The sequence below is a fragment of the Billgrantia sp. Q4P2 genome (assembly GCF_052806135.1).
In genome coordinates, this window is record NZ_JBRBAI010000006.1 from 168136 (window position 1) to 223255 (window position 55120).

At 60.3% G+C, this 55120-nt stretch carries 59 protein-coding genes and 1 pseudogene (2 of these 60 running past the window's edge); 25 read left to right on the forward strand and 35 right to left on the reverse strand.

Features of this window, described 5'->3' with window-relative positions; genetic code table 11:
* Window positions 1–553 carry the end of an exodeoxyribonuclease V subunit gamma gene (recC, locus tag ACUY1T_RS12565; RefSeq protein ID WP_446023276.1) on the forward strand. Its footprint begins 3056 nt before the window's first position, so 553 of the gene's 3609 nt are visible here — the last part of the coding sequence; its start codon lies beyond the left edge, outside the window; it ends in the stop codon at window positions 551–553.
* A gap of 123 nt (window positions 554–676) precedes the next feature.
* On the opposite strand, the gene argJ is transcribed toward recC, so the two are convergent.
* From argJ to ACUY1T_RS12610, 9 genes are read right to left on the reverse strand one after another with little or no spacing between them, the layout of a single operon-like run.
* Complete coding sequence (argJ, locus tag ACUY1T_RS12570; RefSeq protein WP_446023278.1) at window positions 677–1834, reverse strand: bifunctional glutamate N-acetyltransferase/amino-acid acetyltransferase ArgJ; 1158 nt, start codon at window positions 1832–1834, stop codon at window positions 677–679.
* Complete coding sequence (locus ACUY1T_RS12575; protein WP_446023280.1) at window positions 1831–3288, reverse strand: class I adenylate-forming enzyme family protein; 1458 nt, start codon at window positions 3286–3288, stop codon at window positions 1831–1833. Before ACUY1T_RS12575 ends, argJ begins: the two co-directional genes overlap by 4 nt.
* A gap of 17 nt (window positions 3289–3305) precedes the next feature.
* Window positions 3306–4142: a hypothetical protein gene (locus tag ACUY1T_RS12580; protein WP_446023282.1), complete on the reverse strand. Its 837-nt coding sequence runs from the start codon at window positions 4140–4142 to the stop codon at window positions 3306–3308.
* Between the two features lie 16 nt (window positions 4143–4158).
* Window positions 4159–4902, reverse strand: a complete 744-nt coding sequence (locus ACUY1T_RS12585; RefSeq protein ID WP_446023283.1) for an NRDE family protein — start codon at window positions 4900–4902, stop codon at window positions 4159–4161.
* Window positions 4903–4904: 2 nt separating this feature from the next.
* The gene (locus ACUY1T_RS12590) at window positions 4905–5768 is read right to left on the reverse strand and encodes a TauD/TfdA family dioxygenase (protein ID WP_446023284.1); all 864 of its coding nucleotides are present in this window, start codon (window positions 5766–5768) and stop codon (window positions 4905–4907) included.
* Window positions 5769–5779: 11 nt separating this feature from the next.
* Window positions 5780–7168 carry an asparagine synthase C-terminal domain-containing protein gene (locus ACUY1T_RS12595; RefSeq protein WP_446023286.1) on the reverse strand — a complete coding sequence of 463 codons (1389 nt, stop codon included), beginning with the start codon at window positions 7166–7168 and terminating at the stop codon, window positions 5780–5782.
* Window positions 7165–7977 carry an enoyl-CoA hydratase/isomerase family protein gene (locus ACUY1T_RS12600; protein WP_446023288.1) on the reverse strand — a complete coding sequence of 271 codons (813 nt, stop codon included), beginning with the start codon at window positions 7975–7977 and terminating at the stop codon, window positions 7165–7167. The genes ACUY1T_RS12595 and ACUY1T_RS12600 overlap by 4 nt, the downstream gene beginning before the upstream one ends.
* Before the next feature lie 44 nt (window positions 7978–8021).
* Window positions 8022–8633 carry a LysE family translocator gene (locus ACUY1T_RS12605; RefSeq protein ID WP_446023290.1) on the reverse strand — a complete coding sequence of 204 codons (612 nt, stop codon included), beginning with the start codon at window positions 8631–8633 and terminating at the stop codon, window positions 8022–8024.
* 2 nt (window positions 8634–8635) lie between these two features.
* A complete protein-coding gene (locus tag ACUY1T_RS12610; protein WP_446023291.1) occupies window positions 8636–10210 on the reverse strand; it encodes a B12-binding domain-containing radical SAM protein in 1575 nt (524 codons plus the stop codon).
* A gap of 106 nt (window positions 10211–10316) precedes the next feature.
* Between ACUY1T_RS12610 and ACUY1T_RS12615 the strand changes: the two genes are divergently transcribed.
* From ACUY1T_RS12615 to ACUY1T_RS12630, 4 genes are all read left to right on the forward strand, one after another.
* Complete coding sequence (locus ACUY1T_RS12615) at window positions 10317–11231, forward strand: LysR substrate-binding domain-containing protein (protein ID WP_446023293.1); 915 nt, start codon at window positions 10317–10319, stop codon at window positions 11229–11231.
* Window positions 11232–11819: 588 nt separating this feature from the next.
* Window positions 11820–15842: a UvrD-helicase domain-containing protein gene (locus tag ACUY1T_RS12620; protein ID WP_446023295.1), complete on the forward strand. Its 4023-nt coding sequence runs from the start codon at window positions 11820–11822 to the stop codon at window positions 15840–15842.
* Window positions 15839–18172: an exodeoxyribonuclease V subunit alpha gene (recD, locus tag ACUY1T_RS12625; protein WP_446023297.1), complete on the forward strand. Its 2334-nt coding sequence runs from the start codon at window positions 15839–15841 to the stop codon at window positions 18170–18172. Before ACUY1T_RS12620 ends, recD begins: the two co-directional genes overlap by 4 nt.
* Window positions 18173–18230: 58 nt before the next feature.
* Window positions 18231–18986: a phosphatase PAP2 family protein gene (locus ACUY1T_RS12630; RefSeq protein WP_446023299.1), complete on the forward strand. Its 756-nt coding sequence runs from the start codon at window positions 18231–18233 to the stop codon at window positions 18984–18986.
* Between the two features lie 160 nt (window positions 18987–19146).
* Here ACUY1T_RS12630 and ACUY1T_RS12635 read toward each other — a convergent pair.
* Window positions 19147–19581, reverse strand: a pseudogene (locus tag ACUY1T_RS12635) (integrase core domain-containing protein); the annotation flags it as partial.
* Between the two features lie 310 nt (window positions 19582–19891).
* Window positions 19892–21589, reverse strand: a complete 1698-nt coding sequence (locus ACUY1T_RS12640) for an AIPR family protein (RefSeq protein WP_446023301.1) — start codon at window positions 21587–21589, stop codon at window positions 19892–19894.
* A 529-nt stretch (window positions 21590–22118) separates the two neighbouring features.
* On the opposite strand from ACUY1T_RS12640, the gene ACUY1T_RS12645 reads away from it, so the two are divergent.
* The 4 genes from ACUY1T_RS12645 to ACUY1T_RS12660 all read left to right on the forward strand — a co-directional run bounded on the left by ACUY1T_RS12645 (window position 22119) and on the right by ACUY1T_RS12660 (window position 23980).
* Window positions 22119–22928: a potassium channel family protein gene (locus ACUY1T_RS12645; protein ID WP_446023303.1), complete on the forward strand. Its 810-nt coding sequence runs from the start codon at window positions 22119–22121 to the stop codon at window positions 22926–22928.
* On the forward strand, window positions 22879–23208 hold the full coding sequence (locus ACUY1T_RS12650) for an MbcA/ParS/Xre antitoxin family protein (RefSeq protein WP_446023305.1): 330 nt from the start codon (window positions 22879–22881) through the stop codon (window positions 23206–23208). The genes ACUY1T_RS12645 and ACUY1T_RS12650 overlap by 50 nt, the downstream gene beginning before the upstream one ends.
* Window positions 23209–23333: 125 nt before the next feature.
* On the forward strand, window positions 23334–23663 hold the full coding sequence (locus ACUY1T_RS12655) for a toxin (protein WP_446023307.1): 330 nt from the start codon (window positions 23334–23336) through the stop codon (window positions 23661–23663).
* Window positions 23660–23980: a helix-turn-helix domain-containing protein gene (locus ACUY1T_RS12660; protein WP_446023309.1), complete on the forward strand. Its 321-nt coding sequence runs from the start codon at window positions 23660–23662 to the stop codon at window positions 23978–23980. Before ACUY1T_RS12655 ends, ACUY1T_RS12660 begins: the two co-directional genes overlap by 4 nt.
* 48 nt (window positions 23981–24028) lie before the next feature.
* Here the strand turns inward: ACUY1T_RS12660 and ACUY1T_RS12665 are convergent, their stop codons facing one another.
* The 3 genes from ACUY1T_RS12665 to ACUY1T_RS12675 form a co-directional block, all read right to left on the reverse strand.
* Window positions 24029–24892, reverse strand: a complete 864-nt coding sequence (locus ACUY1T_RS12665) for a DUF6544 family protein (protein WP_446023311.1) — start codon at window positions 24890–24892, stop codon at window positions 24029–24031.
* Window positions 24893–24980: 88 nt separating this feature from the next.
* Window positions 24981–25811 carry an SDR family oxidoreductase gene (locus ACUY1T_RS12670; RefSeq protein ID WP_446023313.1) on the reverse strand — a complete coding sequence of 277 codons (831 nt, stop codon included), beginning with the start codon at window positions 25809–25811 and terminating at the stop codon, window positions 24981–24983.
* 103 nt (window positions 25812–25914) lie between these two features.
* Complete coding sequence (locus tag ACUY1T_RS12675) at window positions 25915–26148, reverse strand: DUF2945 domain-containing protein (RefSeq protein WP_446023315.1); 234 nt, start codon at window positions 26146–26148, stop codon at window positions 25915–25917.
* 139 nt (window positions 26149–26287) lie between these two features.
* Between ACUY1T_RS12675 and ACUY1T_RS12680 the strand changes: the two genes are divergently transcribed.
* Both ACUY1T_RS12680 and ACUY1T_RS12685 read left to right on the forward strand, forming a co-directional pair.
* Window positions 26288–26620 carry an antibiotic biosynthesis monooxygenase family protein gene (locus tag ACUY1T_RS12680; protein ID WP_446023316.1) on the forward strand — a complete coding sequence of 111 codons (333 nt, stop codon included), beginning with the start codon at window positions 26288–26290 and terminating at the stop codon, window positions 26618–26620.
* Between the two features lie 21 nt (window positions 26621–26641).
* Window positions 26642–27295, forward strand: coding sequence for a 5'-methylthioadenosine/S-adenosylhomocysteine nucleosidase (locus ACUY1T_RS12685; RefSeq protein WP_446023318.1), 654 nt, complete (start codon window positions 26642–26644; stop codon window positions 27293–27295).
* 283 nt (window positions 27296–27578) lie between these two features.
* Here ACUY1T_RS12685 and ACUY1T_RS12690 read toward each other — a convergent pair whose 3' ends face one another.
* Window positions 27579–27986 (reverse strand): hypothetical protein, encoded by a 408-nt coding sequence (locus tag ACUY1T_RS12690; protein ID WP_434232785.1) that lies wholly within the window; start codon window positions 27984–27986, stop codon window positions 27579–27581.
* 129 nt (window positions 27987–28115) lie between these two features.
* On the opposite strand from ACUY1T_RS12690, the gene ACUY1T_RS12695 reads away from it, so the two are divergent.
* Entirely contained in the window at window positions 28116–29075 is a 960-nt protein-coding gene (locus ACUY1T_RS12695; RefSeq protein ID WP_446023320.1) for a LysR family transcriptional regulator, read from the forward strand.
* 51 nt (window positions 29076–29126) lie between these two features.
* Complete coding sequence (locus tag ACUY1T_RS12700; protein WP_446023321.1) at window positions 29127–29837, forward strand: DsbA family oxidoreductase; 711 nt, start codon at window positions 29127–29129, stop codon at window positions 29835–29837.
* Between the two features lie 11 nt (window positions 29838–29848).
* Here ACUY1T_RS12700 and ACUY1T_RS12705 read toward each other — a convergent pair whose 3' ends face one another.
* From ACUY1T_RS12705 to ACUY1T_RS12715, 3 genes are all read right to left on the reverse strand, one after another.
* Window positions 29849–30349, reverse strand: a complete 501-nt coding sequence (locus tag ACUY1T_RS12705; protein ID WP_446023323.1) for an ADP-ribosylglycohydrolase family protein — start codon at window positions 30347–30349, stop codon at window positions 29849–29851.
* On the reverse strand, window positions 30291–30569 hold the full coding sequence (locus ACUY1T_RS12710; RefSeq protein WP_446023325.1) for an AzlC family ABC transporter permease: 279 nt from the start codon (window positions 30567–30569) through the stop codon (window positions 30291–30293). The genes ACUY1T_RS12705 and ACUY1T_RS12710 overlap by 59 nt, the downstream gene beginning before the upstream one ends.
* Before the next feature lie 116 nt (window positions 30570–30685).
* Window positions 30686–31432 (reverse strand): AraC family transcriptional regulator, encoded by a 747-nt coding sequence (locus ACUY1T_RS12715; protein ID WP_446023326.1) that lies wholly within the window; start codon window positions 31430–31432, stop codon window positions 30686–30688.
* 91 nt (window positions 31433–31523) lie between these two features.
* Between ACUY1T_RS12715 and ACUY1T_RS12720 the strand changes: the two genes are divergently transcribed.
* The gene (locus ACUY1T_RS12720) at window positions 31524–31808 is read left to right on the forward strand and encodes a phosphorylase family protein (RefSeq protein ID WP_446023327.1); all 285 of its coding nucleotides are present in this window, start codon (window positions 31524–31526) and stop codon (window positions 31806–31808) included.
* A 180-nt stretch (window positions 31809–31988) separates the two neighbouring features.
* Here ACUY1T_RS12720 and ACUY1T_RS12725 read toward each other — a convergent pair whose 3' ends face one another.
* From ACUY1T_RS12725 to ACUY1T_RS12735, 3 genes are all read right to left on the reverse strand, one after another.
* Window positions 31989–33149, reverse strand: coding sequence for a Fic family protein (locus ACUY1T_RS12725; RefSeq protein WP_446023329.1), 1161 nt, complete (start codon window positions 33147–33149; stop codon window positions 31989–31991).
* Between the two features lie 127 nt (window positions 33150–33276).
* On the reverse strand, window positions 33277–33714 hold the full coding sequence (trxC, locus tag ACUY1T_RS12730; RefSeq protein ID WP_446023330.1) for a thioredoxin TrxC: 438 nt from the start codon (window positions 33712–33714) through the stop codon (window positions 33277–33279).
* 167 nt (window positions 33715–33881) lie between these two features.
* Window positions 33882–34913, reverse strand: coding sequence for an Acg family FMN-binding oxidoreductase (locus ACUY1T_RS12735; RefSeq protein WP_446023332.1), 1032 nt, complete (start codon window positions 34911–34913; stop codon window positions 33882–33884).
* Window positions 34914–35207: 294 nt separating this feature from the next.
* Between ACUY1T_RS12735 and ACUY1T_RS12740 the strand changes: the two genes are divergently transcribed.
* From ACUY1T_RS12740 to ACUY1T_RS12755, 4 genes are all read left to right on the forward strand, one after another.
* Window positions 35208–35654, forward strand: a complete 447-nt coding sequence (locus tag ACUY1T_RS12740; RefSeq protein ID WP_446023333.1) for a YHS domain-containing (seleno)protein — start codon at window positions 35208–35210, stop codon at window positions 35652–35654.
* Between the two features lie 176 nt (window positions 35655–35830).
* Entirely contained in the window at window positions 35831–36166 is a 336-nt protein-coding gene (locus ACUY1T_RS12745) for a hypothetical protein (protein WP_446023335.1), read from the forward strand.
* A gap of 203 nt (window positions 36167–36369) precedes the next feature.
* A complete protein-coding gene (locus ACUY1T_RS12750) occupies window positions 36370–36933 on the forward strand; it encodes a TetR/AcrR family transcriptional regulator (protein WP_446023337.1) in 564 nt (187 codons plus the stop codon).
* A complete protein-coding gene (locus tag ACUY1T_RS12755; RefSeq protein WP_446023339.1) occupies window positions 36930–38111 on the forward strand; it encodes an MFS transporter in 1182 nt (393 codons plus the stop codon). The genes ACUY1T_RS12750 and ACUY1T_RS12755 overlap by 4 nt, the downstream gene beginning before the upstream one ends.
* A gap of 111 nt (window positions 38112–38222) precedes the next feature.
* Here ACUY1T_RS12755 and ACUY1T_RS12760 read toward each other — a convergent pair whose 3' ends face one another.
* Window positions 38223–40439, reverse strand: a complete 2217-nt coding sequence (locus ACUY1T_RS12760) for an OmpA family protein (protein WP_446023341.1) — start codon at window positions 40437–40439, stop codon at window positions 38223–38225.
* A gap of 706 nt (window positions 40440–41145) precedes the next feature.
* Here ACUY1T_RS12760 and ACUY1T_RS12765 point away from each other — a divergent pair.
* Both ACUY1T_RS12765 and ACUY1T_RS12770 read left to right on the forward strand, forming a co-directional pair.
* Complete coding sequence (locus ACUY1T_RS12765) at window positions 41146–41646, forward strand: phasin family protein (protein WP_446023343.1); 501 nt, start codon at window positions 41146–41148, stop codon at window positions 41644–41646.
* Between the two features lie 186 nt (window positions 41647–41832).
* Window positions 41833–42225: a GFA family protein gene (locus tag ACUY1T_RS12770; RefSeq protein ID WP_446023345.1), complete on the forward strand. Its 393-nt coding sequence runs from the start codon at window positions 41833–41835 to the stop codon at window positions 42223–42225.
* A 22-nt stretch (window positions 42226–42247) separates the two neighbouring features.
* Here ACUY1T_RS12770 and ACUY1T_RS12775 read toward each other — a convergent pair whose 3' ends face one another.
* The 7 genes from ACUY1T_RS12775 to nfsA all read right to left on the reverse strand — a co-directional run bounded on the left by ACUY1T_RS12775 (window position 42248) and on the right by nfsA (window position 46105).
* On the reverse strand, window positions 42248–42859 hold the full coding sequence (locus tag ACUY1T_RS12775) for a LysE family translocator (RefSeq protein ID WP_446023347.1): 612 nt from the start codon (window positions 42857–42859) through the stop codon (window positions 42248–42250).
* A gap of 57 nt (window positions 42860–42916) precedes the next feature.
* On the reverse strand, window positions 42917–43747 hold the full coding sequence (locus tag ACUY1T_RS12780) for a helix-turn-helix domain-containing protein (RefSeq protein ID WP_446023349.1): 831 nt from the start codon (window positions 43745–43747) through the stop codon (window positions 42917–42919).
* A 98-nt stretch (window positions 43748–43845) separates the two neighbouring features.
* A complete protein-coding gene (locus ACUY1T_RS12785; RefSeq protein ID WP_446023351.1) occupies window positions 43846–44334 on the reverse strand; it encodes a metallophosphoesterase family protein in 489 nt (162 codons plus the stop codon).
* Complete coding sequence (locus tag ACUY1T_RS12790) at window positions 44331–44561, reverse strand: hypothetical protein (RefSeq protein WP_446023352.1); 231 nt, start codon at window positions 44559–44561, stop codon at window positions 44331–44333. Before ACUY1T_RS12790 ends, ACUY1T_RS12785 begins: the two co-directional genes overlap by 4 nt.
* A gap of 61 nt (window positions 44562–44622) precedes the next feature.
* Window positions 44623–44979 (reverse strand): HepT-like ribonuclease domain-containing protein, encoded by a 357-nt coding sequence (locus ACUY1T_RS12795; RefSeq protein ID WP_446023354.1) that lies wholly within the window; start codon window positions 44977–44979, stop codon window positions 44623–44625.
* Window positions 44972–45262: a nucleotidyltransferase family protein gene (locus tag ACUY1T_RS12800; protein WP_446023356.1), complete on the reverse strand. Its 291-nt coding sequence runs from the start codon at window positions 45260–45262 to the stop codon at window positions 44972–44974. The genes ACUY1T_RS12795 and ACUY1T_RS12800 overlap by 8 nt, the downstream gene beginning before the upstream one ends.
* A 111-nt stretch (window positions 45263–45373) precedes the next feature.
* A complete protein-coding gene (nfsA, locus tag ACUY1T_RS12805; RefSeq protein WP_446023357.1) occupies window positions 45374–46105 on the reverse strand; it encodes an oxygen-insensitive NADPH nitroreductase in 732 nt (243 codons plus the stop codon).
* A 250-nt stretch (window positions 46106–46355) separates the two neighbouring features.
* Here nfsA and bfr point away from each other — a divergent pair, with 250 nt between their 5' ends.
* From bfr to ACUY1T_RS12820, 3 genes are all read left to right on the forward strand, one after another.
* Window positions 46356–46823 carry a bacterioferritin gene (bfr, locus tag ACUY1T_RS12810; protein ID WP_446023359.1) on the forward strand — a complete coding sequence of 156 codons (468 nt, stop codon included), beginning with the start codon at window positions 46356–46358 and terminating at the stop codon, window positions 46821–46823.
* Between the two features lie 69 nt (window positions 46824–46892).
* Window positions 46893–47417, forward strand: a complete 525-nt coding sequence (locus tag ACUY1T_RS12815) for a YgjV family protein (RefSeq protein WP_446023361.1) — start codon at window positions 46893–46895, stop codon at window positions 47415–47417.
* 99 nt (window positions 47418–47516) lie between these two features.
* Window positions 47517–47927 carry a VOC family protein gene (locus tag ACUY1T_RS12820; RefSeq protein WP_446023363.1) on the forward strand — a complete coding sequence of 137 codons (411 nt, stop codon included), beginning with the start codon at window positions 47517–47519 and terminating at the stop codon, window positions 47925–47927.
* 232 nt (window positions 47928–48159) lie between these two features.
* Here ACUY1T_RS12820 and ACUY1T_RS12825 read toward each other — a convergent pair whose 3' ends face one another.
* The 4 genes from ACUY1T_RS12825 to ACUY1T_RS12840 form a co-directional block, all read right to left on the reverse strand.
* On the reverse strand, window positions 48160–49140 hold the full coding sequence (locus ACUY1T_RS12825) for a lysylphosphatidylglycerol synthase domain-containing protein (RefSeq protein WP_446023365.1): 981 nt from the start codon (window positions 49138–49140) through the stop codon (window positions 48160–48162).
* Between the two features lie 18 nt (window positions 49141–49158).
* Entirely contained in the window at window positions 49159–50358 is a 1200-nt protein-coding gene (clsB, locus tag ACUY1T_RS12830) for a cardiolipin synthase ClsB (protein WP_446023367.1), read from the reverse strand.
* The gene (locus ACUY1T_RS12835) at window positions 50355–51092 is read right to left on the reverse strand and encodes an endonuclease/exonuclease/phosphatase family protein (protein ID WP_446023369.1); all 738 of its coding nucleotides are present in this window, start codon (window positions 51090–51092) and stop codon (window positions 50355–50357) included. The genes clsB and ACUY1T_RS12835 overlap by 4 nt, the downstream gene beginning before the upstream one ends.
* Window positions 51093–51377: 285 nt before the next feature.
* On the reverse strand, window positions 51378–53405 hold the full coding sequence (locus ACUY1T_RS12840) for a methyl-accepting chemotaxis protein (protein ID WP_446023371.1): 2028 nt from the start codon (window positions 53403–53405) through the stop codon (window positions 51378–51380).
* A 375-nt stretch (window positions 53406–53780) separates the two neighbouring features.
* Between ACUY1T_RS12840 and ACUY1T_RS12845 the strand changes: the two genes are divergently transcribed.
* Complete coding sequence (locus tag ACUY1T_RS12845) at window positions 53781–54005, forward strand: DUF3820 family protein (protein WP_446023373.1); 225 nt, start codon at window positions 53781–53783, stop codon at window positions 54003–54005.
* A 1-nt stretch (window position 54006) separates the two neighbouring features.
* On the forward strand, window positions 54007–54666 hold the full coding sequence (locus ACUY1T_RS12850; RefSeq protein WP_446023375.1) for an HAD family hydrolase: 660 nt from the start codon (window positions 54007–54009) through the stop codon (window positions 54664–54666).
* Window positions 54667–54675: 9 nt separating this feature from the next.
* On the opposite strand, the gene ACUY1T_RS12855 is transcribed toward ACUY1T_RS12850, so the two are convergent.
* Window positions 54676–55014 carry a hypothetical protein gene (locus ACUY1T_RS12855; protein WP_446023377.1) on the reverse strand — a complete coding sequence of 113 codons (339 nt, stop codon included), beginning with the start codon at window positions 55012–55014 and terminating at the stop codon, window positions 54676–54678.
* Window positions 55015–55049: 35 nt separating this feature from the next.
* Window positions 55050–55120, reverse strand: the 3' portion of a protein-coding gene (locus ACUY1T_RS12860; RefSeq protein WP_446023379.1) for a CopD family protein. Its footprint extends 823 nt past the window's final position; only the last 71 of its 894 coding nucleotides appear in the window; the start codon falls outside the window, past its right edge — the gene reads right to left on this strand; it ends in the stop codon at window positions 55050–55052.

Below are 55120 nucleotides of genomic sequence, written 5' to 3' on the forward strand. Positions count from 1 at the left end.
CGTGAGCGAATCAGGCGAGCGCTGCCGCCTGGTGCTTGCCAGCAGTAGCCTGGTCAAGAAAGGCAAGTACCGCTGGCAGCACATCCTGCGCCACTGGGTCGCGCACCTGGCCGGGCACCTGGAGGGGCAGGCCATGACCACACGACTGCTCTCCAAGGCCGGCCACGTCACCCTGCCGCCCCTCGACCCGGAAGCCGCCCGCGGCCACCTGCGCGAGATCGTTAAATCCTGGCAGGCCGGCATGCAGATGCCGCTGCCGCTGGCCTGCGATACCGCCTTCGTGTGGCTGAGCAAGCTGGGCACGCCCGAAACCGAGCGCGACAGCGACGCCTGGCACGCTGCCCGCAAGACCTACGAGGGTGACGACTACAACGCCGGCGAGGCGGGCCGTAACGCCTACCTCGCTCACCGCTGGCCCAGCTTCACCGCGCTATATGAAGCCCGCCAGGACAGACTCGGCTTTGCCGAACTCACCGAGCGGCTGCTCGCCCCGGTTCACCTGGCCGTGAAGGGGGACCAAAAACAAGCGTTATCACCCAGCCTCCGGCGATAAACAGTCGCAATTCGACTTCTCAACCAACGCGACATGACACTGGCTCAGCCTAATGGCGAACCAACGCGCCTTCCCCCACCGTTGACTGCAAGGCAGCTGCATCGGGATTTATGCTGCATTTCCTTAGGTCGTATAGTCCGCGTTGATACGAATATATCCTTCCGATAAGTCGCAGCCATAGGCGGTAAAGCAGCCCTCCGCGATATTTAGATCCACCGAGATCAGCACTTCCTTGCCTTGCAGGTAATCCTTAACTACCTGCAGCCCGACCTCATCTAACTGATGTGGGTATGCTTCAGTCTCCCCGAAGACAATCTTGACCTTGTTCGGGTCGATGTCTTGGTCCGCCTCGCACTTGCCGATCGCCATGGCTACACGCCCCCAGTTAGGATCAGCGCCGTGTACAGCGGTCTTGACCAGAGGTGAGTTGACGATGGCCTTTGCCACGCGCTTAGCCTGGGCGTTATCACGCGCACCGGTGACCTGAACCTCCATCGCCTTGCTGGCTCCTTCGCCGTCCGAGGCGATCATGCGCACCAAGCTGAGGGCGATGTCGTACAGGGCTTGCTCGAATTCGGCCAGATCCACCTCACCGGCCTGGCCGTTGGCCAAGATAACGGCAGAGTCGCTGGTAGACGTGTCGGTGTCGATGCTCAGGGCATTGAACGTCTTGTCGATTACACGACGGAATAAGTCATCTAGTACCTCGGGCGAGACCTTCGCGTCGGTGAAAAAGAAGGTCAGCAGGGTCGCCATGTTAGGCTCGATCATACCCACGCCCTTAGCAATGCCCACCAAGCTAGCGTTGCCGACCTTGCACGCGGCATGCTTGGTGCAAGTGTCGGTAGTCATGATCGCCGCCGCACAGCGTTGGAAGTCAGCAGTCTGCAAGGCGGGCACATCCGCCAGGAAGGCGCGAATCTTCCCCATCGGGTACTGGTGACCGATCACGCCGGTCGAGGCGATCACCAACTCCTGTGGATCAACGCCAACTGCCTGGGCTATACCCGAGCGCACTTCTACGGCGTTGGCCAGGCCCTGGGGGCCAGTGGCGACGTTTGCGTTGCGGGCGATCACCACGACACCCCGCGCCCTGTCACGCTTGGCGACCTCACGGGACAAAGTCACACTCGGGCCGGCGAAGCGGGACTGAGTGAACACCGCACTGATGCTGGCAGGTACGTCGGAGACGACTGTCATGAAATCGTCTTGACTGTCCTTGATGCCTAAGTTAGCAATGATGCTGCTGAAGCCTTTCGGCTGGATGTGCACGTCACTCATATCAGGTCCTTCAGAAGGGTGAATGCTTCCTTAGCCGTGTGAGGCGCGGAGAGTAGCTCACGCAAGCGAGCGCGATCCGGCTTTCCAGTCGGCGTCAAAGGTATCCATTCGAGCGCCACGATGCCAGCCCGAACACCGAATTTTTCGAGCAATCCGACGAGCCTTGGCAGCAGGTCGTGGGCAGTTGCGGCATCGGCCTGCACTACCACATGGGCTTGGCTGCAATCGTGGAGATCGACCAGAACCACCGCACGCTCCAGCCCTAGCGCCAGTGCGATACGCCCCTCAAGGGCGGGTGCGAACTGCGTACCTTGGCGTGTGAGTAGAGCATCGGTGCTCCGTCCCAGTAGGATCAGACTGCCGTCAGCCAAGCGCTGAGCGATATCGCCGCTGAAATAGGCATCGTCCTCAACTGGTTTGGCAGGCAGCGGAAAGTAGCCTGAGCCACGATGGCTGGAGCGTGCGATGATCTCGCCGATATCCGGCTGCGCAGGGTCAAGGACCACCAGCTCCACCTCAACATCACCGACCGGACGCATACCGCAGCCCGCCTGCAACCGTGTGTCGAAGTTGGCGAGGATCATGCCAAATTCCGTGGAGCCGTAGATCCGCTTGATCTTTACCCCCAGACAGCGCTCGACGTCCAGAACGACCTGATCGTCCAGGTAGGCACCGCCACAGAAAGGGTTTTCCAGCGCTGTCAGTCGAACACTCTGCCGTTGAGCTGCTTTCGCCAGCTCAAGATATTGCGATGGTAGTGCACTCATGACCGTAATGCGGTGCTCGTCAAGGACTCGAAGGTTGTCTTCGACCTGACCGGCTTCGCCCAAGTGTAGCGTAGCCCCGGTCAACAATGCAGGGAACACATGCAGGTCCACTGCATGTCCTCCATCGAGGGTATGGATGTTCAGGTAGCGATCGCAGGCATCGAGCCCGGCACATTCAACCCAGTGCATGATTTCCCCGAACAGGCGATCCTGCCGCCACAAGGCGAGCTTCGGAATCCCGGTGCTGCCGGAAGTCTCCTGCATGCGCATCAGGCCAGTAAAGACTTGTGTCAGCGGAGACTCGGTGTCGGCCGGCTCCGGTGCGCACAGAGCAAAGCCAGGCACGTCGAGTCCGTCAGGCACAAAGCCCTGTTCCGTAATCAGCACCGAGGCCCCGACCTGATCAATACGCATCGCCCGGTGACCAGGGCTGCTTGACGTGCTGATCGGGCAGTGCACCAGCCCCAAGCTGGCCATGGCTAACAGCAGAGCCACATAATCAATACTGTTGCCCAGTTGGGTTGCCACCACGTTCCCCTCCCGCAGACCTGCAGCATGCAGGCGTCCCCGCAACTGCTCAATGTCGTGCAGAAGCTCGCCATAGGTCCGCGCTGCTCCTTGGTTGTCGATGACAGCCATTTTGTGCCGGTCTCGTGCGGCCATGCTGTGGAACCGTTGCAGAAACATAGATCGCCTCCTTGAACTCAGCTACCGTGGCCAAAGTACAGCTTCAGGTGTTCGCCTACGGGCCGAAAGCCAATCTCGCCAAGGCGATGGCGCAGTGGCCCGCTGACACTGGTGAATGTCAGGGGCTTGCGCTGCCGACGATGGATACCGACGCACACATCGTTCAGCAGCCTGTCTGATACGCCGCGAAGCCGGTGCCTGGCCTCGACGAAGACAAAGCCCAGCTGCTCGTGTTCTTCATCCTGACTGGTCAAAGCTGCACAGCCGCCGAGTTGGCCATCCACCTCGACCACATACAGCGCCTGGCGTTGCATCAGTTGGCGGACGGTTTGCATAGCCTGTTCGCGGCTGGATACCAGCTTCACGCCAGAGTCCTTTTCCATCTGTATCCGGTAGCCGATCAATGTCACCTCATCAGCAGGCTCAGCCAGGCGAGTCGCCAGCTCCGGGGAAGCGTTGGCCGGGAACGCTTCGAACTGTTTGAGCAGTACCTCATCGCGGCGGCCAATCAGAGGTAGCCAGTCCCGCGGCCAGCACTGCGCCAGGCGCTCAAGGACTGCCTTGGCGCCCAGCGCCATCTGTGGACTGGCATGGCGCTGGGCGACGTGTGCCAGCAACGCTTCGTCCGGTTCACCGGCGGCGAGAATGACCGGCACGGCGAAAGGCGGCAGGGTAGGCAGTAGCGCGACCGCTCCACGCAGGCCGGTGTCTCCATAGTGCACGAATACTTCCAGGCCCTCCGGGCAGGTGCGTAGGGTGCCTGCCAGGAAGAGCTGGGCATCGGCATCATCCTCGTGGCGAATAAAATCAAGCAGTTGAGGATAGTGGGCGTGAGAAAGGCTTTGGATGCTCAAGGCAATGTTACTCGTTCTAATGAGGTGAGGATGGAGACAGAATGCTCCAGCAGGCTGGGTTCAGTGGTGAGGCGTTGAAGTCCAGCCTCGATTGGCCCGGCCCCAGAGCGATGCAGGCAGTCGATTGGGAAGCCCAGACGCTGCCCTCGACTTCACGCCGCCAGATGAGTGCGTCAGCGTCGCAGCTGTACTGGCCGTCTCCGGCAAGCAGATGCAGCCATTGCCCCCAGGATTGTGTCGACGACGTATTGGCGGAAGGCTGAGGAAGTGGTTTCGCGGCGAATAATGGCAGATACCGCTCAAGGCGTGGGTGACCCTCGCCGATGCCGCGGTAGCAAAGCCCATGCAGCCCCTTGCCCAGGCGATGAGTGCTCAGCGTTCGCGTATCCCACTGATGGAGCAGCAGGCCGGTGGCATCGGCCTGCCCCAAGATGAAGCCGTTGTACTGGCGGAGCTTGTCGGCATTCCAGTACTGCTCGGGGGCATCCAGTGCCATCAGCGGTAGTTCTCCCCGGCTGCGGGTTTCGCTGCGGATGCGCTCAGGACGGTTAACCAGGAAGCTGGCCCGATGCTGACGACGGTCCAACGCAATCCAGGTACCACCCGATTGCAGGTCCAGGCCGCCAATGACGTCAGGGTGACGATCGGGCCAGTGCAGCGCGGGTGCCTTCCACGGACGGTCGACGGACTCGTCGCGCACCGAGGCTAGGAGCACTGGCCAGCGCCGTGAAAGGGCAACGGCAGCAATGATCGTGCACACAGTCACTCGCCCGCCAGGGTGGCGCCCGGTGCCGAGGCGATTTCCTCAAACGTCACCTGCCCACGCAACAGCTTGCGACACGTCAGCGGTTGCAGTCCGCGACGGCCGTGCAGGGTGCGCTGGTTGTCGATGATCAGGAGGTCGCCGGTCCGCCAGCGATGGCTGTACAGGTAAGGAGCAGCGGTCAGGTGCTGCTCCAGTGCCGCAAACCAAGCGGTGGAAGCCTCGGCCGTCAGCCCTGGTACACGCACGTCCCAGCTGGCCTTGGCCTGGCCATCGAATGGCAGGGCGAGGTTGAGTGAGCGCACGCGGCCGTAGTCGCGGAACGTGGAAATCGGGTACCAGCCTTCAGGGACAGTGGCGAAGTAGCCACGCTCGAACGCTAGGTACTCGAGTCTGCCGTCCAGCAGTGGCCGACGCAGCGATTCGGGCATGTCGTTCCAGGCTGCAAGCTGGTCACAGACGACAGTGGCGCCGTCCTCGTCGATACCCTTGACGTCGGCGGCATAGAGAATGATCAGGTCGACCTGAGTGCCAAGCAGGATGCCATCGGTGTGCAATGGCAGACTGCCGCGTCCAGTGATGACCTTTTCCTTGTCGTGGGTGCCATCGAGATTGAGGATGTCAGCGAAGCCGTAGCCGACCTTGGCGCTGCCATCGGCATAGGAAACCTTGTCGCCAAGGCTTTCGACGAAGCACCGGAAGCTGGCTTCATCGAAATGGACATTGCGCAACAAGGTCACGCCATGGTCGAGCACAGCCTGGCGAATGGCCGTCAGCGGGGTTTCGTCAGGCAAGTGGATACCTAAACCGGAGGCGGTCAGGGACTGGCCGTGTACGTCATGCGAATGTACGGAGAGGTTCATGGGCTGCTCCTTCAGCAACGATGAGCCATTGAGCGCAGCGAACGGTCGAGGACATCCTCGGGGCTCAGGGGAGACAAGGGGGCACGAATGGCCTGGTCTAGCTGGGTAGCCAAGATCTCTCGGTATAGCACCGGTGCACTGGATTGTTGGCCTGTGGTGACTTCTATCAGTTGCGCCAGCGCAGTGCCCAGTCCATTGCCATGGTGGATGGCCGTTTTCTTGCGCCAGGCTACCTCAGTCGGCAGCCATCGCTCCGCGGCTAGGCGCAGGTGTCCCTTCTCACGGCCTCGGTTGGTCTTGACCGAAGGGCAAGTGTCTAGTGCTGCACGCAATACCCGGGGATCCCAATAAGGATGCACCAGTTCGCTACCGCAGGCCTGAGCAGCGATGCTAGTGAATTCGCTAGAGTAGCGCGTCTTGTTGACCTCGACGGCGATGCTGCTGCGAATGTCGTCGGCTAGCCCGTCACAGGTGGCCAAACCTGAGTTGATCAGGTCCGATCCGTAGCCGGTAAAGATCCGGCGGCCTTCTTCCAGTTGACGGCAGAACGCGGTGATAGCCACGCCAATCTCAACTGCCTGGGGTTGTGGATGACCGAAAGCACGGATGGTCTGTGGTAGTGCCAGCAGTATCGACTGCGGATCGAGTTCGACCCGGTTCAAAGGGCGATCGATGGCGTCCGCCAGTTGCTGGGCTTCGTCGAACTCATTGCCCCAAGGTGTACCGATGCTGAAGGCTTCAAATGTTGGGCACTGCTGAGCGAGTAAGGCAGCAACCAAACCGGAATCGACGCCGCCGGAGACCAGAGCAGCGACCTGGTCGGGCCACTTCAGATGATCGGCAATGCTGTGCTGTAGTGCGGTGATCTGCGCCTCGCCAGCGAGCAAGGCATTGTCGTACCGAGAGCTTTGCTGTGCCAGACTGTCGGCCGTCTCGCCGCGCTCGACGCGGGCCCGATTGTCCTGCATAACAACCTCCAGGCGGCGGTTGGGCGGCAAACGGGAGATGCCATGGATGCTCGAGCGCTCGTCCAGATAGACGCCGGCATCCGCACGCACACCGAGGCGGCAGTCGGTTAAGCTCACCCAGGCGCTGGCCGCGATAAGCAGATCGGTCGCGATCACGAAATTGCCCTGATGATCGGCTCGCCAATACAACGGAGTCATGTTCCGGCTACTGGTTATAACGGTAAGATGGCTGCCTTGCACATCGAGGACATTGTCGCCGCCCACGGTCAGGTGTGTGCAGGGACGACCGAACACATCGGTCCGGTCTTCGGGAGGCGGTACTGACCAATCTGAGGCATAGCTATGGAAAGCTGAGGATGGCAGCGGCAACTGGGCGCACTGAAGCTGCTTGATGGGACGACTGGATAGCAACAGCCAGGGCTGAGTGGTCACAAGTCAGCCTCCAGGGTCGGTTGTGTGGCGGACTTGTTCAGTACAGATTTCATCCGACCTTGTGCCTCGCCTGCGGCGAATGCGGCACGGTGGGCCTGCTTGCCCGCAACTCGGGTCTGCTCCAAACCTGCAATGAAGTCACGATTGAGGTAGGTCTTGGTATTTCTGAAAGCGGCGCTGGTAAAGCCTGCGGCCCGGTGCGCCTGTTCCAGGGCAATTGCTCGCAGCCGCTTGGCATCGGCCACGCTGTGTAATATGCCATCAGCCAATGCACGTTCTGCAGGCCAAGCAGCGCAGGACATAAGCATATTCTGCATCAGGCTGCGCCCTACGATTTTCTCCAGCATGAACCCGCCATATGTGCAGGCGATGCCAAGCTCGAACTCTGGCATCTTCAGAACGCAGCGATCGCTGCCGATCCTATAGTCAGCCGTCAGGGCGATCTGGAGGCCGATGCCGATGGCGTAGCCGTCGATGGCCACGATCAGAGGACGGGTCAGTTGCAAGGCGGCGATGTATAGGTCCGTTACGTGATCGATCCAGACATCTACTTCATCGCCACCCTTAAATTTTGAGGTCTCGTGGAAGCTACCACCAGCACCAAACGACCGGTCCTCACCGCTATACAGTAACACGGAACGGACTGCGTCATCGTTATCCAACTGCCTCAACAAGCTGGTAAGTTGTGCCATTCTCGGCATAGACCACAGGTTATGCCGGTGCGAGTCGGTGAACTCTACCAGCGCGACACCATTATTTAGCGTGATATCGAAATCATAATTTAGATATTCTTCAGCATTGATTTTCAACGATAAATCTCCTTGCATCCTAAACCATCACAAATAAGCCGAGATCAACCAAAAATCACGACTCCACCAAGAACTAAGAAGATGATTGCAACAGCAAGCTGTCCATGCCTCTCGTAGTTACCAACTCCAAGTAGATGCTTCTTTATTATGGAAGATATCAATACGATTAGCGCATCCCCCAAAGACATGATAAAGTTGGCAATTGTCCCAATCACAAAGAGCATCAGCACAGGATGAGCAGCCTCTTGAGGAAGGAACTGGGGGATGAATGCAAGATAAAATAGCGAACTCTTAGGATTCAGCACCTCTACAAGCAAGCTCTCCTTAAAAGAGGATGGTCGGACACTCGCCTTCCTGCCAACTCCAGCCCCTTCCACCCAGATATGATAAAGCTTACGCAGACCTAGATAGAGGAAATAGCCACCACCCGCAAAACGTAGGATATTGAACAGAACCGGGCTAGTGAGCAACAAGCTGGCTGCACCGATCGCAGCAATTATCACATGCACCTGTGAGCCACAAAAAATGCCCACTACCACCCTGAATCCGGCCCCCTTCCCCTCCGCCACGGTTCTTGAGATCGTGTAGAGCATCGCCGGTCCCGGTACAAATGCAAACACCAGGCAAGAGGTGAAAAATAGAATGTAATGCCCCATGGCTATAGCTCATCACCTACCACAATTCCAAGACTTTTGCTATAAGCCCTAATCTCATCTCTTACGGCAGCAATATCACCTTTGCACAAAGTTGGCATCATGGCTCGTATGTAGTCATTGATTGCAGCCTCCCGGTCAAAAGCATCTTTATCTTTATAATAGCAAGCCACTTCATTCAATACCGCATCTTCAGCAATTTCAAGACCAAGGGCTTTTGCTTCTCGCCTTGCCACTTCAGGATTTATCAAATATTCATAGTCCTTAGACCCTGGCTCTGGAGAAAGCATCTCCACGTCGGCACTAACAATAACGTCCCTGCCCATACTCAATATATTTTTATACTCCCTAACATTTTCATACAGCAACTCCTTATCCATGCCTACATGACCTAAGACAAACCCTGCCTTAATCTTCACACCAAACCTCCGAGCATTTTCCATAGCATTAAGATTTGCCATATACATGCTTTCAGAGGAAGCGATAACATCCTTTTTTCTTAGCGGCTTCTTTAGTGCTTGTAGGGATTTCATGGCGCCTGCATCAATTCCAACAAACAGGATTTTGAAGCCAATGTTTGCCATAGCCTCCATAACATGGCTCTTTTCCATGCCATCAGCCCTAGCATATCCAACCAACATTGGGCGTTTATGAATCGGCAAGTCCAGCCACCACTTTGGCTTAAACTTATCCATATCCAAAAGCAACCGACCAAAAGTCAGCGGGAGCTCATCTGCCGTTATATACAAATAGTCATACCCATTGTCATGGGCAGTCTTTATTGCACCCCAGGCCTGCTCATGATGAAGATGATTTCTCCACATCCCTCCATACTGAATAGAGCAGAATGAGCATGCGTCATCTCCACTGAATTTTATACATCCTCTGGCGATTTCCACAGGAACACCAGATGTCACGAAGCGCTGGGTTAAATCATGAATCCTACCGGTCAGTCGCGCTTGAAAATTCTTTTTGTAAACACTAGCATGATCAAATACCCCATCTATCAGAGAGTAATCGACATAGTGATTTATTTCTTCTTCTCTGCCCTCCCCTGGACTTACAATGTCTTTTGTTACTAACGATGGTAACCGGCAACTGATATCACCATGATCCCTTATGGCATCCAACAGAGCTTTCAGGGTCTGATAAACCTCATTTCCGACAACGCCATAATCAACAGACCAATACCTCTGCATTATTTTTTCATGCATGACACTGAAGTGATCATTTCCAAAAATAGTCTTTATGCTTCCATCTACCGACTTAACAAACTCCCCGATATAAAGACAAGAGTTGAAGTTTGCAGTTATGGCACTAAAGCAAACTGCTAGAATTTTATCAGAATTTTCACCAACATAAGCATAAAGCTCATCGATAGACACAGCCACTCCGTCAAAATAGACGGATTCATATCCAAACATACTCACATACGACGCAAGAGAAAGAATGCCAAGATGAGGAAAATTAGCCCAGTCAGTATGCTGAACACCCTTTGCAACTGATCCATCACCATTTTCTAGGCCAGCGAAAAAATCGTCTGAATTCGCAGGATTAACAAAAATTACTATATTCCTCATCACACCTCTCCCCTCGAGCGAGCACATTATTAACAAGACAAAGGAAGGTTGAAAAAAGGAAAAAACTAAAGTAGCATATTAGTTTAACTCATGGATGAGACTTCACATGAAGCAACTACCACCTCTCTATGCCCTCAGAGCCTTTGAAATGGCCGCCAGATTAGGCTCTTTCACAAAAGCAGCTGATCATCTATGCTTGTCGCAGAGCGCAGTAAGTCACCATGTTAAAAATCTCGAACGCCACTTGGAATGTAAGCTATTCCAGCGTAACGGAAAAATACTTTCACTCACCAACAGGGGTGAGCAATTATCGAGCGACCTTAGAGATGCATTCATGCTTATCGAGAAGGCTTGTTATAAAAACCCAGGGGAAACATCGGTAATAAAAATAAAAACCCCCACCTCACTTACAGCGAGGTGGCTGCTATCAACAACACATAGCTACAACAAACAATCCAGCAGTACTTCCATACAAATAAGCAGCCACTGGATGGAGCCAGACGAAGTTGACTTTCACTCGGAGCCATTTGATGGAGCAATATTATTAAGCAACGGAGACTTTCCCGATCATGTAGTTCCTACAAAGCTATTTGATGAGTGGCTAGTACCCGTTTGCAGCCCAGATTTTTTTGATGAGCATACCGAAAGCTTTAAGTTTGTTAACAGACTTCCTCTTCTTCACCCATCACTAGACAAACGGGACTGGAAAAAATGGCTAGATAAAACTGGTTATAAAAACAAATTTAACGTAAAAGAAGGAATGACATTTGACACCCTAGACCAAGGAATAACTGCCGCACACCAAGGGTTAGGAATAAGCATCGCGGACTTATCAATGATAAAAAACGACCTAGAAAACCACAGACTAAAAATACCCTTCCCCTATGCCGTTCACTCAGGAATGGGCTACTATTTTGTGCATCCAAAGCATTCCTCACATCAGGCTTTACTAGAAGACTTCATATCATACTTGCTCTTGCACTTCCCAAGTCATGATGGACTTGATTTGACATACATATAGAGGGCTTCGTCTTTGAGTCGACCTCAAATCCTAGCCCATAACATAGCCTCCTCGGCGACAGGGGGCTCAGAGAGAAACGCACTGCAAACAAGCAGCTGGCAGGCAGTAGCCGAACGTCATCCGGTGGCAACTATATATAAAGCATAATGTCTAAGCGTTGGGCTATAGGTTTTTCAACACTGGAATTATCACTCTTTCCTTCCAAATCGGTCAACGCATGTTCAAGCTCAGCACTATATTCAGGGGTGTCCGGCTCTATCCATCAACGCAGCTACCGCCTAAGCGAATTGAGAGATGATCGACGTGCGTAACTCTCCAGAGCGTAGTGGAGTCATCCTGCAGACGCTGACGCCGCCCTCTCTCCTCCCAAAGCAAAGACCTCCCCCGGCCAAGCAGAGGTAAGCCAATGGGCAGCCACTGAGTAGAGTAAAGCCGCGACCTAGTGCACCATGTGGACTTGCTTGAGTTTCTTGAGGACATCATGTCGATTCCCTCCAGCATCGCAGTGGTCCATGGTGGCCGCCCGGTAGGCCTACGTGGCCTGGCAGCAAAATACGCTAGCCCTTGCGTTGTCCAGGGAGATAGCTAATGAACAACGCAACTCAACTCGACCCACTGAATTTCCTGCTGCACGGCAGCCGCCTGATCGAAGCCAGCGCCGGTACGGGCAAGACCTTCACCATCGCCCTGCTTTACGTACGCCTGGTGCTCGGCGCCCGCTCGGAATCCGACGACGCCGCTTTCGAACGCCCGCTCACGCCGCCCGAGATCCTCGTCGTCACCTTCACCAACGCCGCCACCCAGGAGCTGCGCGAGCGGATTCGCACGCGGTTGGTCGAGGCGGCGGATGTTTTCCTTCAACCAGCCAGCGGAGATGCTGAGCATGCCGACGGGGCGCCGGGGACAGGCCGTAGCGAGGGTCTTTTTCCAGGGAAGGAAAAAGTAGCGCCCAGGGATGGGTTCACAGCGCCCTCGCAGAGGCCTGTCGCGGGAACAGCCCCGCTCACCGAAAGCCAAGCCGAGCCGCTGCTTCTGGCCCTCCGCGACCAATACGACCCCGCCACCTGGCCCGCCTGCGCCAGGCGCCTGCAGCTCGCCGCCGAATGGATGGACGAGGCCGCCGTCTCCACCATCCACAGCTGGTGCTACCGCATGCTGCGCGAGCACGCCTTTGACAGCGGCAGCCTGTTCTCCCTCGACCTGGAAAACGACCAGACCGAGCTGGAACTCGAGGTGGTGCGCGACTACTGGCGCAGCTTCTACTACCCGCTCAACACCGACGAACTGGCCAGCGTAGTACGCCACTGGAGCACGCCCGAGCAACTGCACGCTGCCGTGCGCGGGCTGATGCCCGAAGCCGAGGCGCTCAACAAGGGCGCCCCGTCCCCGGCCGAGACGGTCGCCAATGCACAACGGGAAACCGCCCAGCGCCTCGCCCAGCTCAAGGCGCCCTGGTCCAAGTGGGTGGACGAGTGCGAAGCGCTGTTCGAGGAAGCCGCCCAGCAGAAGGCCTTCAAGGGCCAGAGCTTCAATGCCCGAAGCCGCGCCAACTGGCTCGGCGCGCTGCGCGAGTGGTGCCAAGGCGAGGCCACCTGGCCCGGCCTGACCGACGCCGCCTGGAAACGCCTCACGCCCCAGGGCATGGCCGATATCTGGCTCAAGGGCGAGCCGCCGGACCACCCGGCCCTGGCCGCGCTGGAAGCCTTGCAGGAAGAACTCAACGCCCTGCCCGATCCCTACGCCGACCTGCTCACCCACGCCGTGCATTGGTGCCGCGCGCGGCTCGACCGCGAGCAGGAGCGCCGCGCCGAGATGGGCCCCAACGAGCTGCTCACCCACCTCGACCGGGCGCTCACCGGCCCCAACTGCGAGGCACTGGGTGCACAGATCCGCCGCCAGTTCCCCGTCGCCCTGGTCGACGAGTTCCAGGACACCGACCCGGTGCAGTACCGCATCTTCGACTGCGTCTACCGCATCCGCGAGAACCGCCGCGAGTGCGGTGTGTTTTTGATCGGCGACCCCAAGCAGGCGATCTACGCCTTCCGCGGCGCCGACATCTACACCTACCTGCGCGCCCGCCGCGACACCCAAGGCCGCCACGTCACCCTGGGCACCAACTTCCGCTCCAGCAGCGAGATGGTCGAAGCGGTGAACCGCTGCTTCGAATTCGCCGAGGCGCACCCGCCCGGCGCCTTCCTGTTCAATTCACCCGAGGGGAACCCCGTTCCTTTCAATGCGGTTGGCGCCAAAGGGCGCAAGGACTCACTTACCCGCCAGGGCCAGCCGCTGCCGGCCATGACCCTGTGGCAGCTCGAAAGCGACGAGCCGCTCTCCAAGACCGCCTACCACGGCGTGATGGCCGAGCGCTGCGCCTCCACTATGGTAGAACTGCTCAACGAGGGCCAGCGCGGTCAAGCAGGCTTCCAGGAAGGCGAGCGCTTGCAGCCGCTCAAGCCTTCCGATATGGCGGTGCTGGTCAACGGCCTGGGCGAGGCGCGGGCGATCCGCCAGGCGCTGGCCCGGCGCGGGGTGAAGAGCGTCTACCTCTCCGACAAGGACAAGGTGTTCGCCTCGCCGGTCGCTACCCAGCTCGATGCCTGGCTGCGCGCCTGCGCCGAACCTGAGGACGACAGGCTGCTGCGTACCGCCCTGGCCACTTCCGTGCTGGGGCTCGATATCGCCACGCTGGACAAACTGAACGAGGATGAGCTGGCCTGGGAAAGCCGCGTACTGCAGTTCCGCGACTACCACCGCCTGTGGCAGCGCCAGGGCGTGCTGCCGCTGGTGCGCAAGATCATCCACGACTTCGACGTGGCGCAGCGGCTCTTACAAAGCGGGCCTGCTCACGAATCGTCGAACGGGATGAAGCGCAAGGCGCTCGGCGCACAGGAAGCGAGACATAACGTGGGGTTAGGCGAGCTTACGAGCACCGAGCAACACAGCGATTCGCCCGTGCAGACATTCGTGGATGGTGAGAGAGTACTTACCGACCTGCTGCATTTGGGCGAATTGCTGCAGCACGCCAGTCAGGAACTCGACGGCGAACACGCGCTGATCCGCTTTCTCGCCGAATCCATCGCCCACCCCGAAGGCCAGGGCGACACCCACAAGCTGCGCCTGGAGAGCGACGCCGACCTGGTACAGGTCATCACCATTCACAAGTCCAAGGGGCTGGAGTACCCGCTGGTGTTCCTGCCCTTTATCTGCAGCCACCGCCCGACGAAGAAGGACGACTCCCCGCTGCGCTGGCACGACGCCGAAGGCCGCCTGCGCATCAGCCTGGAGGCCGACGAGGAGACCCTGGCCACCGTCGACCGCGAGCGCCTGGGCGAAGACCTGCGCAAGCTCTACGTGGCACTGACCCGCGCGCGCCACGCCACCTGGCTCGGCATGGCCCCGCTCAAGGGCGGCGAAGGCAGCGCCATCGGCCAACTGCTGGCCAATGGCGATTTGCTCGGGCCGACCGGGTTCAGTGAAGCACTCAAGCGCCTGAAGGGCGACTGCGCCGCCATCGAGATCGCCCCGGCACCGCCCGCCCACGCCCAGATCGTCACCCAGACAGAGCGTGACGATGCCCTCGGCGAAGCGCGCACGCCCACGCGCCCCGCCCGCGAGCACTGGTGGATCGCCAGCTACTCGGCGCTGCGCCTCTCGGGAGAAATGGTAAGCGCCCCAGTAAGGGCTGACTTACCCCCTACCCCGCATGAAAGCGAAGCGCAACGAAGCGGCAACCTGCCGGAGCCGGCCACCGCCATGGAGGCCACCGCGCTGGAAGTGATCGAGGAACCCCATGACAGCGGCCAGAGCGAACCGCTGCCCTCCTTGCATCGGTTCCCTCGTGGCCCAGGGCCCGGCACCTTCCTCCATGGGATTTTAGAGTGGGCCGGCGAGCACGGCTTCGCCCGCGTGGCCCGCGACCCGGCACTCCGCGAGGAGACCCTGGCCCGGCGCTGCCAGGTGCGCGGCTGGCAGCCGTGGCTGAACACCCTGCACGCCTGGTTCGGCACCCTGCTCGCCGCCCCACTGCCGCTGCCCAATGGCGCAGGCAGCCTTACGCTCGAGACGCTGACGAGCTACCAGGTGGAGATGGAATTCTGGTTCGCCGCCAGCAAGGTCGACACCCGCCGGCTGGACGCCCTCGTAAGTACTTACACACTGCCCAGCCCTGATGACAGGCCAGGCACCAGCCTGCCGCGCCCCGCGCTGGATGCCGACACCCTCAACGGCATGCTCAAGGGCTTCATCGACCTGGTGTTCGAGCATGAAGGGCGCTACTACGTGGCCGACTGGAAATCGAACCACCTGGGGCCGGACGACAGCGCCTACAGCCCCGAGGCGATGCGCCAGGCCGTGGCCGAGAAACGCTACGACCTGCAGTACGCGCTCTACCTGCTGGCCCTGCACCGGCTGCTCAAGGCACGCCTGCCGGGCTACGACTACGACCGGCACATCGGCGGCTCGCTTACCGTCTTTCTCAGGGGCGCCAATGCCGAGAGTCGCGGCGTGCACGCCGAGCACCCCCCGCGCCAGTTGATCGAAGCGATGGACGCGCTGTTCCAGGGCGATACCCGAGCGGCAGGCACCCGCAACACGACGGAGGCGCCGGCATGAGCAAGCGCAGCAAGCACCACGACGACGCCACCCCGGACCTGTTTGCCGATCTCGGTGAGGAATCACCAGGCATGAGCGACTCACCAGGCAAGAGCGAACCCGCCATGCCGGAACCGCCCCAATGCGCGCAGGGCAACGTACAGGCCGCGCTCCACGACACCCAGGCGCTGTTCGCCCTGCTCGACCGCTGGGTGGAGCGCGGCTGGCTGCGTGCGCTGGACCGCGCACTGGCCAGCTTCTTCCAGCGCGAGGTAAGCGACGCCCCTCCCCTGCTGCTGCTCGCCGCGGCGCTTGCCAGCCATCAGCTCGGCCGCGGCCACGTATGTCTCGACCTCGCGCAGACTCTTGCCGCCCCTGACCTGGCGCTCTCGCTGCCACCGGAAGGCGACGACCTCAGCGACCCACCGCCGCTGCCCAGCGACCTGCTGGCAGAATTGGATCTCGCCACCTGGCAAGCCGCCCTGAACCATCCCGCCTTGGTGGCGGATAGCAACACGCCCCAGACCGGAAACACCCCGCTGGTACGCAGCGAACGCGACGGCAACGTGCGGCTCTACCTGCGCCGCTACTGGCAGTACGAGCAGGACATTCGCGGCCTGATCGGCGCCCGGCTCACTGCCGCCACTGACACAGAAACCGACACCGCCACCCTGGCCCGGGCGCTGGCCGCACTGTTTCCTCAAAGCCATGAACTCGACTGGCAGCAGGCCGCCTGTGCACTCGCCAGCCGCTCGCGCTTCGCGGTGATCACCGGCGGCCCCGGCACCGGCAAGACCACTACCGTGGTCAAGCTGCTCGCGCTGCTGCAAGCGCTGGCCCTGGGCGAAACCCCACCAGCCGGCTCCATCCCCCGCCCGCTGCGCATTCGCCTGGCCGCCCCTACTGGCAAGGCCGCCGCACGGCTCAACGAATCCATCTCCAAGCAGGTGCAGGGGCTTTCGCTGGTGGAACTGGCCGCCGCCGTGGGCCAACAGGGTGTGGATATCTCAACCTTGCGCGACAGTATCCCGACGGAGGTCACCACGCTGCACCGCCTGCTGGGCTCGCGACCGGATACCCGCCACTTCCGCCACCACGCCGGCAATCCGCTGGCGCTGGACGCCCTGGTAATCGACGAAGCCTCGATGGTCGATATCGAAATGATGGCCGCCGTGCTCACCGCCCTGCCGCCCAGGGCGCGGCTGATCCTGCTCGGCGACAAGGACCAGCTTGCCTCGGTGGAAGCCGGCGCCGTGCTCGGCGACCTGTGCCAGCGCGCCGAAGGTGGCCACTACACCCCGGCCACCTGCGACTGGCTGGAACGAGTGATCGGCACGGCGATTCCCGAACAGTACCGGGACGAAGCGGGCCAGCCGCTCGACCAGGCCATCGCCATGCTGCGGGTGAGCCACCGCTTCGATGCGGCAAGCGGCATCGGCCAGCTCGCCGAAGCGGTCAACCGCCCGCTCGGCCCAGAGCATGGACAGAAAGAGAAGAAACGCGCCGTACGGGAGATCTTCCAACAGGGTTACGCCGACATCGCCCGCCTCGCCCTGGCGGACGCCGACGACCCGGCGCTGGATCGCCTGGTGGTGAACGGCAACCCGGCCGGCTTCAGCAACAGCGGCGAAGGCCGTCACGACCGGCGCGGCGAACCCATCGCACCGCCGGTCGGTTACCGCCATTACCTGGAAGTGATGCAGGCAACGCGCCCCGCGCAGCCCTTCTTCGGCGAAGGCGAAGCGCGCCAGCCCTATGACGCCTGGGCCCGCCAGGTGCTCGCCGCCCATGGCCACTTCCAGCTGCTGTGTGCGCTCAGGAAAGGCCCTTGGGGCATACAAGGCTTGAACCCTCGCATCGGCCGCGCCCTGCGCCGCGCCGGCTGGCTCAAGGCCAGCGACCTGGAGCTGGAACAGGGCTGGTTCGAAGGCCGCCCCGTGCTCGTCACCCGCAACGACTACGGCCTGGGGCTGATGAACGGCGATATCGGCATCACCCTCGCCGTGCCCGAGGCCCGCAGCGCCATTGATCCGCCCGGCCGCACCCTGCTGCGCGTCGCCTTCCCGGCCAGCGACGGCAGCGGCGCCATCAAGTGGGTACTGCCCAGCCGCCTGCAGGCGGTGGAAACCGTATTCGCCATGACGGTACACAAATCCCAGGGCTCGGAATTCACCCACACCGCCCTGCTGCTCCCCGACGCCCCCAACCCCATCCTCACCCGGGAACTGGTCTACACCGGCATCACCCGGGCGCGGGACTGGCTGACGCTGGTGGAGACTGGGCGCGGCATGCTAGATGAGGCGGTGACGAGGGAGGTGGTGAGGGTGAGTGGGCTGGGGAGGTTGCAATGACGCAGCCTAAGGTTGGCTGAAAGACGTCGCGTGTCGTTATAAAGCAAGGGAGTTGCAAATGAAGCACTACAGAAAAATCGAACATGTGAGACGCCACGGACTTTCCCTGCTGGCTCGGTTCGGCCGCTACGAATTGGCAGTGCTGCTGTGCGTCTCGGTACTTTCCGGCGGGATCTGGGGGTTCATCGAGCTGGCCGATGCCGTCACCGAGGGAGAAACCCAGAGCATCGATGAGACCCTGCTGCTCGCCCTGCGCAATCCAGCCGATCACGCCGATCCGCTCGGCCCGGGCTGGGTCGAGGAAATGGGGCGAGACTTTACCGCGCTCGGTGGGGTCGGCGTGCTGGTCGTGATCACCCTGGGCGCCCTGGGCTACCTGCTACTCGCCCGGCACTATCGCGCGGCGCTCTTTGCCTCGGTCGCGGTGCCCGGCGGCATGCTGCTCAGCACGCTGATGAAGATGGGCTTCGATCGACCTCGGCCCGACCTGGTGCCACATGAAGCCATGGTCTACACCGCGAGCTTTCCCAGCAGCCACTCGATGATGTCTGCCGTTACCTACCTCACCCTGGCCGCCCTACTCATCCGGGTACAGCCGGCGCTGAGGCTGAAGGCCTACCTGCTGATACTGGCGATACTGCTCACCCTGCTGGTGGGCATGAGCCGTGTCTACCTCGGCGTGCACTGGCCGACGGATGTACTTGCCGGCTGGACCGCCGGAGCGGCCTGGGCCGCACTGTGCTGGCTGGTGATGCGGTGGTTGCAGCGGAGCGGGCAGGTAGAGACAGAGGAGAGCCAGCCAGACACCGAGTAGGTGCTCAAGCGACGGCCGCAGCATCAATGGTGCTGCGGCTCCCAACACCCCAACCCCACCCTCACCCGAGAGCTGGTCTACACCGGCATCACCCGCGCGAGGGACTGGCTTGACCTTCCCCCCTGGTTTAGGTCCGCTATCAATGTGAGGCACCGCTGCTTCATGCGCACTGTTGGGCATACGTCACGGGTGGCAAATAGCCCAGCGAGCTGTGCGGTCTGACATGGTTGTAGTGGGTTCTCCATTCCGTGATTTCGTGTCGTGTGTCCGCCAGGCTCAGGAACCAGTGCTGGTTGAGACAGCCGTCTCGGAACTTGCCGTTGAAGCTCTCGATGAACGCATTCTGCGTCGGCTTGCCCGGTTGAATGAAGGCCAGCATCACCGCCCGTTCATGCGCCCAGAAGAACATCGCCTTGCTGGTCAGCTCCGGTCCGTTATCGCAGACAATCGAGGCCGGCAGTGAGCGATGGTTCGCGATCTCGTCGAGGAACCGGGCCAAGCGACGGCCCGAGATAGATGTGTCCACCAACTGGCCGACACACTCACGGCTGAAATCGTCCACGATGTTCAGCACACGGAAGCGTCGCCCCGAGGCGCTGGTAGAGACTGGACGCAGGATGCTGGATGAAGCGGTGACGAGAGAGGTGGTGAGGGTGAGGAGGTTAAAAATGGTGACGTTCAACTTGGTTTGAGATTCGCGTGAACTGGCGCTGCACTTTATAACATCGTCTTATTTGGAGAGAGAGATAGGATGCGTTTACCTATCTCATAATTCAATAAACAACCTCATCATCCTAAGCAATAGAATAAAAACAAAGGTAGAAAAAAGGCTCCCCAAAACAAAGAAGAGCCAAAAATACGCCAAGAAAACAGAAGGCAATTAAATCATCACAACAATCAACCCTCTATATTTTAGCCAACATTTCATCCATAATCGCTTGGCGCTTAAGCCGATCATCAGACAAATTATCAAACGACAAAACAATTTCTACAGCCTGTTGAAACGGCTCAATAACAGCCTTCCCATGCTTGGAAAAGCTAGATATGATCTTACTGGTATATGCTTCCATTTTCTTAGAATTCAACTTTGGAACTTCTTTACCTGCCACGATCGCTCTAGCAAGCACAAGTATATGCCACTTGTATTTACGCACATTCTGGGGGACATCTGCACTTGCTACTAACAGATGAAGGCGGTACAGGGACAAACATGCCGCATAGAAAACGGACTCTTTTGTATCATCTGAAAAAATCTGCTCTCCCAATTGCTCATACATCCTCTTTGGATATCGGTAAGCCAAATCAGGCCGCTCAAGGAACATTGAGGCAACTGCTTTAGCAGCCACATTCACATTAAACGTTCTTACAGCCGGTATATCTCTTCCCACGTACTGTCTATCTCTTCTTTCAAAATATAGTCGTCCATCCTTACCATCATAAGTATTAAAATACTCTTCGACCCTCTTCACTACTGGCCGCAGAGACAAAAACTGCGTTTCCTCCACTTTAGACTGACTGTTTGTCGCCCTTACCAAATCAGAAAAAACATCTTCATTCGATGTCTCAACCACTTTCAAATTAACCATTACCGAGTCAGTGAGAAGCTCTCGAAACTCGAAGAGAACATTTGAAGTTTGACAACCATTCACTATTTGGTAATTCTCTATATGAAGGACACTCCCCTGAACCCTAACGTCCGGGCTAACGATGGTTACACCGTTATTCAAAACCGGAAACCTAGTCGCCTGATTAATTTCGCTGAGGGTTCTTGCAATCGATTCGTTAACCGGATTATCGATACCAAGAAAAGCCCTGACATTCTCTTGAAAAACATGCCCTCGCAAATTTCCATCTTCATTGACCAGAAGATTGTCCACGAGATCCTTTGCTTTAATCACTGCTAGGTAAGCTTCATCTATGCCATGAATAGCAGGCAATGCGGCGCTGCTAAACATTTGGAGTTCAGCGCTAACAGTTTCATATGTACTAACCCAAAGAGCGGTAACTTCATCCCTGCCCAGAAATTCTATATCCACATTCCCGAAATAGCCTAGCTCGCTCAACTGTTCGACAAAATAAGCTTTTGCTTTTTCAATAGCTTCTGGCTGACGATACACCCCGGTCGTCACGTATCGGATGGTAACATTAGGCTTTCCACCACGGATTTTAGGGACATTGGCCAACACCACATCAAACACAGATTTTGCATTTTTTTGAACATCATCAGCCGCTTCATAACTTTCTGACTCTGTAAAGCGGAGAATTGATTCTTTAAATTTTAAAAAATCCCCTAAATCAAAGCTTTCACTCGTCTTGGACTGTATAAAAACGACTTCAACATCGTGATTTTTTCTTCCCGACTGGAAGACAGCGTTAGCATCCTCATCAGATATAACCAGCTCTTCGTCAATTATAACCGCCACCCCATCAATCCCATCATCTGCCGCGCTAGATGTGACGTCATCTAGCTCATAGCTATTAACCAACCTGGCCGACAAGATAGAATAATTAACAAATAATTCGAATTTTTTCGACTCATCCGAATTCTCAAAGCCATAGCTCTTCGCAAAGCTATCCAGATGAGACTTGGTAATTCTATGCAAAATCCATCTCCTTTTCTAGACCAACAACCAGTTGCTGAAAATAAAATCAATCCCAATTTCACATGCGGCAATTATTTATATTGCGTACAGAAGAATAAAACACTAACCATTATTCTTTAGCGCTAAAAAGCACCAGAACCCCATGCTTTCTAATAGCATGCCACTGCTTTTGGGGATTTATAAAATTCGACTCGGAGTGACATTTACCATGCGCAATTCCTATGCAGATAGAAGCATGCTTATAGCTCGACTCCTTTTTATCCTAGCATGACTAGAATGATCTTCTCATGCGCTGAATCAACGGAACCCTGCGGAAGCGGGAAGCTTGCCGTTGAGCCAGAAGCGCATCCAGGAGCGGCCATCCGCCACCATCCGCCATGCCGTTCGATCCCGTGAGGGTTCGGTGGAAGCGTTGGCATAGCGCCAACCTTGTGTATAAGCAATATGTTAAAAAAGCTGCGATCCCCATTCATTTTTGGCGGGTCCGAGAATTGAGTATTGGGCAGCTGGCGACGGGATAGGGGGATGCATGCAGCCATTGGATAGCCAGAAGGCCAGCCCCAATGCGGGTTGGCGCCGTCGCCTTTACCTGATGCTCGAGCCCACTGCTCGCCAAGCCCCTGGCCTGTCGATCACCAACCGCTTGATCGCCGGTCTGATAATCCTCGCAACAGTACTGACCGTTTTGGAGACGGAGCCGGTAGTTCGAGCGCTGGCTCCAGGCGTCTTCGTCACCGCCGAGACAGTGCTGGCCATGGCCTTTCTGGTCGAGTATGTCGCGCGTGTGACCGCGGCTGGTGAAGATCCCCGCTATCGAGGGCTGGCTGGACGCTTACGCTTCATGGTCAGCCCATGGGCCATCATCGACCTGCTCGCTATCTTGCCTTTCTTCCTCACCATGGGGGCAGTCAACGCCTTCGCGTTACGTCTGCTCAAGTTGATCCGGCTGCTCAGGCTCGCTCGACTGGGACGCTTCTCCAATGCGATCGGCGATCTTTATCTGGCGGTGCGCGGACGCCGCTACGAACTCACGGTAAGCCTGATGGTGGCGGTGGCGTTGCTGATCGTCACCAGCAGCGTGATTTATGTCCTGGAAGCCAGCCATCAGCCCGAGGCCTTCGGAAGCATTCCCAGGGCGCTCTGGTGGAGCGTGGCCACACTCACCACGGTGGGCTATGGGGACGTGACACCGGTGACCGCGGCTGGGCAACTGTTTGCGGGTCTAACCGCCATCGTCGGCATCGGCATGATCGCCATGCCGACCGGCATCCTGGCTGCTGCCTTCAGCGATGCCATGCAGAAACGCCGGGAGCAGGCTGAATACGACAACAACGAGTGACAAGAGAGGGAGCGGAAAATGGATCCTGGGGATCTACAAGGCCCTCCAGATCCTGCTGCCGCGGGCCGACGCCGCAGACTCCTGGTTGCGTCGGCCTAACCGTAACCCCCTGTTCGCCGGCCAACCTCCTCTGGAACGGCTGCGCACCGGCCTGGTGCAAGATCTCTATTTCGTCCGCCAGTCTTGTCGGCCACATGGCAGGGCCGGCACCTCGGCTATGAGTGGGACGGTGAGGGAATTCGCCATGTCCTCGAGCTGCTATTGGTGGAGTGAGGGTTGATTCGAGGGAAGTCCAACCATCGCCCTTTGCTGATGTAATATCGCTATGTCGACCCTTGTGCACGCTTGACATAGCCTGGCGCTGCAGCAAAACTATACGCAATCTACGTACACTATATGAAAGCAATGTTTGTCGAGCTGCCAGCCTTCGAGCGGCACCGATCCACCTACTTCGATGACGCCGCCTTTCGAGCCTTCCAGAATTTCTTGCTCCAGAACCCCGGGGCTGGTGATGTCATCCAAGGAACAGGAGGGCTGCGCAAGGTCAGGTTCAGTGACCCTAAGCGGCAGAAGGGCAAACGGGGCGGTGTTCGCATCATCTACTACTGGTGGTTGGGCGGCTCCCAGTTCTGGCTGTTCACCCTGTACGGCAAGGACTCACAGGATGACCTCACGCCAGCCCAGCGCAAGATCCTGAAACAGTTGCTGGATGCGGAACTCAACGCGAGGACATGACCATGGGACGTAACATTTTTGACGAACTTATCGAGGGCTTCGATGCACTGGCAGATGAGCGCCAAGGCAAGCGCACGCTACGCTCCCACTCCGTAGAGCTGGCGGAGGTTCCCGACGTTACAGCCAGCGAGCTCATCGAGCTGCGGGAGCGGCTGCATATGTCCCGCCCGGTATTCGCCATGTATCTCCGTACCAATCCCAGGACGCTGGAGAATTGGGAGCAAGGCCGCGCCAAGCCCAATGCCCAGGCCAAGACACTCATCCGGCTGGTACAGAAGTATCCTGAAACCATTGAGCATCTAGCTCATCTTGCCTAACCGCTCGCGCGTCACTATCCATGAGCCTAGGGTGCCCACCATTGAGCACTACGCCTCCGGAAACCGCACTTCCTCCACCCTCGCCCGAAAGAATGGAAAGTACGCCTCCGTACCGAAGTGATTGCCTCCGTCGACCCTGGTGGGCAGGGTGAAGCCTTCGAAGTTTTGGAAGTCGTCCAGGTAGCCGCCGAAGGGTTGGAGCCGCCACTCCTTCTCGGGATTGGCGTTGCTCCAGCGTTGGAACTGCACCCAGCGCGGTTGGCCGTTCTCGGCCACGGCGATTTCTATCGATTGCTCCAGGGTGCCGTGGGTGATTACCGCTCGCGCCCGGTTGGGCTCGCCGGTCTCTTCCCAGCGAACGCCATGCTGCGGCAGCAGCGCGGCCGGTGCCCAGAAGGCAGCCTCCCCTGCCACGCGGCCGAACGAGGCGCGCAGGTGGTTGTCATCACCCCCTACCCTGGCGACGGGCAGCGTGCCGTTGAGCCAGAAGCGCGTCCAGGAGCGGCCGTTGGCCATGCCGTCCGAGCCGCTGAGTTGCATGATTCCCGAACCGGCCCGAATCCGCCAGATGAAGCCGTGCGGCGGGGCGAGTAGCTGGTGGGCGCGCATGGGGCGGTAGCCCGGCGCTTCCTTGGTGCCGAGGCCGATCTCGCCGGTCATGTGGATTTCGCTGACGACACGGAGCGGTGTGCCAGGGGCGATGGTGTAGAGGAAGTAGCGCCGGGCCGCGTCGGGCAGGCCTTCGACCATGGCGGGATCGAAGGTCTCGACGGTGGCGGGCGCCTGGGACTGCAGCCAGGCCCAGGCATTGTCCATCGCGCGGTTATCGGCCAGGCGCCAGGCCTGCATCGCCAGGACGGTTATCAGTACAAGCGCCAGCAGCAGGCCGGCGGCCATACCCACGTACGCCATTCGGTTTCTCCTGCGTTTCACCTGGCGCTCTTCCTCTCGTCGGTGTGGCGAGCAAATTCAGCGTACCGGGTGGTACGCGAGTGGCGGCTTATAGACCAAAGGTTTCCTTTACCTTCGCTTCGAACGCCTTGTCATCCATCTCCCTGCGCAGTGGCACGAACAGTTCCGCCTCCTGGCCGACCTTGACGGCGATTTCGCTGTCCTCATTCTCGATGATCTCCTTCACCGCCTGCGCGATGGGCTGGGGGTCAGGGCCTTCATTGATGGCCTTGGCCACGATCGGCACGAAATGGGCCACCAGCTCCTTGTAGGGAGAGTCGTCACCGGTAGTTTGGCTGTTGGCGACAAGCCCTTTTTTGACGAAATTGGTGCCAAACAGACCAGCAAGAACGGAGTGAACGCGTATTCCAAAAGGCGCCACCTCGAATCTCAAGGAATCGGTGATCCCCTCCACCGCATATTTGCTGGCATTGTAATGGGAAAGCAGAGGCAGCCCCATCCTGCCCAGGAAGGAAGAGATATTGACGATAACGCCGCTACCCGCCTTACGCATATGGGGAAGAACTTCTCTGGTCATCTTGATGAGACCAAAGACATTCACATCGAATTGCTTGAAGATTTCTTCATCGGTGCCTTCTTCAAGGGTGGCAAGAAGACCGAAGCCTGCATTATTGACCAACACATCGATCTTTCCTTCCTTCTCGATGACGTGCTGAACGGCGCTCTGAACCGACGCGGTATCCTGCACATCGAGAGACACGATATTCAGCTCGAGACCGCGCTTGCCCGCCTCCTCCATCAGTTCCTGGCTGTTACTCCTGACGCCGGCATAAACGGTGTAACCATGTTCGGCGAGCAACAGCGCCGTTGCCTTGCCCATGCCAGATGCCGCGCCAGTGATCAAAACGGTCTTGTTCACAATGCAATCCTTTTTCTGAGTTGTCAGGCAGTACCCGAGACATTCCCTTGCAGTATGGAGAAGCAGGATTGAAAGAGAATTGCCGGCGCGCAGGGATCGGTGGTTACCGGGATAATTTTACGTTTTCCTTGATCTTGGTCAGCGCCGAGTCCTTGTGCATGGCGATGTGATCGGTCTTGTCGCTCTTGATCTCGTACTGCGGTTCCTCTTCGCTGGCATGGCGCTTGTGTCCCTTGTACTCCGTGTCCTTGGTATGCACGCGGATGATCTTCCCGCTGACGTATCCCGCCTCGGAGTTCCATTTGACGTGGTCGCCCACCTTGAAGCGCTTGGCCATGGTTCGCCTCCCATCACTAATGAACGGTTCACCGTGCTGGTAGCATAGCCCAGCGAATGGCGGTGATCTTGCCCCTCATCGGCGAAGGTGTCATCGTCAAACGGTCACCACTGGCCGCCTGACCGCAAGGAGCAATATCGTGTTCATCGCCATGAACCGTTTTCGGGTCAATCCCGAGAGAGTGGAGGAGTTCGAGCAGATCTGGCTGGAGCGGGAGACCCACCTGCAAGGCCTGCCCGGTTTCGTCGAGTTCCATATGCTGCGCGGCCCCAAGAAGGAGGACCACGTGCTCTACGCTTCTCACACCATCTGGCGCTCGCGCGAGGACTTCGAGGCCTGGACGCACTCCGAGGCGTTCCGCGCAGCGCATGCCAACGCCGGTCAGAGCAAGCGCGAGGGGCTCTACCTGGGCCCGCCGAACTTCGAAGGGTTCGAGGTCATCCAGACGGTCGGTAACGCGAGCGATGCCTGAGGCACAGGTGAGGATCGAAGCATGAGCGCGGCTCAGCGCACGCCGCCACTGACGCAACTGGGCGGCCGCGACATCCTCTTCGCGATGGCTGCCGAGGCCGAATACGGCCCGCATCTCAAGCAGCGTTTTACCCCGTTCATGACCGGCGTTGGCCCCGTCGAGGCGGCGGTCGAACTCACGGCTGCCCTTGCAGCCCTCGCCCAACGCAGGCGCCTGCCGGATCTGGTGGTGTCGCTGGGCTCAGCCGGCAGCCGGGTGCTGGAACAGACCGAGATCTATCAGGCGACTACTGTGTCCTATCGCGACATGGACGCCACGCCGCTGGGCTTCGAGGAGGGCGCCACGCCCTTTCTCGACCTGCCGGCGACGCTCCCGCTGCCGCTGAGCATTCCCGGCATTCGCGAGGCCACGCTCTCGACCGGCGCCAATATCGTCTCGGGCTCGGCCTATGACGCCATCGCCGCCGAGATGGTGGACATGGAGAGCTACGCCTGCCTGCGCGCCTGCATGCGCTTCGACGTGCCGCTGGTGGTGCTGCGCGGTATTTCGGACGGCAAGGCGGAGCTGCACCACGTGGATGACTGGACGGAGTATCTGCACGTCATCGACGAGAAGCTCGCCGCCGCCGTCGACCGCCTGAGTGAGGCGCTTGCCGCGGGCCTGTTGGCGCGCTGAGCGCTAGCTGAATCAGGACGGCTTGATAGCGAAAGCGGCACAGCTGATGCAGGGTGAGCGGTAGTGACATTAAATTATCGATAACGCCACATATCGACACTCTACTGTCGGGATGAAAACCAGACACGTCACCCTCTGCCCCCAAGCTTCCCTCTCGTTGCGTCTGTTCGCCGGCTTGATCGAGGAGGGAAGGCTACGAAAGGGTTGGACCCGAGACGATTCGCCGTGCTGGCAGCATAGCCCAGCTAATAACGGTCCAGGGACGTGCCATGCTCCTGCCGCCTCAATGGGCGGCAAGCACTTCGGTATCCGCGAAATAGAAATGGATCTGATAGAGCGGCTCCTGGAACGGGCCGACACCATCGGGCTTGTAATCCATGTCGATGTGGGTCAGGGGCGGGGTCTGCATTCCGGTGGGGATCTGCTTCCAGTTAACACCGGACGCAAGATCACTGGCCAGGAACATGTATTCGACACAGACAATACGGCCCTCGATCTCGCAATAGATCGGTCCGAGCGGCAGATTCGCAGGTTCGGCCCAGTGTGTGCCCATATGTGGCACATGGGGACTGATCGCAACGGCATCCGGGACGATGTCGGATAGCAGCGGCAGATGCGACAGGCCATCTGCCGCCACTGATGAGGTAAAGGCAAAAGCAGCGGCGGCAAGCGTGACAGGCACATGTTTCATCGGTGTCTCCTCCATTCCGATGAGTGACGTAAACCCACGGGCGGGTGGCGCGCGTTGGGGTGCTTACCAGACAGTCTGTGTACTGACTGCAAATTTGTGAAATCGATTGATTGTATATATGTTATTTGCATGGCAAATATATCGAGTTTGGATCTGAACCTTCTTCGGGTTTTGGATGCCTTGCTGCGCGAAGGCTCGACGGTCGGTGCCGGACGCAGGCTGGCGCTTTCGCAACCCGCTGTTTCAGCGGCGCTCGGGCGGTTGCGCCATGCGCTGGGCGATCCGTTATTTGTCCGGCAGGGGCAAGGGCTGGTCCCGACCAGTTATGCAACAAGTCTGGAGGGGCCACTCCGGGCAGTTCTGGAAGAGCTTGAAAGCGTTCTTGCCGGCCCGGAAAAATTCGACCCCGCCGAGGCGCAGCTCGACTTCCACATTTCCGGCACGGATTTCTTTGCCACGATGCTGATGCCTGAGCTTGGCGCACGCGTACAGCACGCAGCGCCTGGGTTGCGGTTGCAGCTGGTCGATCTGGTGCCCGATCACCATGTCGAGGCACTGGAGCGACAAGATGTGGATCTTGCGCTGTTGCCGGAGCGCGACTTTCCTGCCTGGACCGCCCATGCGCGGCTGTTTCACGCTGAATTTACTGTGATCGCACGCAGTGGCCATCCGGCGCTGACCGCAGCGGGTCTTGCACCGGGCGAGATGATTCCGATGGAGCTGTTCTGCTCACTGGGTCATGTCCTGTGTTCACCCGATGGCCGATTCCATGGACTTGGCGATGATGCACTTGCGCGGGCGGGGCACAGCCGCCGGGTGATGATGTCGGTTCCCGTCTTCGAGGGCGTGCTGCAGGTAGTGGCGGCAACCGACCTGATTGCACTGTTTCCCAGAGGGCTTGCCGAACACCGGGCCCCCTCTGCCGGGATCACGCTGTATGCGCCTCCGATGGCCATTCCATCCGTGCAATTGAGCATGGTCTGGCATCGACGCCGGAGCAGAGATCCGGCACATGCCTGGCTGCGAGGCATGGTGCAGGAGATACTCGCACCACTGGGGCAACGTACCGACCTGTCTGTGCTCGGTTGAATCACTGCCTGCGCTGCCCGGTGGTCGATCCTGCGTCAGGGGCCCGGCTGCATGAGGAGCGCCGATCACGACCTGGAGATGGTAGGGTTCGAGGGAACCCTACCCAATGGCTCAGCGACCATGCCCCACGTCGACATCACCGTGATCTCCGATGCCATCTGCCCATGGTGCTTCATCGGCAAACGCCACCTCGATCTCGCCCTGGCCGAACTGCCCGAGGAAATCAGCGTATCGGTGGCCTGGCACCCCTTCGAGCTCAACCCCGACATGCCCGCCGAAGGCCTGTCGCGGCGTGACTACCGCACCGCCAAGTTCGGCTCCTGGGAGCGCTCCCGGGCGCTCGACGCCCAGGTGGAGGCCGCCGCCGAACAGGCCGGCATCACGATCCACCACGAACGCATGACGCGAACGCCCAATACCTTCGACGCCCACCGGCTGATCTGGCTCGCCGGGGAACATGGCGTCCAGTCGGCCGTGGTCAGCGCGCTCTTCCGGTGCTACTTCGTCGACGGTGAGGACATCGGTGACAGCGCGGTACTGGCCAACGCCGCCCGAGACGGCGGGCTAGCGGATATCGACATCCCCGCCTTTCTCGCCAGCGACCAGGGCCGGGCCGAGGTAAGAGCCGGCCTCGACGAGGCTCGGCGCCTGGGAGTGAGCGGTGTGCCCACCTTCATCTTCAATAACACGACTGGCCTGTCGGGCGCCCAACCGCCCGAGGCACTGCGCCAGGCGATTCTCGAGGCGGCCGACAGGAGTTGAAAGGCAGCACCTCAGGCAGGCATCAGGATGCCGGGAATTTGGCTTCGAAGGCTTCCACCACCTCGCGCAATTCCGGCGTCAGCCGCGCCAGTGTCTCGCTTCGCAGAGACTCGGGCAAAGCGCCCCTCCACCTCGGCACGCAGGCTCGCCTTGTCGGCGCCCTGGCGCGCCAGGAAGATCACTGCCGCCACCGCCTGGGCAACGCGAATGCCCTCGGGATGGTCGTGGGTGACCTCAGCACTGCGCCTGGCCAGGCTTAGCGCCTCCTCCAACGACGTGGCGGCAAAGCCCACCGGGGGCACCCGCATGGCCGAACCGTTACCCCAGCTGTAGTAGGGCTGCCTGTTCCGGTTTGCCGCCCAGCGCATGAAGCCGCCGCCGAAGCCGGCGTTGGGATAGCGATGGAAGTAGTCATGGAAGGCGTCGACGAAATCGCCGCCATGCAGTAACACGTCAGCGACTGCAACGCAGAGCACGCTGTCGTCGGTGACGGTGCTGTGCGGAGTCGGCAAGTGGTAGCAAGGCGAACTGACCGCTGCCGGAGAAGCCCAAGAGGCTAATGGCCACGACTTCGAGCAGCGCCCAGTCGGAGCGAACGGCCAGCATGCCGAATAGTAGGCTGACCGGCACAACCGCAATCGCTGCTGGAGCCACTCGCCGCAGCACAGCGACTTTGCTGGTGCCATCGTGCGTTGCTGTTCCATCATCTGTGGCCGGTTGGGCATCACTCATCTGTTACTCGCCATTGCGTCACGTTAGGCGAGTCTAGAGAGAGAGCTTCAAGGGAGTCTTGTAGGATCGTGCAGGTTTGCAACGATCGCGTTGATGAGCCACCAGACAGGAGTGGATCAGTGGCAGCGCAGCATCCGCAGCCAGCGCGCCGGCGTAATGCCATATGCACGGCTGAAATGGTGGGTCATGTGGCTCTGATCGGAGAAGCCGGCAATCAGGGAGGCATCCGTTAGCGTCTGCCCTGCGACAATCAACGAGCGAACATGATCCAGACGGCGCATGGTCAGGTAGCGGTAGGGGCTGGTGCCATAGAGCGCCCGAAAATCACGCGATAGGCTCCAGCGGTCGCGTCCGCTGGCCTGTTCGAGTGCTTCGAGGGTGATGGTGCTGTCCAGCGCACTGTGAATGTATTCGCGGGCGCGCTCTACGGCCTGATAATCCAGCGCCTTTCGCCCACGCCGTGCTCCTGCCACCACGGCCAACGCCTGGGCCAGATCATAGATGGCGTCGTCTTCCTCAAGAGGATCGATCGGGCACTCCATACCCTGCATGAGAGTCTGAGAGGCCGTATACAACCGCGGATCGCGGGATATGCCTTCGGGTATGAACGGCAGCGGCTTGCCGCCAAGAGCCTGCTGCAGCAAGGCTGGCTCGATATACAAGATGCGGTAGTGGAAGCCGGCATCGGTTCCCGCCTCACCGTCGTGCAGTTCGTCCGGGTGCAGCACGATGGTCACGTCCGGCAAGCTATGGCGCATGCTGTTGCGGTAACGGAAGCAATGCACGCCAGCCAGCGTTCGGCCAATGGCATAGGTGTCATGGCGGTGTGGCGCAAAGCCATACCCACCAAAGAATGCTTCCATGCGCTCCAGCTTCATAGATTGCGGAGCACGTAACGCCCAATCCCGGCTATCGCTCATTTAATTTAACTTCCCTGCACCGCTATCTCGCTGATTGGCAAAACCGTACCTTAACTCAACACATTATCACTCTGCGCCGACCTCCATCGCCTACCGCAACATCGCCGCCGAGATGGTGGACATGGAGAGCTACGCCTGCCTGCGCGTCTGCATGCGCTTCGACGTGCCGCTGGTCGTGCTACGCGGCATTTCGGACGGCAAGTCGGAGCTGTACCACGTCGACGATTGGACGGAATATCTCCATGTCATCGACGAGAAGCTGGCCTCCGCCGTGGATCGGCTCGGCGAGGCGCTGGCCGAGGGGCTGTTGGCGCGCTGACGCTCGGGAGTTGCCGGGTCAGGGAGTTTCCGACACGGCTTCGCCACCTTCCGGGCCGTAGAAGAACACCCAGGTGGCGAAGTCATCGGTGAAGTCGTCGAACCGGTGGACGACGCCCGCCGGCACGAACAGCACCTCACCGGCCTCGAAGGGTTGTCGGGTGTCTTCTCCTCGGTAGATTCAAAGGTGCATGTCCGGCTCCAGGGCAGGCGGTGGGCCGGAGTCCACCACTCGGTAGCGCGTGCTGCGCCCTCCCCCCGGCAGTTTCTCCAGGCAGCCCTTGGCCAGCAGATCAGAAAGATGACGAGTCGCGGTGGCCTTGCTGACCTTGGCGACCTTCTGGTACTGGGCAGCACTGATACCATCCTCGAAGCCTCGTTCTCCCCCATCGAGCAAACGATTGAGCACCTTGATCTGCTCCGGCAATAGGCCGGCTTCGGCGAATCGCTGCCAGAAGCGGGTCTTGGCCAGGGTGCGCTCGATGCCGGCGAGAGCGTCTTCCAAGGTTTGCAGCAGGATATCGAGAAACCAGGCCAGCCAGTCGCTGAGATCCGTCGTGCTACGCTGGCTGGTTTCAAGCACCCGGTAGTAATCCTGCCGCTCAGCCAGTATCGCGGCGGACATGGTATAGAGGCGAATGCTTTGTCGGTCGGCCTGGGCCAAGGCTCGGTCGGCAATGGCACGGGCCAGGCGGCCGTTACCGTCCTCGCAGGGGTGTAGAGTGACGAACCAGAAATGGGCAATACCGGCACGCAGCAGGGGGTCCAGGGTCGGGTCGTGGCGGCTAGCGTCGAACCACGCCAGGAAGGCCGCCATTTCGCCCTCCAGCACTGTGCGAGGCGGGGCTTCGAAATGCACCTTGGGTTTGTCGAGACGGCCGGAGACGACCTGCAGCGGCTCCTCGCCCCCCCACTCTCCTACCCGCAGCTTGACCAACGAGGCATCGGCATCAGGAAATAGCCAACGATGCCACTGGAAGAGCCGCTCGCGGGTCAGCGCCGTATCCGGCGAGCCGATGGCATCCATCATCATGTCGGCCAGGCCTTCCGAACGCGATGAAACAGCCGTCGTCACGCCCTCTACACCAAGGCGTCGTGCCAGAGAGGAGCGCACCGAGGCGGCATTCAGGCGCTCTCCTTCGATGGCCGAGGAGGTAATGATGTTCTGCAACAGCGTATCCAGCGCTACTGCCGGATCATTGTCGGCCGGGAGGGAACCTACCCTGCCCAGCAGCATCCCGAGAGATCGCCAGGCTTCCTGAAGGCGAGGCTGGATCACGTCGGCCCGCCAGTGGAAATCAGGCCAGTCGGGCTGCTGCCAGATCCAGGTTGGCGTCGTCATTGAAGCGTTCATGGCGGTACCCTGAATGACGGGGTGAGCCGAACAATCCAACTATTCGGCTCACAGTATGAGCCGATTGTCATCTCATTCGGCTCACGGGTCAACCAAGGCCCATTGCTGGTCTGGCCTAGATGAGATGTGGCTCCAGCCAGCGTTTAAACTGCGCCCCCTGCATCAGCCCGGCCTGGCGGGCGATCTCGCGCCCTTCCTTGAAAACGATCAGCATGGGAATGCTGCGAATGCCGAAGCGCCCGGCCAGGGCCGGTTCCGCCTCGGTGTCGAGCTTGGCGAAGCGGATGCGCGGCTCCAGCTCGGCGGCGGTCTGGGCAAAGATCGGCGCCATCATCTTGCAGGGTCCGCACCAGCCGGCCCAGAAGTCCACCACTACCGGCAGCTCGCTGCGCTCGACAAGGGCCGTGTAGTTGGCACTGGTGAGTTCCAGGGGCGCACCGTTGAACAGTGGCTGTTTGCACTTGCCGCAGCGCGAGGCATCGGCCAGACGCGCCTTGGCCACGCGATTGATGGCCAGGCAGTGGGGGCAGGCCAGATGCAGGGAATCGGACATGGCAGGGCTCCAGGGTGGGTGGCATTGACGAGGATATGGTGGCGCCCGGAATGAAAGCAAAGCCAGAAAGTGCAGGCCGGCATGTGTGGTGACCCGAATAATCTAATTATTTGGCTCACTCTATGAGCCGAATAGACGGGCGATTCGGCTCACGGGTCCAGCGAGGCTCATTGCTGGGTTGTCGGGATGATGACCGATTCCACCGGCCGCCGCAGCGAACGCGGCATCGCCTTGCCCCGCCCGAACCGCACCACCAGGTCGGGGCGCCCACCCACTACGCCTAATGCCTCGGCGAATGCTGGGCGCACGCTCGACTCTTCAATGGGCTGGTTGATGAAGGCATTGCAGATGCCGAGTGCCGTCGCCTGCAGGGCGAAGCGCTGGTAGCAGCGGCCGGCTTCCACCCAGTGCGCCCGGTCGTCGGTTCCCGAGATGAACACGGCAATGCCAGCCGAACTGCGCACCTGACGAGCCACCTTGGCATTTTCGGCGCCTTGCCGAAACAGGGCGCGGAACAGCCAACGGCCCAGCCAACGCGGGGTGGCGGGGCTTCCCATGGAGCGAGCGAAAAGCCCGTCGCCGGCCTCGAGCGCCTCGCGGTCGCCGAAGCGAATCCAGGCTTCGAGCTCCAGGCGGAACGCTGCGTTCGCGATTTGCCGGCTGTTGGCCTGAAGCACGTACTCCAGCACCTTCTCCATCGCTTCACGTTCGGTCAGCAGGCTGATCGAGACCCCATCTCCGGTTCCCGCGGCCTGTAGCAGGTACAGTTCCTGATCGGTCACGGGCGAGCCGTCGTAATCGGTGCGCGCGCACTGGCGTGCCGGAATGGCCTCGAACAGCGGCGTGACCTCTGGCTGACAGGGTGTCAGCGTTACGCGCACCTCTCCGTCCCCTTCGGGATGGAAGATGATCTCGCCTGACATACCGAACGCCCGCGCCGCCAGGCTCAGGTTTTCGGCGGCGCATCCAAGCGAGACGTAGAGGTGGTGGTCGTCCGGATCGACGACCGGAGTGCGCCGCGAGAGGTCCGGCAGGATGGCGATGGCATCGTCGGCGATGCGGAAGCGCCAGCATTGGGTGTTGTGCCCGGAAGGGGCCAGGGTGGCATAGCGAATGAGCGCCTTCAGCCGGGCGGCATGATCGGTCGCTCGCCTATCGCCGTGGCGCCAGAGGTGCCTCACCACTTGCTCGTAGTTCATCACCCGCCCCATCCCTTCGCCCCTTGCTGCCTTTAGTTTAGCGGGTAGAGTTTTGGGTGGCGTGTTTATTGCCCCCTGCTTGCTGGGCTCTAATCGCAAGTAACTGTCCCAACAGCTCTCGAGCAAGATGTTTCAGCTCTACGAGTTTGCCAAGGCCAACGTCAAGAAAGATGCCACGCCGAGCCTGGGCGAGAACGAGAAGTTCGGTGGCTGACATGCGCCGGCAGCGCCTGTAAGGTGAAGGGCCGTCTCTCGACAACACCTCTGGAGCGTTGAGTCGCGAGGAGGTGAGTCATGAAGCGTACGAGTTGGTGGCTGGCAGCCGCCCTGATGATCGGCCTGGCTTGGCCCTTGGGGGCGTTCGCCGAGGGGCGCATCTTTACCCGTGATGGCCTGGCGATCGGCGGCACCGACCCGGTGGCCTACTTCACCCAGGGGCAGCCGGTACAGGGCTCGCCCGACTATCAGTGGGAATGGGGCAATGCCACCTGGCAGTTCGTGTCGGCCGAGCATCGCGCCCGCTTCCAGGCGGACCCCGAGGCCTATGCGCCCCAGTACGGCGGTTGGTGCGCCTGGGCGGCGGCGCGCGGTGAAGCCGCGGCAACCATCCCCGAGGCGTGGAAGATCGTCGACGGCAAGCTCTATCTGAACTTCAGCAGGTTGATCCAGTGGCGCTGGGAAAGAGACATTCCCGGCTACATCGCCGCTGCCGACGACCACTGGCCGAATATCTTCCCGTAGTGATTCTGGCGAGAGTTAGCCTTGCTCCCAGGCGGCTCCACCGTGGCCGCCTCAGGAGGGAGCAGGCGCGCGGGTGGCGTGCATTTTTCCGTTGAGCTCGCCGCCCTGTCTCAGGCAGGATGGAGAAAGGAAGTAGGTTGGCAGAGATAAGCAAGGCATACCGCTGGAGGAGCCACATGCATCCGCTGAGCTATTACTACTACAACGTGCTGGAAGGTCTCGAAAAGCCGTGCGACGTCCCGTCGACCCAGTTGCAGGAGGGCTACGACATCCTGTATCGACATGGCGGGCGCATCGAAATTGACCTGATGCGCAAGGCTGAGGATAGCAATGCCCAGGGCACGCCCTACCGCTGGTACGAGGCCTTGGATGAAGAGCAGCGGGCGAAACTGCACAAGGCCCTGGATGACGAAAATCCCGCGAAGATTCTCAAGATCATTCAGCGCAACGGCTATGCTGGCGTGCTCTACCACCATGCCTGGCATAACTTTCGGGAGTCGGGAGCCGCCTGAGAACCGACATCAAGGATTTTACCAGCACGTCAGGCAAGTCATGCCGACGGCTTGATCAGTAATCCGTAACGTGCAGGGCCGCTTTCTTCAGGAAAGCGGCCTTTTTACTTATCGTTTGACACTACCAGTGCTGCTGATTTTAGATAGGCCTTTATTTAGATAGATCGGTCTATATAGATTCACATGTACAGGAGCCTCATCGAATGCCCGCCTCCAAGCGCGACCAGCTGCTCGCCACGGCCGAGCGGCTCTTCTATGAGCAGGGGTTTCACGCCACCGGCATCGACCGCATCGTGGCGGCTGCCGGAGTGGTGCGCATGACGCTCTACAACCACTTCGACTCCAAGGAGGCCCTGGTCGCAGCGGTGCTGAAGGCCCGTCATGAACGCTTCATCGCCAGCCTCGATGCGGCAATGGCCGCTGCCCCGCCGGGCCAGGCCACACGGTCGCTGGTCGATGCGCATGGCCGCTGGCTGGAACGCTACAGCCAGCATGGCTGCATCATGGCCAAGGCGATGGGCGAGTTCGCAGAGCACAGCGCCGAGATCCATGCCTTGGCATCGACCGCCAAGCACGACCTGCTGGCACGTCTCGAGGTCGCCGTGGTTCGCGATGGCCTGGATCCCGCTGGCCTGGCGCGACGACTCTTTCTGGTGCTGGAAGGCAGCAATACGGCGGTGGTCATTCTGGGTATGCAGACCGCCCTGGCCGATACCCGGGCGATGGCCGACGCTCTCCTCTCAGCGGCCCGGAGCGAGACCCCATGAGGCCCCTCTCCCCCCTCGGCATGGCAACCCTAGGCAGCGGGGTCATCGCCATCACCTACGGGCTGGCTCGCTTCGTGTTCGGGCTCTTCCTGCCTTCGATGCGCGACGAGCTGACGATCACCCCCACCATGGCGGGGGTGATCGGCGCCCTGCCTTTCCTGAGCTTCGTCTTCGCCATCCTCGCCGCACCCTGGGTGACGCGCCGCCTCGGGGTTCGACGCACGGGGGGCGCGGCCGCCGGCCTGGCCGGGGTCGGGCTGATGACGATCGCTCTGGCGCCATCATCGCTGCTACTGGCCGCCGGCGTGCTGATCTGTGGAATCAGCACGGGGCTGTCATCGCCGGTCATGGCCCAGGCGGTTCACCGGGTGGTACCGCCCGAGCTGCGCGGGCGGGTCAATGCCACCATCAATGCGGGCACCAGCCTGGGGATTGCGCTCGCCATGCCCGCAGTGCTGCTCTGGGCGGAGGCCTGGCGTAGTGCCTATACCGGATTCGCCGCCCTGGCGGCCCTGGCAGCCCTGGCAGCCTTCTGCTATCTACCTCGGGATGACCAGCGCACCTCTCTCTCAAGGCCCCGCCTGCTAGCCGCCCCCGTGAGCCGGGCGCAATGGCTCGGGATCGGCCGGCTGAGCGGCCTGGCAGCGGGCATGGGATGCGTGAGCGCGGCCTACTGGGTGTTTGCCCCTGATGCAGTGATCACCGCCGGGGGGCTTGCGCCGAGCCAGACCGCGTGGATGTGGCTGGCGGTCGGCCTCGGGGGGCTGACGGGTGCCGGCGCCGGCGATCTCATCTCGCGCTTCGGGCCGGCCGCGAGCCATGCTGCCGGCCTCACGGTGATGTCCGTCAGCCTTGTGCTGCTAGTCATCGTTCCCGGCAGCTTCCCCCTCGCCCTGGCATCGGCGGCCTTGTTCGGCGCCGGGTACATGACCCTTACCGGTTTCTACCTGGTGAGGAGCATCCAGATCATGACCGAGGCGCCTGCCTTCGCCCCGGTGCTGCCGCTGCTCGCCACCTCGGTCGGCCAGGTCGTCGGTTCTCCGTTGGCCGGTTGGCTGGTCGGGGCCGAAGGTCATGCCGTCACCTTCATGCTCTTTGCCACCCTGGGGCTCGCCGTCGCCGGGCTGGGAGCGTGTTTGCTGAAGGAGAGAGTCGCTACCGGCTGGAACCTCCCTTGAGCCCAAGCCTCTATCCGACGTCCCGATGGCTGCCAAGAACGCCGCATCAAAAAGCCGACAGGCACAGTGTCTGTCGGCTTTTCCGGTAACTTGGGCTACCGGTCTGGCTTCTCAGCGGCTGGCCAGGCTTGCATCGATCAACGGGGTGATTCGCCGGACGCTGGCGCGTCGGTTTTCCTGGCTGGGTCCCTGCGTATCCACTTTCAGATAGCGCTCACCATAGCCCTGTACGATCAGGTTTTCCGGGGGAATGGCAAAGTATTCGGTCAGTGCCAGGGCGACGGCTTCTGCTCGCCGGTCGGACAACCCGAGGTTCATCAAGTCCGATCCCACGGCATCGGTATGGCCTTCGACCAGGAAAATCTCATTCGGGTGCTGCCCGATGATGTCGGCCATGGTGTTCCCGATCAGCCTCAACGCCTCGGCCTCGGAGGGCTGAATGGCCGACGAGCCGGTAGCGAACTGGATAACATCGAGATCGATACGCGGCATCATGTCTCGGACTCGTGAGTTTTCGCGTACCTGACGGAGCGTGAAGACGCGATCGAACTCCTGTACCGGCGGTGCCAGCAGTGCCTCGCGCAGGATGTCCTCATCGGCACGCCGGTAATTGACCACGTAGCGTTCTTCCGGCAGGTCGTAGCGCAGGGGGGGCAGGGATTCCTCGAGGTCGACGGAAGATGCCCAGCTATCGGCCTTGAGCGTTTCGTCGATCAGTACGATAGCGGTGTCATCGGGTAGATAGCGGGTGCGCTTGAGGACGAAGCCACCGGAATCTCGAATGGTCACGATCCGGCTGCCATCGTCGCGGGTGACGGTGGAGCGGGTGATGCCATCGGCAAAGGATTCGGTGGTCTCGGTTACCCCAGGACGACGCAACAGAAGATTCTCGTCCTTGCGCACATGCAGTTCGCCATCGCGCTCAACGATCATGCGGTCGCCTTGATTCTCGACGACCCGACCACCGAGCTGAGGGATCAAGGCGCCTGCGACGGCACCTACCGCGGCGGCTCCCAGGTATTTCCATATCTGGTTGTCGTCATCATCTGCTTCTGACGCCGTCGCTTCCTCGTCGCTGGTACGCGTGGTATCCGCAGTCACGACAGTTTCGGATGTCTCACTGGCTTCCTGGGTCTCAAGGGCGGCGGCAGAGGCCAGAGCGGCGGCTTCGGCCTCGGCCAGGGCCTCCGCATCAGCCTGGTCGCTGGCCTCCTGCTCGGCCAGTGCATCGGCTTCGGCCTTGTCGATAGCCTCCTGCTCGGCGACGGTGTTTGCCTCGGCTTGCTCGGCGGCTTCCTGCTCGGCCAGGGCGTCGGCTTCGGCCTGCTCGGTGGCCTGCTGCTCGGCCAGGGCGTCGGCTTCGGCTTGCTCGGCGGCTTCCTGCTCCGCCAGGGCGTCGGCGTCGGCCTGCTCGGCGGCTTCCTGCTCGGCCAGGGCGTCGGCTTCGGCCTGCTCGGTGGCTTCCTGCTCGGCCAGGGCATCGGCCTCGGCCTGCTCGGTGGCTTCCTGCTCGGCCAGGGCATCGGCCTCGGCCTGCTCGGTGGCCTGCTGCTCGGCCAGGGCATCGGCCTCGGCCTGCTCGGCGGCTTCCTGCTCGGCCAGGGCGTCGGCTTCAGCCTGCTCGGTGGCTTCCTGCTCCGCCAGGGCATCGGCCTCGGCCTGCTCGGCGGCTTCCTGCTCGGCCAGGGCGTCGGCCTCGGCCTGATCGGTGGCCTGCTGCTCGGCCAGGGCATCGGCGTCGGCCTGCTCGGCGGCTTCCTGCTCGGCCAGGGCGTCGGCTTCAGCCTGCTCGGTGGCTTCCTGCTCGGCCAGGGCGTCGGCTTCAGCCTGCTCGGTGGCTTCCTGCTCCGCCAGGGCGTCAGCTTCAGCCTGCTCGGCGGCTTCCTGCTCCGCCAGGGCATCGGCCTCGGCCTGCTCAGCGGCTTCCTGCTCGGCGGCTTCCTGCTCCGCCAGGGCGTCAGCTTCAGCCTGCTCAGCAGCTTCCTGCTCGGCCAGGGCGTCGGCTTCGGCCTGCTCGGTGGCCTGCTGCTCCACCAGGGCATCGGCTTCGGCCTGCTCAGCAGCCTCCTGCTCGGCTAGGGCATCGGCCTCGGCCTGCTCAGCAGCCTCCTGCTCGGCTAGGGCATCGGCTTCGGCCTGCTCAGCGGCTTCCTGCTCGGCGAGGATTTCTTCCTCTGTTTTATCAGCAGATTCAGCAAATTGAGCGAGCGTAAGGATCTCTGAGTCGGTAGCCGACGACAGGGTCGCCTGGGCAACGCCCGAACTCATCAATGACAGCGAGGCCAGAATCACCGCGGGTTTACTGAAAAGACGCATGCGATATTTCATATCGGTTCTCCTGAATCAGCACTGCCCGGGCATGATGACGGCTGTCTGAAATCAACGGTGCCAGCGCGGTTTTCTTCACGCTGTAGGTGATTGAGGACTTCCAGGCGGGCTAGCCAGTGCGCCAGCTGTGATTGGGAATGGTTCTGACCAGGAAGGGAGAGTGATCCTTGTCGAGCAGCGCTTTCGCGTGAAAGGGTCGATATGGGGCGCTTTCGCCTTCTGGTCAGATGTATTCATTATCGGTAATTTCATCCTGACCATCTGTACGACGGCGCACATAGGCGTCCTACGTTTACGCGTTGTAAACCGTGCTGTTTTCTCGAGCGACTCCTGCCCCCAACTTCCATCCCATACTGAAGGCCCGCTGGACTTTTGACGGAACGCTTACTGGAATGGTGCGATCCGCCATTCCGATATCTGATAGTCCTGCCAGGCACAACTCGCCACATTACCGGCTACGTCAGCAAGGTGAATAATGTGGATTTAAGTGTGCTACCGCACAGAGATATTCCATCTAGTTGTTTATGGTGGATTGATGTGGTCGCAGGTGCAGGCTCGACAAGGAATGACGTGCCGTCATCATGGATTTACGCTTCTACACGAACAGGCTAAATCAGCATTAGTTTGTTGATAGACCGCTTAATGAATTGCGCATTTTAGCGGAACTTTTACTTCACTTGTTTGTTACAAAACAAGGAGCGATTAGATGAAAAATGAAAATACCAAGGCATATGGCAATCAGGCTACCGAGCAGTTCGACGATGCCATCGTCGAGCCGGTGCGTGCCTACGGAGCACTGACCACGGATTACTTTGAGCAACTCTTCTCGGCTCAGCTCGATACCGTTCGCGCCTTTGCAGACAACAGCTTGGCGCAATCCCGCTCTTGGCTCGAAGTCAAGGATTCCGACAGTTTTCGGCAGGTGGTCGAGCAGCAGCAGCAGGCCGTCCGGGAATTGAGTGAGCGCTTGAAGGAAGACGCTGACAAGATCCGCTCGTTGAGTCAGGAGTACCTGAAGGAGACTCAGCAACTGACCACAGAGAGCATGCAGTCGGGCCGCAAACAGCTCGAAGAAAGCATGCAGAAAGGACAGAGTCAAGTAGAGGACAGTTTCAAGAAGGGTAAAGAAGAGGATGACGATACTCAACAGAAAAACCAGCAGCATACCGACAAGAGCAAGAAGTCGGCCAGCACGCTGGAAAAGTAAAGTTGATTGCTTGACAAGAAAGTCTTAACTTGCAGGGCCGCTTTCCCAGGAAAGCGGCCCTTTTGCTATAACTCCACCCCTTTTCGCGACTGAGCATAGCCGCGCTGCGACCGCCCGAGTCTTTTTCTGCTACTTTTCCGAAATGAGTTAATGCCGTTGGCGAAGCCATGTCAGAGGAGACACAGCATGGAGCGATTCACGGGTGGCTGCCTGTGCGGCAATGTACGCATCGTGGCGACGGGTCGCCCCTTTCGGGTCGGCCTGTGCCATTGCCTCGACTGCCGCAAGCATCATGGGGCGCTGTTCTTCGCTGCTGCCATGTTCCCTCAGGACGCAATGACGATCGAAGGCGAAACGCGCGACTATGCGGGACGGTTTTTCTGCCCCCGCTGCGGCTCGTCCGTTTTTGCACGCACCGGCGATGAAATCGAAGTGCACCTGGGAGCGCTGGACGCCCCCGACCAATTGATGCCGACCTACGAAAGCTGGACCGTGCGTCGCGAGTCCTGGCTGCCGCCGTTTCCGCATATGAAGCGCTACGACTGCGATCGTGACGATACAGGGCACTCTGAGGATTAATCAGTGACGTCACCGAATGCCTTTACAACCCACCCGACGCCAGGGGCAACCACGCGTGCTCATAGCCAATGGTGATCGCAACCCACACCAGCATCGCGGCCATGGCGAGGCTGAAGCCCTTGAGCAGCTTCGGGTTCTCGATTCGCTGACCAAGCATGGCGCCCATCAGCGCATAGCTACCGGGGGCGCCGAAGGCCAGCACGGCCAGCCCCAGCGACCAGAACAGTAGGCTCGCGCCGTGGATGCCGGCGGCGGGGAACTGGATGGTGGCGATGGGCAGGGTTGCGATCATGGCCTTGGGGTTGCACAGCTGCATGATCAGGCCGTCGCGGAACTGCAGCATGCGCGGCGCTTCACGCACCTTGCCCAGGTCAATGCTCGAGCGGGCGACTTTGACGGCCAGGTAGAGGATGTACCCACAGCCCACCGCCCCCGCCACGGCGAGCATGTTGCCACGCACCCAGGCTGCCCCGGCCCAGCCGAACAGCAGGAAGAGCGTGAGCATGGCCAGCCCCACGCCGACGAAGAAGCCAAGCGATGTCCTGGCCTGGCCGTTGAGACCGGCGTTCAGGCCGAGCAGGTTCACAGGCCCAGGCGTGTACATGACGCCCAGGGCATAGGCGACGATCTCCATGGGAGTCTCTCCGATAGGAAGTGCGTTGGGTGGCCGAGCGGCCGAGGTCAAGCGCCGCTAGGTGACGCTGCACTGGTACTGATACGGCGTCTTGCCGTAGATGCGCTTGAAGCGGCGGTTGAAGTGGCTGAGGTCAGTGAAGCCGTAGCGGAAGGCCACCTCGGAGGGTGCCATGCCGGTCTCCAGGGCGTTGCGCGCGGCATTGACCCGGCAGCTCAGCACGTACTGGTGCGGCGTAATGCCGAACTGCTGCCGGAACAGGCGCAGGAAGTGGTACTTCGAGAGATGGGCGGCCTGGCTGATCTCGTCCAGCGAGAGATCCGACTCCAGGTGGGCGAGCACGTACTCCTTGGCGCGCAGCAACAGCGCATCGGGCCGGCTCACCCTGCCGCCGGGCTGGAACTTGCCGGCACGCTGCACCAGGCGAGTCGCCATGCGATGCAGGGCGTGCTCCTGGTCGATGCGCGTGCCCTGCTGGTGAATCATCAACTGCGCAAGATCGAGAATGGCGCGGCGCAGCTCGGGGTCGGCAAGCAGGGTCTCGCTGCCTTGGAACCGGGCGGCACGCTCGCATCCTGCCGCGTCGGCGAACGAAGCCTCGAGCTGGGCGGGAGGCACGTAGACCATCACGTAGCCCAGCCTGCTGTCGTCGCCCGGGTGGCCGTCGTGCACCTGCTCGGGATTGAACTGGATGACGTTGCCGGGCGGGCTGCGGTGAAACTGCCCACCGCTGAAAAAGTCCTGCCGCCCGGAAAGAGTCACGCCGAAGGCATACTCCTCATGGGCGTGGCGGTCGTAGCAGAAGTCGCTCAGCGACGCCTGGAGTACCGTGAGCTCGGGTATCTGTCGGCTCTTGTAGTAATCGAACCGGCTGGATTGCTTCGCCATGTCGCGCCTCCCTGAACGCCATACAGGCATAGCTTAAGCTCGGCGCCAAGGGAAGGCTTGGACATTATTGCGGAAAGCGGCTTGCCAGGCACCCGGCCTCAACGGAGCGGCAGGTGCAGGATGGCACCGCGCAGGCCGCGCTCGTCAGCCCAGAGCTTGCCCAGGGTGATGGGCAGGCGAAAGCGGCGCTTGCCGGCCGCGCCAGGGTTGAACAGCAGTTGGCCGCCCTGCCATTCGTGGCGAGGCTTGTGGGAGTGGCCGTGGAGTACGGCGTCGCAGGGGGTGGCCGGGTCGAAGTCCTGCAGAATATGCACGAGGTGCAGGCACCAGCCGTTGAAGGTGAGGTCCCGCGTCAGCGGCAGCGCCTCGGCCCAGGGGGCGGTGTCGATATTGCCGCGCACCGCCGCCACCGGGGCCAACTCTGCCAACCGCTCGAGGATGACGGCGTCCTCGTCCCGGCTGCCCACGTCGCCCAGATGCAGGATGTACTCGCAGCCTTCCAGCAAGGTGAGTGCCTCGGGGCGCAGCAGCCCGTGGGTATCGCTGATGACGCCGATCGGCAGCTCGGTGGTGATCGAGGACGTCATGGCTCATGCGTGGCTCTCACGCCCTTCCAGTCTTCGAGGTCCAGTTCGGGCCGCACAATGGCGGAGGTTTGCGCCAGCAGAACCGCGATCCGCATGAAATCGGCATTGGTTAGTCGCTGGGCGAACGCTTCGTCCATCAGCACCGGCAGGCTGGCGGTCGGCATGTGCGCGATAGCGGCCAAGGCTGCCTCCGTCACCTCCGAGCGTGAGTTCAATAGCGCTTCCATGGCGCCTCCGGTTGATGGTGTGGAGAAAAACGTACCAGGAAGCAACGTGACACATGCTGCCTCATGACGGTTGAGCTTTGATTTCTCTCAGTTGCTCCAATAATTCTGGGACGTTGTCCTGGATAATGCTCCATACGGTATCGTCGTCGATTCCCAGATAGGCATGGATCAAGCGATTCCGGGTGGCAATGATCATCCTCCAGGGAATTTTCGGATACCGCTGACGAACCGTATCTGGAATGCGGGTTGCCGCTTCGCCAATCAGTTCAAGATTACGCAGCGTAGCGTCGTAGGTGAGATCATGGGTAATGAAGTTGTCCTGATCCAGACCTTCCGTGTAAGAGAGGACTTTTTCGGCGAAGCCGATCATATCGTTGATGTAGAAGCGCCATTCGCGCTTGGGGCGAGGCTCAGACACGCAGCGCCTCACGCTCGATATAAGGCCTGAGCTCTGGGCGGAGCGACTTGTCGGTCACCAGATCCACCGAATGGCCCAGCAGATCCTCGAGATAGAACTGCACTCCAAAATAACGGGCCGAAGTCGCCGGGCCATCGAAGCTCACCAGGATATCGATATCGCTGTCTTCTCGAGCCTCGTCACGAGACATGGAACCGAAGAGTGCCAACGACGTGACTCCAAACTCGCTGGACAGCGTCGACAGGTGTTCCCGCAGCAGTTGCAGGGTCTTGGTTCTGTTCATTTTCGATACCTCAGCAAAGACGAAGCTTCAGGAAACCTGATCGATAACGCCTCGTATGGCACAGCCTAGCATGAGCAGCGACGATCCTCAGCAGGCCTTGACGTTCTATCGCTATTTCATTTCGAAGCCACGCTTGGTCAGAAATTCACGCATATGAGCACGCAGTTTGCTGTCGAACAGCGGAGTGAGATTGCGCGACCAATCGGAGTCCTTGTTGCCGCCCTTGCGCCCGCTGTAGTAGGCCTGCATGGCCTCGTCGAAGGCCGCCACTTGCTCGCTGTCGTCGGTGTAGTAATCCTCCTTGAGGATAGCTTCCACCGGCAGGCGCGGCTTGACGTCCGGATCGGCGGCCGGATAGCCGAGGCACATGCCGAACACCGGGTAGACGTGCTCAGGCAAGTGCAGCAGGTCGCTGATGGCCTGGGGGTTGTTGCGAATACCGCCGATGTAGCAGATGCCGAGCCCCTCGGATTCCGCGGCGATGGCAACGTTCTGGGCCATCAGTGCGGTATCCACGCTTGCCACCAGCAGTTGCTCGGTCATGCCGCGCACGACGTTGGCGCCGGTACGTTCGGAGGCTTCGGTGGGACGCTTCATGTCGGCGCAGAACACCAGGAAATCGGAGGCGGTGGCGACATACGACTGGCCGCCAGCCAGTTCGGCGATCATCTCGCGGTTGGCCGGGTTCCTTACATGAATGACGCTGTAGGCCTGCACATGGCTGGAGGTCGCCGCAGCCTGGCCGGCGCGAACCAGTTCGAGCAGCAGCTCGACAGGAATCTTGCGGTCGGTGAATTTGCGAATCGAGCGGTGGGATTTCAGCAGTTCGATGGTGGGATTCATGTCGCCTCGCGTAATACCTGTCAATCGTTATCCTGCTTAGTATCTTTCATTCGCCGTCGCATTGCATCGCCAGCCTGGGATGGCGAATTCTGGCAATCCGCGCCGGGCGGTTGTGGCCACCTTGGAAATCAAATGCGAATCGCACGCGAAGGCAATATCAAGCAACTGAATTAAAAGGAAAAATTGACCGCACTACCGATTCGCCCTAGGATGGGGAAATCTACCCTCTCGCGCTAATACAGGGAACCGCATGAAAGGCAAACAGACCATCATCGACGCCTTGAACGGCCTGCTGGCGGCGGAACTCGCCGCCATGGACCAGTATTTCATCCACTCCGAGATGTACGCCGACTGGGGGCTCACCAAGCTTTATGAGCGCATCGCCCACGAATTCGACGATGAGAAGGGCCATGCCAAGCAGTTGATCGAGCGGATCCTGTTCCTGGAAGGCAAGCCCGACATGCACACTCGCACCCCGGTGCGTGTCGGCCAGGACGTGGAGGAAATGCTCGGCAACGACCTCCAGCTCGAATATGAAGTCGGCGATGCCCTGAAGGACGCCATCGCCCTGTGCGAGCGGGAGCGGGACTTCCAGACCCGCGACGTACTGCTGGGGCTGCTGGCAGACACCGAAGAAGACCATGCCTACTGGCTCGAGCAGCAGCTACGGCTGATCAAGATGCTGGGCAAGCCGAACTACCTGCTCTCCCAGATGTGAGCCAAGGACGCCCGGTCGAGATTGCCATGCTAAGCTCGAGTTTCTATTAGCTCGATAACGGAATGACGCATGGAAGAGATCGGCCTGAGATGGCTGCTGGGCCAGGGCGTCAGCCTGGTGGCGCTGGCTCTATGCCTGGTGGCCTTCGCCAGCAAGCGCGACGACCGGCTGTTCGTGCTGCTGCTGTTCGCCAACGTCGCCTTCGCCGCGCAGTTCGCCCTGTTCGAGAGCTGGGTGGCCGCGGGCATCTCGGCGCTGATCGTGCTGCGCATCGCCCTGGTGCGCCGCTTCCCGCGCAATCGAGCGATCATGCTCGGCATGCTGCTCGCCACCTTGCTGGTTGCCCTGCTGACCTGGAGCGGCCCGCGGGACATCCCGGCCCTGGCCGCGGGCCTGCTCGGCACCTACGGCATGTTCATGCTGCGTGGCATTCCCATGCGCATCGCCTTGGCAGCGGCGGCGCTGTGCTGGGTCGCCAGTAACGTGCTGGCAGGCTCCATCGGCGGCACGATAGCGGAAAGCCTGATCTTCCTGACCAACGTGTTCACCATGCTGCGGCTGCGGCGCGATGCGCGGTTACCGTACACGGCATAGAAGAAGAGACAGCCCACTGTCGAAATCGCTCCGGCCCAATCGACTAGCAGGAGTCAGCACAATCGACTAATCCTGTTACACCACCCATGGAGCTTTCTTATGTCACGCATGATCTTCGTGAACCTCCCTGTTGTCGATCTAGAAAAATCGATGGCGTTCTACGAGGCGCTCGGATTTACCAACAACCCCCATTTCACCGACGAGACGGCGGCGTGCATGGTGTTGAGCGAAACGATTCACGTAATGCTGCTCACCCATGACAAGTGGCGCACCTTCACCGACCGCCCGATTCCGCCGCCCGATTCCAGCGAAGTGATGCTCGCCCTCTCCTGCGAGAACCGCGCAGCGGTAGATGTCATGAACGAGGCGGCCGGCGCCAATGGCGGCACCGCCGACATCAACCCGCGTCAGGACCACGGCTTCATGTACAGCTGCGCATTGGCCGACCCCGACGGCCATGTGTGGGAGTCATTCTGGATGGATCCGGCGGCCATTCCATCGAACGATTAATGATTTGGCGGTGTCACCGCTTTCCGCGGACGGAGACGCCTTGCGGCGCTGCCATTAGCCTCGCGCGGATGCCTATGCACCTTATTTGTTGCTTTAAGATTCGATATGCAGCTTATAAGGTGCAATATAATGGCTTTACTGGATCAGAAGCAGGTTGTACTGACGCGCCTGTCTCTGAACCTCATTTTAAGGTCTCCCCTTCTTCGCTGTTCTACAGCGCCTGATGGTTCACTTACCCCTCCTGCCTTGCTTCCTCTCTCTTCCGCTTCCTGCCCCTTCGCTCCAGCAGCAGGTATGCCAGGCATGCCACCGCCAGGGGCAACAGGAAGTAGAGGGCACGGTAGCCGATCAGCGCGGCGAGTATCTGGCTCGGGGCAACGTGGTGCTGAAGCAAGGCGAGGAATACCGCTTCGAGCACGCCGAGGCCACCGGGAATATGGGTGATGACCCCGGCAATGGAGCTGATCAGCAGGATGCCGAGGATGCTGGGAAAGAACAGCCCTTGTGGCAGCAGCAGGTAGATGAGCGCTGCCATCAACGACCAGTTCGCCGCGCCCAGGGCCGCCTGCATCAGCGCCAGCCTGAGCGGCGGAAGAACGATCTCATGGCCACGAATGTGCCATACGCGCCGCTTGGAGAAGCGACAGGCGGCCAGGTAAGCGAAAGCGACGGCCAGCAGCCCGAAGCCGATGAACTGCAGGCCCGCGGCGCCTATCTCCCAGTTCTGCGGCAGCTCGAGCAGGTGAAATGAGAAGATGGCGCCAGCGAGAATCATGTAGCCCAACCAGTTGGCGATCAGGCTGATGCTGAGAATGCGCGTGACGGTACCCACGCCGAGGCCCAGGCGGGTATAGAGCCGGTAGCGCATGGCCAGGCCGCCTACCCAAGCGCCCAGGTTGAGATTGAAGGCATAGCACACGAAGGCCACCAGCAGGACGCGCCCGGTCGACAGCCCATGGCCGGTGTACTTCTTTCCCAGCAGGTCGTAGCTGCAAAAGGCGGTATAGCTGACCGCAGTAATGCCCATCCCGGCGACCAGCATCAGCGGGCTGTAACCTCGCAGGGTCTCGATGACTTCGGGCCAGTCGACGTTGCGCGCCAGCGAGAACAACAGCACCGCGACCAGTACGAAGAAGATCAGCGTGACGCCTCGCTTCAGCCAGCGGCGCCAGGGCCGGGACGGCTTGGGCGCGTCGGTGGTGGAAGCTTTCATGTCGTCACCTCGCTGGCTTCAATCCATAGCCCGCTTGTTCGGCGGCGCCTTGGGGGTCAACGGCTCGAGCCGGGAGATATGGCCAGGGCTCCAGCCCGCACTGAGGGGAAAGTGGCGCAGGAAGTGAAAGCTCACGAACATCAGCGGCGCCCGCCACCAGCGCCCCTTCTCCGCGGCTTCGGGAGTAATCATATGGCAGCTGTTCTCGATCAGCTCCACCAGGTGGTCGTATATCTCCCGGTTGAGCTTGGCATCGCGAATGAACAGGTTGGCCTCCAGGTTGAGAGACAGGCTGAGTGGGTCGAGGTTGCTCGACCCCACCGTCGCCCACTCGTCGTCGGCAATGGCGATCTTGCCGTGCAGGGGGTGCTCCTTGTACTCGTAGATACGAATGCCGTCCTTGAGCAGGTAGCTGTACAGCGAGCTGGAGAACATCCGGGCCCAGGGCATGTCGGGACGGCCCTGAAGGATCAGGGTGACGTCGACGCCCCGACGGCCTGCCTTACGTAACTCACGCCAGATGCGATAGCTGGGGAAGAAGTAGGCATTGGCGATGAGCAGCCGGGATTTCGCCGTGCGAATCGCCTCCAGATAGTGGTCTTCGATATCGGTGCGATGCAGATGGTTGTCGCGAATGGCCAGGCGCATGGCGGCCTGCCCGACGGGTGAGGGTGCGACGAGGCTCTGTGGCAACTCCTCTACCGCATGGTGCTCCAACAGCAGCGCGGTGGCGGCGTGGCGGATGTCTTCGACGATCGGCCCGCGCACCCGTATGCCATAGTCCTGCTTGCCCATGGCGTACTTGTCGGGCAGGTGGTCCCAGCCGAAGTTGATTCCGCTGATGTAGGCCACCTCGCCGTCCACCACTACGATCTTGCGATGTAAACGGCGAAACAGGTTGGTGCGCACACCGAAGCGGCGGGGTCGCGGGTCGTAGACATTCATGTTGACGCCGGCATCGGTCAGCTCCGCGACGTACTCGGCGCCCAGATCCGCCGTGCCGTAACCGTCCACCGTGACTTCGATGCGTACCTGTCGGGCAGCAGCTTCGAGCAGGGCCTCTTTCAGTGCTTGCCCGACTTCATCATCGAAGATGATGAACGTCTCGATCAGGATTTCCCGGCGCGCCGAGCGTATCGCCCCGAACACGTCGGGGAAGTATTGGCTTCCATTGATCAGCAGTTCGGCTTGATTGCCTTCCTTCCATTGGAATTTCACAGGCCTATCTCTGCGATGAGGGGAACATGGTCAGAGAGATGCGACCACGGCTTGCGATAGAGGGCTCTGGGGTTGTGGCATGAGGCGTGGCGGACATATATCCGGTCCAGACACAGCAGTGGCCAGTGTGCCGGAAACGTTTTCGCCGGGCGTCCATGGCAGTGCACGAACGCCTCATGTAGCCCACATTCGGCCAGCACGGCATCGGCCTTCAAGCGCCAGTCGTTGAAGTCTCCCGCAACGATGACCGTTTCATCGTCCGGTATCGAGTCCAGCAGCTTGCACAGCAACTGCAACTGCTGCAGGCGATGCTTCTGGCGCAACCCAAGGTGGACACAGACAGCATGCACCATGGGCTGGCCGGGAACCGAGAGCTGGCAGTAGAGAAGCCCCCGCCTTTCGGTGCCGTGGATGGTCACATCCCTGTTTTCGTACTGAACGATCGGATAGCGGGACAGCAGGGCGTTGCCATGGTCGCCGTCGGGATAGACGGCATTGCGGCCATAGGCAAATTCGGGCCACATGGTATCGGCCAGATACTCGTACTGCGGCACACCCGGCCAATCATGGAAGCGACGGGAGTGCCTCTTGTGCTCGCCATGCACCTCCTGCAGGAACACCATATCGGCGGAAAGCGTGTTCACGGCATCGCGAAGCTCCGGCAGGATATGGCGACGATTGAACACGTTGAACCCCTTGTGCACGTTGATCGTCATGATCCGCAGGGATTTCACGGGCGCTGCCTGTGATATCCCCTGTTGCGGCTTCCTGTCCGTAACCTTCACTACCGATATCCTTCTCCCGCGGTTCGATGAGGCGCCTCCAGCCACTGACCAAAGAAAGCTTAGCAGTGGATGGCGATATTTGCTGCGACAGCGGGGGCCGCTAGGTGCACGGGCCTAGGACAACGGCCAACATAGGAGCGCCCAGGAAAAGAAACGGCAAGCGCATAGCGCCTGCCGCAACTCGTTGCATGAGACCCGCCCACTCACCGCTCCAGGCGCCTTCTACGGTAGCCGTCAGGCCCAGTCGACGGTGTCTCTTGCTCGACGGACTGCCGGTGCCTTATCGGAGGCAGGGGCCTCCTGGTACGTCAACCGCAGTTGCTCCTTGGCCGCGGGCACCGCTTGGACAGAGCCTGCCACGGTAAATTGGCCAACGAGGCTCGCCATGTCCCGTGCCTGGTCATCCAGCGAGCGACTTGCGGCGGCAACCTGCTCTACCAGGGCAGCATTCTGCTGCGTGACGTCCTCCAACTGCGCCACGGCCTGATTGATCTGCTCGATACCTGCCGATTGTTCCATGGTGGCCGACGATATTTCGGTGATCAGGGCCGTAACCTGCTGGACCTGCTGGGTAATCGCTTCCAGAGTCTCGCTGGTAGCCGTGACGAGCCGACTCCCCTCGTTGACGCGCGCGACGTTGTTGTCGATCAACTGGCGTATCCGATCCGCCTCCTGTGCGCTACGACTGGCCAAGGTACGCACCTCATTCGCCACCACGGCAAATCCACGCCCATGCTCCCCGGCGCGTGCCGCTTCCACCGAGGCGTTGAGCGCCAACAGGTTGGTCTGGAAAGCGATGGCATCGATCGCCTCGATGATCTTCGTCACCTCCTGGTTGGCCATGTGAACTTCCTTCATGGCCAGGTTCGCCTGTCTCGCCACCTCGCTGGCCTGACCGGTCTGGCTGGAGACCTCGCTTGCCATCTGCTGGGCCTGCTGCGCCGAGCTGGCATTGTGCTGAACGGTGGTAGTGATCTGTTCGAGACTCGAGGCCGTTTCCACCAGCGAAGCCGACTGCTCTTCGGTGCGCTGTGCCAAATCCTGGTTGCCCATGGCAATTTCACCACTCGCCACCTCTACGGACATGGCACCCTGCTGAATGTTTCCCACCAACCGCTCGGTCTCGGCGGTGGATTCATTGAATGCCAAGTAGAGCTGTGACAGCTCGTCGCTACCCGGTACGGTCAAGCGCTGGGTCAGGTCACCCCCACGCTTCTGAATGTTGTCCAGCGCTTGGCGCAGAGGGCGTACGATGCTGCGCACGATCAGAATCGACAGCCCAACGCTCAGGATGAGCGCCAGCAGCGCCAGTGTCAGGTACCGCATCAGGGCGCGCTGGGCAGTCGCATGCATGGATTGGGCGGTGGCGAGCAGGTCGGTGAGAATGAAGGATTCGACATCAGCCAATCGATCGATCTTGGCAGTCTGCAGCTCGAACCAGGCATTCGGATCGACGCCGAAGCGACCTGCCGTTCCCTGCTCCATGGCGAGTTGGCTTATGCTCTCCGCACGCTCCACCAGTTCGCCACCAAGCGCCTGCTCGAGTGGTTGCCGATATTCGTCGATGGCGAGCTGCCGGTAGCTGTCCAGATACGCCTTGGACTGGCCAACGAGAAAGAGCAGGCCTTGATAGGTATCCGCCGTCATGCTGTCGCTGGCGAAGGTATTGCCCAGCAGCGCCCGCTCCCTGCCTGCCAATTCCTTGTAGTTCATGAGATTGAAGAAGGTGGTCAGGCGTCGGCTGATCTGGGTGTAGGCAGCTGAGGTCGTCACCTCGCCCACCACGCTGATCAGTTCCTCGTTCCACTCAGTGAAAAAGGCATACGACTCACGGGCCGTAATGCCCTGCGCATCGATCCGGCGGCGAACATCGGCGAGGCCGCGAAGGCCTGCCTCTACCGTACGCAGGCGATCATGCAAGGCTGGAAGTTGCCCGGCAAGGTCCAGTTCGGCCGATAAGTCCCATAAACCGGCCAACCGTTCATCGGTTCGTTGCCGTTGACGCTCGAGTTCGCCACGCAATTGCTCATTATCACTGGAGAGCACCAACCCCGTCCTACCGCGTTCGCGTTGCAGCTCATGCACCAGCTTGTCTACACCATCGATCAACTGGGCCAGCTTCTGCATGCGTGCCAAGCGGTTGGTTTCCTCCAGGCGCTCCAGGCTGCCGCTGCCGGCTAGCCAGGTCATGATCAACAATGGTAGCGCTACCACCATAAGGAATTTTTGCCCCATCGGGATGCGGTGCAAGAGTTCCTTCATCGACTTCTCCTTGGGAAATACTGATAGGGGTATCGGACAGGCAAAAGCAAAGCAAACCTAGCCGAGACTGGAACCGTGCTACGCCTAAGCCAACCTCAACTTTATCGGCAGGAGCGGAAACAAACTTTACAAGAAACTTAAACAATTAAGAATATTTAGTATTATTTGAGATACCTAATTTGTCTTTGGACCGCAATCAACCCCACCCTTGATATCAGCGCCAACATCTGCGGCAGAGTGGCGCGCAGAGGGAAAAAAATGAAATGCAAGCCTCGTGTCAGGCCCCGCTGCACGGGGCCTTCGTCATCATGGCTTGCTCATGTGCGGGATAAGCTGTTTGGATACGAGTCGGCGAACCGACGAAGGAGAGAGCGAGTGAAGCCCGAGGACCTGGAAAAGCTGGTCACCCGCAGGATGCCGTTCGGCAAGTACGAAGGCTGGCTGATTGCCGACCTGCCGGGCCCCTACCTCAACTGGTTCGCCCGGGAGGGCTTTCCGCCCAGCGAAATCGGCGAGTTGCTGCACCTGATGCACGAGATCGACCACAACGGCCTTGGCGAGCTACTCGAGCCACTGCGGCCGCAACGGGAGCATCGCTGACATGCCGATCCGTGCCCTGCTCTTCGATCATGACGGTACCCTGGTCGACTCCGAGCCCGTTCATTTCCACATATGGGAACGCATCCTCGCGGATCGTGGCGTGACGCTGCTCGAGGAAACCTACATAGCCCAATACGCAGGTAAGCCAACCACGGACAATGCCAAGGACATGGTGGAGCGCTTTCACCTGAAATGTCCTCATCAGGAACTGGCAGCAGAGAAGAGCCTCGTTACTCAACGGCGACTCGATACAGAGGCCTTTCCGCTTCGCCCCGCAGTGAAGGAAGTCATCGATTCCTGCCATGCGCAAGGATTGATGCTGGGCGTCGTAACTGGCGCGGGGCGTAATGGCGTGGAGGCCACGCTTCGGCACAATGAGTTGCGCGGACACTTTGCTGCCATCGTATCTGGGGATGATGTCACTGCCAGCAAGCCGGCACCCGATGTCTATCTTCTTGCCCTCGAGCGGCTGGGCATCACGGCGGCGGAATGCTTCGCCATCGAGGACACAGAACATGGCGTAAGCGCAGCGACGGCGGCAGGCATAAGCTGCATTGCCATTCCCAACAGGATGACACGGCAGCATGACTTCAGCGCGGCTACGACAATCCTGGAAAGCTTCGATGATCTTTTCGCCTGGCTGGAGGCGGCTCAGGGGTGACTGGCAACGTCACCGTTCGGCCAGCGCCCGCTGGAATTCCTCACGATACGCCTCGGCATGCCGGGCTGGGTCGGCGGGGAAACGGCCCAAAGCCACGGCCAGTTCGAAGAAGCCTGGCGCCGGCAGGTTGCCGCGCCGGCTTACCACTAATGCGGCGATGAAGGGGCGACCCTGCTTGGCATCCTCGTGCATCAGCGTTTCGAGCGCCTGGGCCACGCGCTGGATGGTACGCGGCGGCGTGAGCCCCAGCGCTTCGGCAAGCTGCTGGTAGGTCATCGGCAGCGAGGCCGCCGGGGCGGCTTCGAGCAGACGACGGGCCTGGGTAGGTAAACTGGCTTCATGCGTCATGGCAGGTCGGTACACTCGACTCGTAAAGGGTTAGCCTACCGCGCCGGCGAGGAGGTGGTCAGCAGCAGGGCGGCAACCAGTACGATCAGCACCATCAGGCAGGCTT

Excerpts from the sequence above, each read along its gene's own strand:
- ACUY1T_RS12745 (WP_446023335.1), top strand. The coding sequence starts at position 35,831 with ATGCATCCGCTGAGCTATTACTACTACAACGTGCTGGAAGGTCTCGAA.
- ACUY1T_RS12605 (WP_446023290.1), bottom strand. The coding sequence starts at position 8,633 with ATGGGGCATTACATTCTATTTTTCACCTCTTGCCTGGTGTTTGCATTT.
- ACUY1T_RS12755 (WP_446023339.1), top strand. The coding sequence starts at position 36,930 with ATGAGGCCCCTCTCCCCCCTCGGCATGGCAACCCTAGGCAGCGGGGTC.
- ACUY1T_RS12650 (WP_446023305.1), top strand. The coding sequence starts at position 22,879 with ATGCCATGCAGAAACGCCGGGAGCAGGCTGAATACGACAACAACGAGT.
- ACUY1T_RS12690 (WP_434232785.1), bottom strand. The coding sequence starts at position 27,986 with ATGAAACATGTGCCTGTCACGCTTGCCGCCGCTGCTTTTGCCTTTACC.
- ACUY1T_RS12620 (WP_446023295.1), top strand. The coding sequence starts at position 11,820 with ATGAACAACGCAACTCAACTCGACCCACTGAATTTCCTGCTGCACGGC.
- ACUY1T_RS12590 (WP_446023284.1), bottom strand. The coding sequence starts at position 5,768 with ATGAACCTCTCCGTACATTCGCATGACGTACACGGCCAGTCCCTGACC.
- ACUY1T_RS12725 (WP_446023329.1), bottom strand. The coding sequence starts at position 33,149 with ATGACGACGCCAACCTGGATCTGGCAGCAGCCCGACTGGCCTGATTTC.
- ACUY1T_RS12735 (WP_446023332.1), bottom strand. The coding sequence starts at position 34,913 with ATGAACTACGAGCAAGTGGTGAGGCACCTCTGGCGCCACGGCGATAGG.
- bfr (WP_446023359.1), top strand. The coding sequence starts at position 46,356 with ATGAAAGGCAAACAGACCATCATCGACGCCTTGAACGGCCTGCTGGCG.
- trxC (WP_446023330.1), bottom strand. The coding sequence starts at position 33,714 with ATGTCCGATTCCCTGCATCTGGCCTGCCCCCACTGCCTGGCCATCAAT.
- ACUY1T_RS12615 (WP_446023293.1), top strand. The coding sequence starts at position 10,317 with ATGAAGCAACTACCACCTCTCTATGCCCTCAGAGCCTTTGAAATGGCC.
- ACUY1T_RS12695 (WP_446023320.1), top strand. The coding sequence starts at position 28,116 with ATGGCAAATATATCGAGTTTGGATCTGAACCTTCTTCGGGTTTTGGAT.
- ACUY1T_RS12645 (WP_446023303.1), top strand. The coding sequence starts at position 22,119 with ATGCAGCCATTGGATAGCCAGAAGGCCAGCCCCAATGCGGGTTGGCGC.
- ACUY1T_RS12775 (WP_446023347.1), bottom strand. The coding sequence starts at position 42,859 with ATGGAGATCGTCGCCTATGCCCTGGGCGTCATGTACACGCCTGGGCCT.
- ACUY1T_RS12825 (WP_446023365.1), bottom strand. The coding sequence starts at position 49,140 with ATGAAAGCTTCCACCACCGACGCGCCCAAGCCGTCCCGGCCCTGGCGC.
- ACUY1T_RS12715 (WP_446023326.1), bottom strand. The coding sequence starts at position 31,432 with ATGGAAGCATTCTTTGGTGGGTATGGCTTTGCGCCACACCGCCATGAC.
- ACUY1T_RS12780 (WP_446023349.1), bottom strand. The coding sequence starts at position 43,747 with ATGGCGAAGCAATCCAGCCGGTTCGATTACTACAAGAGCCGACAGATA.
- ACUY1T_RS12610 (WP_446023291.1), bottom strand. The coding sequence starts at position 10,210 with ATGAGGAATATAGTAATTTTTGTTAATCCTGCGAATTCAGACGATTTT.
- argJ (WP_446023278.1), bottom strand. The coding sequence starts at position 1,834 with ATGAGTGACGTGCACATCCAGCCGAAAGGCTTCAGCAGCATCATTGCT.
- ACUY1T_RS12815 (WP_446023361.1), top strand. The coding sequence starts at position 46,893 with ATGGAAGAGATCGGCCTGAGATGGCTGCTGGGCCAGGGCGTCAGCCTG.
- ACUY1T_RS12655 (WP_446023307.1), top strand. The coding sequence starts at position 23,334 with ATGTTTGTCGAGCTGCCAGCCTTCGAGCGGCACCGATCCACCTACTTC.
- ACUY1T_RS12770 (WP_446023345.1), top strand. The coding sequence starts at position 41,833 with ATGGAGCGATTCACGGGTGGCTGCCTGTGCGGCAATGTACGCATCGTG.
- ACUY1T_RS12665 (WP_446023311.1), bottom strand. The coding sequence starts at position 24,892 with ATGGCGTACGTGGGTATGGCCGCCGGCCTGCTGCTGGCGCTTGTACTG.
- ACUY1T_RS12740 (WP_446023333.1), top strand. The coding sequence starts at position 35,208 with ATGAAGCGTACGAGTTGGTGGCTGGCAGCCGCCCTGATGATCGGCCTG.
- ACUY1T_RS12765 (WP_446023343.1), top strand. The coding sequence starts at position 41,146 with ATGAAAAATGAAAATACCAAGGCATATGGCAATCAGGCTACCGAGCAG.
- ACUY1T_RS12660 (WP_446023309.1), top strand. The coding sequence starts at position 23,660 with ATGACCATGGGACGTAACATTTTTGACGAACTTATCGAGGGCTTCGAT.
- ACUY1T_RS12710 (WP_446023325.1), bottom strand. The coding sequence starts at position 30,569 with ATGAGTGATGCCCAACCGGCCACAGATGATGGAACAGCAACGCACGAT.
- nfsA (WP_446023357.1), bottom strand. The coding sequence starts at position 46,105 with ATGAATCCCACCATCGAACTGCTGAAATCCCACCGCTCGATTCGCAAA.
- ACUY1T_RS12850 (WP_446023375.1), top strand. The coding sequence starts at position 54,007 with ATGCCGATCCGTGCCCTGCTCTTCGATCATGACGGTACCCTGGTCGAC.
- ACUY1T_RS12820 (WP_446023363.1), top strand. The coding sequence starts at position 47,517 with ATGTCACGCATGATCTTCGTGAACCTCCCTGTTGTCGATCTAGAAAAA.
- ACUY1T_RS12675 (WP_446023315.1), bottom strand. The coding sequence starts at position 26,148 with ATGGCCAAGCGCTTCAAGGTGGGCGACCACGTCAAATGGAACTCCGAG.
- ACUY1T_RS12785 (WP_446023351.1), bottom strand. The coding sequence starts at position 44,334 with ATGACGTCCTCGATCACCACCGAGCTGCCGATCGGCGTCATCAGCGAT.
- ACUY1T_RS12840 (WP_446023371.1), bottom strand. The coding sequence starts at position 53,405 with ATGAAGGAACTCTTGCACCGCATCCCGATGGGGCAAAAATTCCTTATG.
- ACUY1T_RS12800 (WP_446023356.1), bottom strand. The coding sequence starts at position 45,262 with ATGAACAGAACCAAGACCCTGCAACTGCTGCGGGAACACCTGTCGACG.
- ACUY1T_RS12760 (WP_446023341.1), bottom strand. The coding sequence starts at position 40,439 with ATGAAATATCGCATGCGTCTTTTCAGTAAACCCGCGGTGATTCTGGCC.
- ACUY1T_RS12855 (WP_446023377.1), bottom strand. The coding sequence starts at position 55,014 with ATGACGCATGAAGCCAGTTTACCTACCCAGGCCCGTCGTCTGCTCGAA.
- ACUY1T_RS12685 (WP_446023318.1), top strand. The coding sequence starts at position 26,642 with ATGAGCGCGGCTCAGCGCACGCCGCCACTGACGCAACTGGGCGGCCGC.
- recD (WP_446023297.1), top strand. The coding sequence starts at position 15,839 with ATGAGCAAGCGCAGCAAGCACCACGACGACGCCACCCCGGACCTGTTT.
- ACUY1T_RS12630 (WP_446023299.1), top strand. The coding sequence starts at position 18,231 with ATGAAGCACTACAGAAAAATCGAACATGTGAGACGCCACGGACTTTCC.
- ACUY1T_RS12575 (WP_446023280.1), bottom strand. The coding sequence starts at position 3,288 with ATGTTTCTGCAACGGTTCCACAGCATGGCCGCACGAGACCGGCACAAA.
- ACUY1T_RS12700 (WP_446023321.1), top strand. The coding sequence starts at position 29,127 with ATGAGGAGCGCCGATCACGACCTGGAGATGGTAGGGTTCGAGGGAACC.
- ACUY1T_RS12790 (WP_446023352.1), bottom strand. The coding sequence starts at position 44,561 with ATGGAAGCGCTATTGAACTCACGCTCGGAGGTGACGGAGGCAGCCTTG.
- ACUY1T_RS12750 (WP_446023337.1), top strand. The coding sequence starts at position 36,370 with ATGCCCGCCTCCAAGCGCGACCAGCTGCTCGCCACGGCCGAGCGGCTC.